The organism is Streptomyces sp. NPDC048415, assembly GCF_040651675.1.
Lineage (GTDB): Bacteria > Actinomycetota > Actinomycetes > Streptomycetales > Streptomycetaceae > Streptomyces.
The window spans coordinates 54,932-112,105 of the sequence record NZ_JBEZKJ010000007.1 but is presented as its reverse complement, the minus strand read 5'-3'; the positions used below and the strand labels follow the sequence as shown (position 1 = coordinate 112,105).

The following is a 57,174-nucleotide window of genomic DNA, read 5'->3' as shown; positions in this document are numbered from 1 at the left end:
CGCCCACCCGGCACAGCCTCCCCGAGCACCGCGACGCCCGCCCGTACGGCGAGGACGCCCAGGACTGGAATCCGTACCACTCGGAGTCCACGCGTTCGCTGCCCGCGCTCGCCGAGGAGCTGATCCGGTCCCTGGACTACCGGATCACGGTGTCGTCGTTCGACGACGAGGACACCGGCGAGAACCTGGTGACGGACGACTCCGACAAGGCGGCGGCCAGCCACCCCGGGATCCTGCTCATCGACCGGTGGGCGCTGACCGACGAGGAACGACGGCGCAGACTCAAGGCGTTCGACGCCAACGCCCGCCCCTGGGTCAGCGCGATCGTCCCCTGGAACCGTGCGGACATCCAGTGCCACGGCGAGGAGGGCCGCAAGCTGGCGGCGGACCTCGAGCGGACGCTGCCGCTGATCCTGGACCGGGGCCGGCGCGCCGACTGCCGGGTCGCCGTCAACGGCGTACCCACCCTGAAGGCCTTCACCGACGTGCTGCCCGCCGTCGTCGCGCACGCGACCCGGCAGTACCTCAAGCACGCCGAGGCGCATCCGCCCGCGGGGCCGCCGATCCGCAGGCCTCGTCTGATGGGCCCCACGCACACGCCGCAGCCGCTAGGCGGATCCGACGACGGAGGAGAAGAAGCATGACGGCCGCGCAGGACGGACGCATCATCACCTTCTACTCGTACAAAGGGGGCACCGGCCGCACCATGGCCCTGGCCAACACGGCCTGGATCCTCGCCGCCAACGGCAAGCGCGTCCTGGCCGTCGACTGGGACCTGGAAGCCCCTGGTCTGCACCGTTTCTTCCACCCCTTCCTCGACCCCAACGCGCTCGCGGCCACCACCGGTGTCATCGACATCATCAACGAGTACGCCTGGGCCGCGACCACCGGCACCCAGCGCTCCGGGCAGTGGCACCTGGACTACGCGCGCGTCGAGCAGCACGCCCTCTCGCTGACGCCTGAGCGGCTCGGCCTGCGCTTCCAGGAGGGCGGTTCGCTCGACTTCCTCTCCGCCGGACGCCAGGACCGCTCGTACTCCGCGACCGTGTCGTCCTTCGAGTGGGACAACTTCTACGAACGGCTCGGCGGCGGGCTCTTCCTGGACGCGCTGCGCGACGACATGAAGGCGTCGTACGACTACGTCCTGATCGACAGCCGCACCGGACTGTCCGACAACGCCGACATCTGCACCATGCAGATGCCCGACGTGCTCGTGGACTGCTTCACCCTCAGCGACCAGTCCCTGGACGGCGCGGCGGCCGTGGCCCGCAGCGTCGAGGACGGCTACCGCAAGCGCAAGATCCGGGTGCTCCCCGTGCCGATGCGGATCGACGAGGGCGAGAAGGAGAAGGTCGACGCGGGACGGGCCCTTGCCCGGCTGAAGTTCGACGGGCTGCCGAAGGGACTCGGCGGGGAGGAAATGGTCGGCGAGGAGCTGACCGCGTACTGGGGTGCCGTCGAGATCCCGTACCGCCCGTATTACGCGTACGAGGAGACGCTCGCCACCGTCGGTGACGAGAGCGGTATCGCCAACTCGCTGCTGTCCGCCTTCGAACGGCTCACCGCGGTCATCTCGGACGGCGAGATCACCACACTGCCACCGGTTCCGGAGCCGGTGCGGCTGCGCTGCCGCGACGCGTTCCTGCGGCGGCGGCCGATGACGACCGCGGCCGACGTGGTGATCGCCTACGCGGCGGAGAACCGCGTGTGGGCCGACTGGATCGAGTCGCTCCTGAAGCGGTCCGGCTGCAACGTCACCCCGTACGACATCGCGGGCGGCCCCCTCGAGCCCGCGGACCCGGCGACCCGCACCCTCGTCCTGCTGTCGAAGGCGTTCCGCAAGTCCCGGCATGCCGAGCCCGTCTGGCGCTCCCTCGCCAACGCCGAAGGAGACGCTTCGCACGGCATCGTCGTCCCGGTGCGGGTGGACGAGGTCCACCTGCCGCAGTACTACCTCGATCACAACCCGGTCGATCTGCACCGGCTCGACGAGAGCCAGTGCGTCAGCTCGCTGCTGAGCGCGCTGGAACTGCCGAGCCGGCCCGTCGAAGGCAACCCCTCGGGCCCCCGCTTCCCCGGCAGCACCCCGGCGATCTGGAGCGCCCCGCAGCGCAACAACACCTTCACCGGCCGCGATGTCATCCTGGACCGGGTCCGCGACCAGCTCGGCAGCGGCATCTCGGTCGTCCTGCCGCAGCCGCAGGCACTGTTCGGACTCGGCGGCGTCGGCAAGACGCAGGTGGCGCTGGAGTATGTGCACCGGTTCATGGCGGACTACGACCTGGTGTGGTGGATCTCCGCGGAGGACCCCGGCAACGTCGTCTCCTCGCTCGCCGAACTCGCCGCCCGTATCGGCGCACCCGGCGGCGAGGACATCAACCTGGCCAGCCAGGAAGCCGTGCAGATGCTGGCCCGCGGGGCGCCGACCAAGCGCTGGATCCTGATCTTCGACAACGCTGACGACCCCGCCCAGCTCACCCGCTACTTCCCGGCCGGAGGCGGCGGGCACATCCTCGTCACCTCCCGCAACCAGGCCTGGGCGCAGCAGGGCTCCTCCCTGCCCATCGACGTGTTCCTGCGCGAGGAGAGCGTGGAGCACCTCACCCGGCGCGCCTCGGGACTCACCATCGAGGAGGCCGACCAGGTGGCGACGGCGGTGGGCGACCTGCCGCTGGCGGTGGAGCAGGCGGCGGCCTGGCTCGCCGAGACGGCCACCCCGATCGAGGAGTATCTGCGGCAGCTGGCCGAGCAGACCACCGAGGTGCTGGACCTCAACCAGCCCGCCGACTACCCGAAGACGGTGGCCGCGACCTGGAACATCTCCATAGCGCGCCTGCGGGAACGCTCACCCGCGTCGGTGCGCCTGCTCCAGCTGTGCGCGTTCCTCGCCGCCGAGCCGATCTCCTCCCACCTGCTCTACAGCAAGGAGATGATCGACGCTCTGAGGCCGTACGATCCCGCCCTGCAGGAGAGTCTGCTGCTGGGCCGGGTCATCCGCGAGATCGGCCGGTTCGCGCTCGCCAAGGTCGACCAGGTCAGCAACAGCATCCAGGTCCACCGCCTGGTGCAGGCCGTGATCCGCTCGCAGCTCAGCGAGGAGGAGCAGCGGCACGCCCGGCACGTCGTGCACACGGTCCTCGCGGGCTGCCGCCCCGACGGCGACGAACCGATCGACGACCCCGAGACCTGGCCGCGGTTCGCGGTCATCTGGCCACACCTGGCCGCCTCCGACGCCCGCAACTGCACCGAGGCGGCGACCCGCAGGCTGCTCATCGACCGCGTCCGCTATCTCTGGAAGCGCGGCGAGTTCCCCGGCGCGCAGGCGCTCGCCGAGGACCTCCTCGAGCACTGGAAGCCGATCCTCGGTGAGGACGACGTGCAGTACCTGTATCTGCGCTGCCAGCTCGGCAACATCCTGCGCTCCCAAGGACGTTACGTGGAGGCACGGGAGATCAACACCGAGCTCCTCGCACGCCAGAAGCGGGTCCTCGGGCCCTCGCATCCGCACACGTACGTCACGATGTCCGGTCTCGCCAGCGACCTGGCGGCGCTCGGTGTGTACGGCTCGGCGGTGGAGTTCGCCCGGGAGGCACACGAGGGCTTCAGCCAGATCTTCCACGAGTCCCATCGCAGGACGTTGAGCGCCGCCAACAACCTCGCCCTCGCCCTGCGCATGGTCGGCCGCTACGGCGAGGCACGCGGCATCGACCAGGACACCTACGACCGGCGCATCGAGGTCCTCGGCCCCGACCACCCCTACACGCTCGCCTCGGCCGCACGCCTGGGCCGCGACCTGCGGGAGGTCGGCCGCTACACGGAGTCGGTCTCTCTCCTCTCCCGGGCCTACGACGCGCACAAACGCATCCTCGGCAAGGATTTCCCCGGCACCCTGAGCTGCGCCAAGTCCCTCGCCGTGTCGCTGCGCAGGGCGGGCCAGTTCGAGGACGCCCGCCGGCTGACGACGGCGACGCGCGCGCAGTACCGGGCCCAGTACGCGACCTCGACCCCCGACTCGCTCGCCTGCGATCTGAACATGGCGGCCGACCTGTTCGCCGCCGACGAGCGGGAGGCCGCGCGCGAGGTGGCCCGCGAGGCCCTCGCCGAGTACATGAAGGTGCCGGGCGAGGCCCATCCGTACACCCAGGCCGCGCTCAACAACCTCGGCATCTTCCACTGGGGCTGCGGCGACACCGAGGAGGCGGAGAAGGTGTTCCGCCAAGTCCTGCGACGCATGGGCGAGGTCCTCGGCGAGCAGCACCCCCACACCCTCTTCACCGGCATCAACTACGCCAATGTCCTCGCCGACCAGGGCCGCCTCCCCGAGGCCCGCAAACTCGAGGAGAACGCCGTCGTCACCCTCCGCACGGTCCTGGGCCCCCACCACCCGGAAACCCTCGCCATCATCACCAACTCCGCGCTCACTCTGGCCGCCCTGGGCCGCAAGGACGAGGCCAGGCGCCTCCGGGACGAGGCCCTCGGCGAACTACGCGCCCTACTCGGCGACGAGAACGGCATGACCCAGGTGGCAGCGGACGAACGCCGCATCTACCGGGACTTGGAACCGCTGGCGGTGTGAGGATTCAGCCCGGCCGGCACCATCTAGCCCGTCCGGCGTTTGAGGACGAGCGCGTCAGCGCGATACGGGGGGTCTGGGGGGCGGGAGCCCCCAGATACGGGACGGGCAGGGGCGGAGGGGGCGAAACCCGCCGGCGTCAGGCGACTCGGTTCCGCCAGCAACCAGCTCAGCACCTTGGGCAGGGCCCGCAACGCCGCGAAGTGGGCGGCGGTAGGTTCGAGAACCGCCGTCGCCCGGGGTATCCGCGCCGCGAGCCAAGACGAGTGCGACGCCGGCGAGAAGACATCCTTCACGCCGTGCCACAGCAGCACCGGCACCCGGATCTCCGCCGGGTCGAACCCCCACCGCCCCGTCAGCGCGAGCGCGTCGTCGATCCACCCGTACGGCGAAGTCCGCAGCGCCTCACGGTAGTTGCGCAGCAGCATCGAGCGAATGGTGTTGTCCGACACGATCTGCCGGTCGTCGTCCGTGAGTTCACCCCGCAGCTCCTCCAGGAGCCGCACGGGATCCTTGCGGATGGCCGCGGACCGCGGTATCAGCCGAGCCACGAACCGCTCCGGATCGCTGAACGCGGTCCGGAACTCATTGACGTTGGACGGCGCCATCCCCGCGAACCAGTCCAGCCCCTCCGCGTCACGCGGCGCCAGCCCCACCAGCGCGGCGGCCCGCGTCACCCGCTCCGGCATCAGCGCGGCACAGGCCAGCGCGTGCGGAGCGCCGCCGGACCGCCCGGCCACCGCGAACCGGTCCACCCCGAGGGCATCGGCGACGGCGGCGACGTCCTGCACCACATCGACGACCTGACGGCCCGGCTTACGGTCGGACCCGCCGTATCCGGGCCGGTCGTAGCTGATCAACCGAGTCCCGCGCTGGTACAGGAACATCGAGCGCGGCCGGGGCCCGACCCGGCTGCCCGGCATCCCGTGCAGCAGGAACACGGGGCGACCAAGCGGATCCCCCGAGACCTCGACGCGCAGCAGCCGCCCGTCCGCCGTCCGCACATGGTCGCGCACAGCGCTCCCCCCTCCCTCGGTCCGGTGGACCCCTTCGGTCCGGTGGACCGGGACAAACGCTGCCCGATCCCTGCCCAGCAGCCCGTACGACGAAACGAATCCGCAGGTCAACCAGGCCCCATATCAAGCCACTTGACGGCGCCAGGCACCCTCCGTAGCGTCACCCTGCGTACGCACATGTGACTGCTATTCATATTCGAAGACGACGACGGACGGGCGGGTGGCCATGGAACGGCGGCGTGTGGTGGTGTCCGGTGGCGGAACCGGGATCGGCCTGGCGACGGCGGAGGCGTTCGCCGCGGACGGGGACCGCGTGGTGCTCCTCGGCCGCCGCGAGGACGTACTGCGCAAGGCGGCCGACGAGCTGAACGAGCGGCACGGGGAGGCGACAGCCTCCTGGCACGCGGCGGACCTGGCCGACCCCGAACAGGTGGGCGCCGCAAGGGAGTTCATCACTGAGGACGGCACCCCGGTCGACGTCCTCGTCGCCAACGCGGGCGGAAACGCGGCGCCCGCGCACGACGGCTCCCTGGCGTCCATCGCCGACGGCTACCGCCGCAACTTCGACGCCAACGTCCTGACCGCCGTCCTGCTCACCGAGGCCCTGCTCCCCCACATGCGCCGCCCAGGCGGCCGTATCGTGCAGCTCTCCTCGATCGCCTCGCTGCGCGGCCCCGGCTCGTACGGCGGCTCCAAGGGCTGGATCAACACCTACACCTACGACGTCGCCCAGCGCGTCGGCTCCGAAGGCATCACCGTGAACGCGATCGCCCCGGGCTTCGTCGGCGACACCGAGTTCTTCGGCGACCGCGCGACCCCGGAGTTCGTGGCGTCCCGCGTCGCCCAGTCCCTCACGGGACGGCCCGGCCACCCCTCGGAGATCGCGGCCGCCATCCGTTACGTGGCCTCGCCCGAAGCGGCGTACATGACGGGCCAGCTGCTGCACATCAACGGCGGCGCGGCGCTGGGCCGCTAGGACCTGTCCGCCAGGCGGAGTTCCGGCTTCCCCTCGACGTACAACCCTTGGGCCACCGCGGGTGTCTGGTTTTCGTGAACTGACGTTCCCCCGCAGTTCGTCCGCCCGCCGCCGACGCTTCGCCCAGAGGACCCCCGTGCCGGACATCGCTCCCGACCATCGTCTGCTCCGCAAGACCGCCGGCGCGATCGGCGCCGTCGCCCTGATCGCGCTGGGCGCCGCGCCCGCCGTCGCCGACGGTGCCCCTCAGTACCGCCTGGCGCTGGCCCCGATCGCCCCGATCGACGGCGTGCGGCCGGGGAGCAGCTTCGAGGTGCCCGGCACCTTCGCCAACAAGGGCACCGGGGCAGTGGACAAGGTCTGGCTGTCGTACTCCGTCACGCACGGCCTGAGCCACACCGAACTGCCCTCCAACTGCGCCCGCTACGAGGTCGGTTCCTACGACGAGATCCCGGACTCGTCCGATGTGCTCTGCGAGTTCGACCAGACGGTGGAACCCGGCGTCACCTACGCGCCCGACAAGCCGCTGACGCTGAAGGCACTGGACAGCGCGCTGTACGACAAGCTTCGGGTGACGGTCTCCGACTACGCCCCCTACCCCGGCGACCCCACTCCAGAGCCCGTCCCCGGGACCGCCCCGGCGGTGAAGCTGGTGGAGCAGCCCTCGACCACGCCGACCGGCCCGGGCAGTGCCGAACACCCCGACTGGGACGGGGTCGATGTGCCGGTGACCGCGGTGAACACCGCCGACTTCCAGGTGACGGGGGGAGCGTTGAAGGGCCGCGTCGGGGACACGGTCACGCTGGACGCGAAGTTCACCAACGCCGGGCCGGCATGGGTGCTGAGGGACTTGGGCACCTCGGCGGCCAAGGTCCGGATCAAGCTGCCCGCCGGTACGACGGTGACCAAGGCGAGCGGGTTCTGCGCCGGCGTGGGATCCGGCACCTATGACTGCGGCACCAGCGAGTCCTGGGTGGACGAAGGCGAGGGGGAGACCTACACCTTCAAGCTGAAGATCAACAAGGCGGTGCGGGGGGCCAAGGGCTCGGTGGCGCTCGTCGGAGACTCGCGTCCGTTCGACAAGAAGGCGACGAACGACACGGCCGACATCCTCCTCGACGTCACCGGTGGCGGCTCGACGAGCGGCGGCGGCGGCTCGACGTCGTCCACCGGGGGCTCCGGGTCCACGTCCACCGGAGGCTCGACGTCGACCGGCGGTTCCACGTCGTCCGGCGGGTCCACGGGGAGTTCCACGGGAGGTGGTTCCACCACAACAGGCGGTTCCTCGTCCACAGGTTCCTCGGGCACCTCCACCACCGGCGGCGACCTGGCGAGCACCGGTTCCTCTTCCACCCTGCCCCTGGCGGGCGCGGCAGCCGCGGCCCTCGCCGCCGGCACGGGCACGGTCGTACTGGTACGCCGCCGGACCGCCGCCGCCCGACGCTGACGGACCAACCCGCCAGGGCCCGGCCGCACGCCCGGCCCGGTCGGCAGGCAGACAGGCAGGCAGGGCAACGGAACGGATCCGCCGCCTGCCGACCGGCGCGCCCTGCGCGGGAGGCCGCCCGTGCGTGCGACGACGTTACGCGCGGGAAACCTTGACGATCCCGGTGCCGGATGCCACGATTCCGGCGCCGCTATGTTTACGTAAACATCGCCCAGGGACGGGCCTCGGCCGGAAGGTCCGGCGGCCGCTCCGGCGCGACATGTTTACGTAAACATGCCGCTCTGCGGCCGGTGGAGCAGGGAGGAGCAGAACCAGTACGTCGAGGTCATCACCGGGCCCACCGACGGCGAGCCGACACCACCGTCCGGCCCGGCACACCTTCCGACGGCCGCTCAGCCGCGAGCGGGCTTCGCCATGCGCTGAGTCGCCATCTCTTGAAAGGGCCATGCTGATGCGCAAAACCCCCGCCAGAACCCCCCGCTTCTCCCCCCCGCTGCGCGCCGCCGTCGTGGCGATCGCGATCGCCGCTACCACCGGCACGACGCTCGCCACCGGCTCCGCCCACGCCGCGCCGAGCGCGGATACGACGCAGTTCAAGGGCGTGAACTGGGCCGACCCGCGGGACAACTTCGCCGACGACCCGGTCGTGCTGTCCGGTCTGTCGACGTCCGACAGCTACGCCCAGACCTACGCCAAGGCGAGCCGGATCATCTCGGCGTTCCGTGCGAACCTCGGCGCCAACACCGTCCGGCTGCCCATCAACCCCTACACCGTCAACGGCTCGTACTGGAAGTCGTACCGAGGGGTCATCGACGCGGCGTCGGCCAAGGGCTTCAAGGTCATCGTCTCCTACTGGGAGGGGACGGGTGCCCGCAAGGACGGCTTCATCGACGACCCCACCACCTTCTGGCCCATGTGGGACACGGTGGTCAAGGCGTACAAGAACGACAAGCACGTCTACTTCGAGCCGATGAACGAGCCCCACGGCTACACCGACACGGAGTGGGCCGACATCGCCGCGAAGTGGCTCGCCACCTACCCCTCGGTCCCCCGCGACCGGGTGTTCGTGAGCGGCGCCGGCTACAACGACCACGTCACCTCCGTGTGCGCCGACCCGCGCCTGAAGGGCACATATCTGTCGCTGCACCACTACGGGTTCTGGAAGGACTACGCCACCTACGACCAGTGGGTGGCCGACCTCAAGGAGCGCATCGGCGACTGCGCGGGCCGGACCGTCGCCGACGAGTTCGGCGCCCCGATGACGACGGGCCTCGACTACGACAAGCCGACTCCCGACAACAACTTCATCAACTACGTCCAGGCCGTCACCGACACCTTCCGCGAGCTCAAGATGGGCTCCGTCTACTGGCCCGGCCTGCGCACCGACGACACGTACTCACTGCAGACCCTGACCGGCGACCCCGCCCGCCCCTGGCTGGCCACCACCAACCAGTCAGGCGCCGACCGCCTCGCCTGGGGCTGGGGCCGCGGCAAGCCCGTCGGACACTGACCCGCAAAGGCGCGGAGGCTCCGCCCCGGTAGGCGGGGCGGAGCCTCCTCAACGCCCGACGGCTGGGCCGGGTTCACCCATGGAACTCGGTGAGATCGATGCTGTGAACGCGCAGCGGGAAGCCGTACACCGGGTGTGCCGTATCGCGTTCCGGCGTCATGCCGAGCTTGCGGATGATGTTCTCGGAGGCGTCGTCACCGATCCGGTTGATGCTGATGACGCGGTCGAGGCCACGGTCCTGGAGCGCGAACTCCAGCGTGGCGTGGGCGGCTTCGGACGCGTACCCCTGGCCCCAGAACGGTGAGCCGAGCCGCCAGCTGATCGCCACGGCGGGCAGTACCTCCGGCAGGAACTCGGGCACGGACAGGCCCACGACGCCTGCCAGTTCGCCCGAGGCCAGCAGCTCGACGGCGAAGAGACCGAAGCCCTCCTCGTCCCACTCCTCTTCCCACCGCTCGACGTCCTCCGCCGTGTCGTCCAGGTCGCGCACCGAGCCGTCGTCGATCCACCGCATGACCTCGGGGTCCGCATTGATGTCCGCCATGGGCGCGAGGTCGTCGTCATACCAGCGACGGAGGAGGAGACGGGGCGTACGGATCTCGGTCATGGCGCCCATCCTGCCTGATGACTGAACACCCGACCGCCGGGCCTGCGGATCACTCCAGGTGAGCGGGGCTGCATGCCGACGCAGATGCCCATGACGGACCGCCCAGCGATCCGGGCGCTCGGCCCGGCCTTCGTCGCCGCCGTCGTGGCGTCCCGCGGCGGCATGACGCGGGCCGAGAACACCGAACGCGCCACCGTCGTGACCATCGGGGTCCCCTGCTGACTTCCGATCACCCGGACGCGCCCGCGCACGCGCGGGGCGGCGGCAAGAGTTCACCTACGCGGGCTTGGCGGGCTCCTGACTGATCCTCTACAGTCACACCGAACTTCTACGTGATGTAGAAGTAGCCTCTGTTCCCCGCGCGTCCCTCTCCGGCCGCCCGCTCGCGGCGCCGGCACCGGCCGCCTCGGCACACAAGGACCCCATGCCCTCCCACCCGTGGGCCGCCATACCGCACACCGCGGTGCCGGCCCTGAACCCGCTCGACACCACGTCCCTGGTCACCACGACCGCGGGCGCGCGCCTCTCCCGGCCCGCGGTACTGGCGGACGCCGCGGCCGGGGCTCTGCTCGGCGCGCAGATCGCTGTGCTCGGTCGGCGTCACCTTGGCCGGGGATGTGCTGGGCTCCACCGTGCCAAGCGTGGACAAGTACCTGCTGCCCGCCGTCGCGCTGATGTGATCGTCGTCTCGCTCGTGCCCGTCGCCCTGGAGCTGCGCCGTCGGCGCCGTACGGCCGCGACCTCTCCGCGGCCCCCGCGCCCCGTCGCATGACGGGACACCCTTGCAAGCCCCACAACGCCCGTCGGTGCGGCGCTCCCGCTCCAGTGACTCTTCGAATAATGCAGGGACAGGACCAATGAGTGCGATCAGTGTCGGACAGGCCGCTGTGCTCGGAGTCGTCGAGGGGTTGACCGAGTTCCTTCCGGTCTCCTCCACCGGGCACCTCAAGATCACCGAGGGGCTGATGAACATACCGGTCGACGACACCGCCGTCGTCGGCTTCACGGCCGTGATCCAGGTCGGGGCCATCGCCGCCGTCCTGCTCTACTTCTTCAAGGACATCGTGCGCTTCGCCGGCGCCTGGGCGCGCGGCGTCACCCACCGCGACGCCCGCCAGAGCCACGACTACAAGTTCGCCTGGTGGGTCATCTACGCCACCATCCCGATCGTGATCGTCGGCCTGGCGGCCAAACCGCTCATCGAGGGCTCGCTGGCCTCCCTGTGGGTGGTGGCCGGCAGCCTGATCGTCGGCAGCGGCTACATGTGGGCGGCCGACCAGATGGGCCGGCACAAGCGTGGCGAGGACGACGTCACGGTCAAAGACGCGATGATCGTCGGCTCCTCGCAGATCCTCGCCCTGCTCTTCCCCGGCTTCTCGCGCTCCGGCGCCACCATCTCCACCGCCCTCATCCGCGACCTGGACCGGGTCGCCGCCACCCGGCTCTCCTTCTTCCTCGGCATCCCCGCTCTGACCGGCGCCGGCCTGTACGAACTCAAGGACGCCCTCGGCACCGGCGCGGGCGCCGCACCGCTGGCTGTGGGGACGCTGGTGTCGTTCGTGGTCGCGTACGCGTCGATCGCCTGGCTGCTGAAGTTCGTCGCCAAGCACTCCTTCAACGCGTTCGTGGTCTACCGGATCATCATCGGGCTTGTGCTCTTCGGCCTGCTGGCCACGAACGTGCTCAGCGCGTAGCCCGCCTGGCGGACAGCGGCTGGACCTCATACTTGCCTTAGCGCCGGATTTATCCTCTACGTCTCGTAGTAGTTTGGGTGTTCAGCCCAGTCCGTGTGCGGAAGGAGCGACAGGAGTGAGCGATCAGGGAGCGGCAGGCCGCCGGGCGCGCGGAGAGCTGGAGAGCGAGGTGCTCGCGGCCCTGTGGGCTGCCGGCGAGCCGGTGGCGGCGGGCACGGTACGTGAGCAGTTGCACGGCGATCCCGCCTACACCACGGTGCTGACGATCCTCACCCGCCTGCACGACAAGGGCATGGTGACCCGCGAGCGGGCGGGGCGCGCGTATCTCTATGCGGCGGTGCGCGATGAAGCGGCGCACACGGCGGCCGGGATGCGGGCGCTGCTGGAAAAGGGCAGCGACCGGGCCGCGGTGCTCGCCCGGTTCGTCTCCGAGCTGGGGGCAGAGGACGAGCAGTTGCTGGAGCAGCTCCTGCACGCACACCGGGAGGATTGACGGTTGCGGATCGACGTGTACGTACCGCTGCTGCTGAGCACGCTGTTCGGCGTGGCGGCACCGTGGGCCGTCCGGAGACTGCCGCCCCGCGCCGCCACGTGGCTGCTGGCCTGCACCGCGGTGGTGGCGGCCGGCACCTGGGCAACGGCACTGGCGCTGCTGGCCTTCACCCTCGTGGGCCAGATCCCGCTGGTGGCCTCCGAAGGGACATGGTCGGCCGGGGTGCTGGCGGCGACCGATCCGGTGCACCGCTCGGTGGCGCTGGTCTGCGGGCTGGTGCTGCTGGCGTCCGTGGCGGGGCTGGCGGTGGTGTCCTGGCGGCGGGTGCGCGTGCTTGTCGACGGGTGGCGGGAATGCCGGGAGCTTCCGGCGGCCGGGGATCTGACCGTGGTCGACGACCCGGTGCCGACCGCGTTCGCCCTGCCCGGGATGCCTGGCAGGGTCGTGGTCTCCTCCGGCATGCTTCAGGCACTGTCCGCCGATGAACGACGCGCCCTGCTCGCACACGAACGCGCGCATCTGCGCCATCGCCACCATCTGTTCCTGCTCGTGCTCCAGTTGGCGGCGGCCGTCCATCCACTGTTGCGCCCGCTCGTCCGGGAGGGGGCCTTCACGGTGGAACGGTGGGCGGACGAGGAAGCAGCCGCCGAGGTCGCGGACCGCGCTCTGGTGGCCCGTGCCGTCGCCCGCGCGGCCCTGGCCACGAAAAGGGCACCACAGCGCGCTCTCCCGGCCACCGGCGGCCCGGTCCCGCGGCGCGTGCAAGCCCTGCTGACCCCGCCCACGCCCTTCCGGCAGGGCCCGGTGTTGGTATGTGCCGCGTTGGCGCTGGTCTGCTGCGTGAGCCTGGCCGAGGCCGCCCACGACACCGAGCGACTCTTCGAGAACGCCATGCCCACCAGCGCCGCCACACACGAACAGCCGCGCTGAGATCCGCTGGACGGGAGAACGCGCAGGCCGCAGCCCCCTGGCCGAGCCGGGCCGCCCGGGCGAGGCCGGCGGCCACGTGCGCGCCGAAGGTGGTGGTGAAGCCCCGCCGCGTACAGCGGCCACGTCCGCCATCGGGCGACGGCACTACACCGAGGGACATGTCGGCTCGCTACTGGTGCCGGGCGGCCTGCGACGCCTCCGACGCCGGCCCGCCGGGATCACCGCGCGCGCCAGCCGAGGCTCCCACGAGGAGCTCCTCGCGGGCACCCGCACGGCCCCTGCGGGGCGCCGGCCCTTGCATGACGAGCAGGGATGCTGCTCAAGCCGGACTTCGGGACGCCGGCGGACCGGGTCGGTGCCGGCCCGGTGCTGCTGGGCGGGCTGCTCGCCTTCGCCGCCGCCTCCGTCTGCTTTGTGCCGGCCGACAACACCGGTCTGCTGTGGGGCAGGACGCGGAAGACCTGCTCGGCGTCGTACTCGTAGGAATCGGCGCACTCCTTCAGCCGCTGCCCGGCCCGGACGGACTCGGGGCCCCGATCACGCCGCGGGCGTTGAGGTCGCGGTGTCGGCGGCGCAGCCGTTCCCTTCAGATGCGTTACGGCGTGAGGGGCTGACTCGTCCGGCTGTCGGCCGGATGCCCGGGGAGCGGCTCCCGTACATCCTGCGCCGCCGCAGCGAGAACGTCGTCCTGCGTGCCGAGGCCCGCGGCGACCGGCGGTCCGACGGAGCCGAAACGGTCCAGGAAGGGGACCAGGTGCAGCCGCGGCAGTAGCCAGGCGTGCCAGACACCGGTCAGGCAGATGATCGCGGAGCCGCTGACCAGCACCGAGCCCAGGACGTCGATGGGATAGTGCGCGCCGATGTACAGCCGGGAGAACGCGATGAGCGCGACAGCGGCGGCGCCGCCGAGAGCCGTCGGCCGCTGCCAACGCGTGCCGCGGGCGAGGAAATACGCGGCGATCACGGCGGAGACGGTGAAGGCGACGTGCCCGCTGGGGAAGCTGTTCGAGCCGATCTCCGGGTCCAGGGAGTAGACCGCCGGGGGCCGATTGCGGGCGACGATCAGCTTGGCGATCTCCGCGCTGTTCCAGCCGACCGCGACCACCAGGAAGGTGGAGACCGCGTCGACCGGGCGGTGACAGCGCAGCAGCAGCCAGCCGCACCACAGCGCAAGGATGACCAGCCCACCGACCGGGGAGACGATATTGCTGACCCCCAGCATGACCGTGTTCAGCCATCCGGTGCGGGTGTCGTTCTGCAGGGCGCGGTCCAGACGCAGCTCGTCGGGCTGCAGCAGACTCGTGTGCGCGGCGATCAGCCCGAGGGCGATCGCCAGCGTGAAGACGATGAGCGACTTGCGCAGCCAGTGGCGCACCTGGGGCATGGAGTGGTCCTTACGCGAGACACAGCGGGGCTCGGGCCGCCGCCGCCCCGCACGTCGACAGCGACGCGGAGCCAGTTCATGACGTACGGGTGAATTCGTGGCGACCCCCCGGCTAATCTACTACATGTTGTAGAGTTAACGTCCGGAGGGCGCCCCTCTCACGTTCCGCGAGGGAGAGTGGAGGCATGCACGCGATCACCGACTGGCTGGCCGGACTGTCCGGCCCGGTGGTCTACGCCGTCGTCGCAGCCCTGGTCTTCTGCGAGGACGCCCTCTTCTTCGGCTTCGTGCTTCCCGGGGAAACCGCCGTGGTGCTGGGTGGGGTCCTGGCCAGTCAGCACCATGTCTCCGTGTACTGGCTCGCCCTGGCCGTGGTGCTCGCGGCGATCGCCGGCGACTCGGTGGGTTACGAGGTCGGCCACCACTTCGGGCCCCGGATCCTGGCCACCCGCCCGCTGCGCCGACACCAGGACCGGATCGCCGGCGCCCAGGCACTGATTCGCCGCCGGGGGCCCGCAGCGGTCTTCCTCGGCCGCTTCGTCGCGTTCTTCCGCGCGATGATGCCCGCCCTGGTCGGCGCCTCGCATATGCGCTATCGCACATTCCTGCTCTTCAACGCCCTGGGCGGCCTCGTCTGGGGCGTCGGCTTCACCCTGCTCGGCTACTTCGCCGGCTCCGCCTACACCCGGGTCGAGCACACCGTCGGCCGGGCCCTCACGCTCACGCTGGCCGCCGTCGTGATCGCCGTCCTGGTGGTCTGGCATCTGCGCCGACGCCGCGCCCGCCAGGAGTCCGACGGCTCCGGCCAATCGACGGGTGACCTGCGCGACAGCCCTTGAGGCCCGGCGCCGGGTTGAGCCGCCACAGATCCTCAGTGCGGCACTCGGCTCGCGCGAAGGCGCAGGCGGGTCGGGATCGCGGGATACCTGCTCAGCCGGCGCCGCCTCTTCTCGCGCCGGTGGTCACCGCATACGCGGCCAGGTGACGAACACCCTGCCCCCTCGGGCGCCGGAATTCCGGGAAGGCCATTCCCTAACTTCTACGTGATGTAGTAGCTTCTGCATCGGCCCCAAGTCCCCGCCTGGTCACCGCATCATCGCGGGACGAAGGCACCCCACGCAGTCGGCGTGCAGATCGCGGGCGGCCCTGGAGCATCACCCACCGTGCACTCATCCCAGGAGCTGATCGGCTGTGTCCTACCGCGACAACCCGGTGGGCGAGCAAGCGTTTTCGCCGCGCGCCGCGACGGGGTACGGCCTGCGCCGCCCGCGTATCGTCATCGTCTCCGCGAGCGTGGGCGCGGGGCACGACGGCGCCGCCACCGAGCTCGCCCGCCGCCTCATGGCGCTCGGATTCGCCGTGGACCGGCACGACTTCCTCGGCTTCCTCCCCGCCGGCCTGGGCAGACTGCTCTCCGGCAGCTATCACCGCCTGCTGACCCTGGCCCCCTCCGGCTACCAGCGGATCTACGCCGCCACCGAGCACGCCGGACGCCCCGGCCCTGCCGTGCGTGCCATGTTCCGCAGCGCGGAGCGCCGGATGCTGCGCGTGATCACCCCTGATACCCGGGCGGTCGTCTCGACCTATCCCGGCGCCAGCCAGGTCATCGGCGCCCTGCGGCTGCGCGGCGCGCTGTCCGTCCCGACCTTCACCTACCTCACGGACTTCTCCGTCCACGCCCTGTGGGTCGCCCCCGGTGTCGACGCCCACCTGGCCGCCCACGCCATACCCGCCGGCCAGGCCCGCGCCCAGTACGCTGCCGGGGTTGTTGTCACCGGCCCGGTCACTGATCCCCGCTTCGTCCCCGCCACCCCGGACCAACGGCACACCGCCCGGAGGCGGTTCGCCCTGCCCGCCGACGCGCCCCTCGCGCTGCTGGTCGCCGGGTCATGGGGGGTCGGCCCGGTCCGGCAGGCCGCCACCGAGATCCGCGACAGCGGCGTGGCGACGCCCGTCGTGGTCTGCGGGCGCAACGAGGCCCTCGCCGACGAGTTGCGTGCCGACGGCATCGAGCATGTCCACGGCTGGACCGAGGACATGCCGGGCCTCATGCACGCCTGCGACATCCTCGTCCAGAACGCCGGTGGACTCACCTCACTCGAAGCCCTCGCCTGCGGGCTTCCCGTCGCCAGCTACCGCTGTATCCCCGGCCACGGCCAGACCAACGCCGCCGCGCTCGAACAGGCCGGCCTGGCCGTATGGATCCGTGAGGCTGGGCAGCTGGGCCCGACACTCGCCGAACTCCTCGACGGCCCACGCGGCAAAGCGCGGCGAGAGGCGGGTCTCGCCCTGCACCAATGCCGACCGGGCCCCGCCGAGACCATCGCCGCCGCGGCCGCCCACCGGCCACCCGCCTCCGTGGCCCGCCCGCGGGTGCGCCGCCCGGCCCGGCGACGTATCGCCGTCATGACCGCGGCCATGGCGATAACCATCTCCCTGGGCATCGGCGCACCGGTCGGCTATGCCTACAGCGAGGCCGGCTCCCACCTCAGCTCGATCTCCCGATACTTCGACGGAGACGACCGATGACCCCAGGCCGCCTGACCCGAACCGCCCTCACCGCGGGCGCGGCGCTGCTCCCCACGCTCGCCGCCCTCCACGGCGCTCCCGTCATCTCCACCTTCGGGCCGCTGCGCAACCGGACCATGCCCCGCCTCGCCGGACAGGGCCGGCCCGACCACATCGCGCTGACCTTCGACGACGGGCCCGACCACCTGTCCACCCCGCACTTCCTGCGTGCCCTGGAGGACCGCGGAATCCGCGCCACGTTCTTCCTGCTCGGCTCCATGCTGGTCCGCAACCCCGGCCTGGCCCAGGAAATGGCTGCCGCCGGGCACGAGATCGGCATTCACGGCTGGCACCATCGCCCGCTCCTGCTGCGCGGCCCCCGCGCCACGCACGACGACCTCGCCCGCGCCCGCGATCTCGTTGCCCAGGTCACCGGCAAACCGCCCCGGCTCTTCCGGCCGCCGTACGGGGTGATGACCACCAGCGCCCATCTGGTCTGCCGACGGCTCGGGCTGGCCCCCGTCCTGTGGACCGCCTGGGGCGAAGACTGGCGCGGCCGGGCCACACCACGGTCGGTTCACGACACCGTCACCCGTGATCTCCGCGGCGGCGGCACGATCCTGCTCCACGACTCCGACTGCACCTCCGCGACCGGCTCCTGGCGCACCACCCTCGCCGCTCTGCCCCGCATCCTCGACACCTGCGCCGCCCACGGCTGGCACACCGGCCCACTCCGCGACCACGGAACGCCCCGGCTGAGCCGGGACGACCTGGCCATCGGGCTCAGGAAGCGACGTGTGGATCCCGCTGGCACGCCCGCGACATGACGGAAGCAGCGGGCCACGGCTGCCGAAAAGGGCGGAGCCGCCGCCAGTCGTACGGCGGCTGCCCAAGCTTGGGACGCAGCCGGTCGTCACCGTTGCCGACCACCCGGCACCCGGACCCGGCACGCGGCACCCGGCACGCGGCACCCGGCACCCGGCACCCGGCACCCGGCACCCGGCACCCGGCACCCGGCACCCGGCACGGACAACGATCAGTACCTGCATCGCGAGGTCGGCGAGACCGGAGCCCGGCGCCGTCAGTCCGCCGGTCCCGGCCGTCCACAGCCCGTAAACCGTCAGGTAACGAGCCGGAGGACGTCCGCCAGACCGCGGTCACCGGTGCGGCTCTCGGAGGGGAGGAGGTAGGTGCGCAGCCCGCACGCGGCCGCGCCGCCGTCGCGGACCGGGTTGTCGCCGACCATGAGCGTGGCCCGGGGGTCGGCTCCGAGGTCGGCACATGCCTTGAGGAACAGTTGGGGGTCCGGCTTTTCGCGGGCCTGTTCGTAGGAGATGACGCAGCCGTCGATCAGGTCGTCCAGCCCGTGGTGGGCAAGGTGGGTCCGCAGGTCCCAGGCGAAGTCGCTCACGATGCCGATGCGCAGTCCACGATCGCGCAGTGCGCGCAGGGTGGGTCCCGTGTCGGAATAGGGGACCCAGGCGTCAGGTGCGGTGAGCTGCCGGTAGGCCTCCTCCTCGGCGCCCCGTAGGAAGTCCACGTGCTCCCACCATCCCCGCATGGCGAGACGGTGTCGTTCGGAAGAGAGGTCCCGGCCTTCCTGGAGGGCGACGACGCCGGGCAGCCGGAAGGCCTCCCGCAGCTGCCTGGAGATCCCGCTCACGCCACCCTGCTCGTCCAGCAGCGCGAGGCGCCCGGAGGCCTCACCGACCCGGCGCAGCCATGCCCCCAGGTCGATCATCTGGAAGATCGTGTTGCTGAAGTCGAACAGCACGGCTTCGACCGGCGGTACCGGAGCGGCCAGTTCGGCGGCGGTGGGGCGATAGGTGCTGGGGGTTTCGAACAGAGTCTGTATCACGGTGCGGGCTCTCCGGTGTCGACCGCCTCGACGGGGACTCCGAGGCCACGCATGGCCTCGATCTCCGCGTCGGATGTGCTGGTGTCGGTGATGACCGCCTGGAAGTCGGCCACGGTGCCGTAGGCGTGGGTGGCGGTTTTTCCGAATTTCGAATGGTCCACGAGCAGCAAGGACTGATGTGCGGCAGCGAGCATGGCCAGCTTCACCTCGACGTACTCGCTCAGAGGGTGGAAGAGCTGACCCGACAGGACGGCGGTGGCGGACATCACGGCGAGATCGGCGCGGATGTGGGACAGGGCGCGGGTGACCGCGGGTCCCGTGCAGGAGTTGAAGTCGCCGTGGTAATGCCCGCCGAGCAGGGTGACGTCCACACCGGGGGCGGACCCGAGGCGCTGTGCCAGGCCGACGGAGTTGGTGACGACGGCGATCTGGTCGAGCTGCGCGAGGGCGGACGCCATGGGGAAGAGGGTGGTGGAGTCGTCCATCAGCACCGTGCTGCCCGGCTTGATCCGGCTGACCGCGGCCGCGCACAGCGCGTTCTTGGCCGCGATGCTGCTGTTCTCACGGAAACGGGTGGCCGTCTCCATGGTGAGGGCGGGGAAGGCGAGGGCCCGGCCGCGTTCCTTGCGCAGCAGGTGACGCTTGTCGAGGTCGTCGAGATCACGGTGCATCGTCATGAGGCTGACGCCGAAGCGTTCGGCGAGGTCGTCGATGCGGGTCTCGCCGTGTTCGACGACGTAGCGCAGGACGGACTGACGCCGCTCCTCGACGGCGGCCTGCGACAGACGTGTCCTGGCTGGCACTGTGGCTCCCCCGTCCGTTCCGTGTCCGGTCTCCATCGTGCGGCTGCCGGTCAGTACGTCCGGCCTTCCCCATGAGGCGGCAGACCCAACGGACGCGGTCGGGCGCCGACACACCAGAAGGTGCCGGGTGACATCGCCTTCGAAGTTTCCCACAGGGTTGATCAGGCACCGGGGGCCGGTACGCACCACTACGGCCCCTCCACGATGACCAGGACCTTGACGTGTTCCGGAGCGAGGGAGGCCGCGAAGGCCTTGGCCGCCTCCTCCAGAGGGAAGGTCGCGGTGACGATCTCATCCGTGTCGATGACCCCGGAGGCGATCAACGCGGTGGCGGAGCGGTAATCGTCGGCGGTGTACATCAGGGTGCCTTCGATGCGGATCTCCCGGTCCTGGACCAGGTCGAGGCGGACCGGGGTGGGACCGGCGGCGCCGACGCCGACGACGATGATCGTTCCGCCCTTGGTCACCAGGTCGGTGGCCTGCGCCATGGACTGCTCGCGCGCGACACAGTCGAAGATCACGTCGACGGGACCGTCGAGCGCGTCCCTGACCTGGTGAACGAGGTCGGGGGCGTCGGCGGGCAGGACCGCGTCGGCGCCCAGGCGCAGGGCGCGGTCGCGCTTGCCCGGCAGCAGGTCGGTGACGGCGATTCTCGCGGCGCCAGCGTGCCGGGCGGCTGCGAGGACGAGCAGACCGATGGGCCCGGCCCCGAGGACGACGACCGTACGTCCGGTGAGGTCGCCGGCCTTGGCCACGGCATGCACCGGCGTGGCCAGCGGTTCGACGAGGGCGGCCTCGATGTCGGTCATGCCCTCGGGGACGTGGTGGACGCGGCCGGCGGGGATGGTGAAAAGGTCCGTCATCGCACCGGGGGTCTGGCAGCCGAACACCTTCAGTTCCTGGCAGATGTTGTAGCGGCCGGAGCGGCACTGGGGGCACTGCCCGCAGAAGAGGTTCGGCTCGACGATCACCCGGTCGCCCGGTGCGAAGCCCTCGGCGCCCGGGCCGACGGCGGCGACGACGCCGACCGCTTCGTGTCCGGGGTGGTAGGGCAGGGGCATGAACGGATGGTGGCCGAGGGCGGCATGGGTGTCGGAGCCGCAGACGCCCACCACGGTGGTGCGGACGAGGAGTTCGCCGTCGCCGGCCACCGGCGCGGCTATCCGCTCGACTGCGATGTCGTCGATGGAACGGACGAGTACGCGACGGATCTGCTGGGGCATGGGATGGTGCTCCGTTTCGGGTGTGGTCGGGCGAGGCGGGCGGCGCGGCGGGAAGCCGCCGCACTTCGGTGGGGAGAGTTCGTCAGCTGACGCGGCCTGGCGGAGCAGCCCAACTTCCCTGCTGCAGCGACACGTTCGGCGTCGATGCCGGCGACGTCGACGCTCGCGGCCCCGGTGACCTCGGCGAGCCGGAGCATCATCGGGCCGATGATCCCGGCGCCGCGGACCAGCACGCGGGAGGCGAGTCGGGTCGCAGGCGACGACGTCGACGCTCGCGGCACCGGTGGCCTCGGCGAGCCGGAGCATCATCGGGCCCATGGTCCCGGCGCCGCGGACGAGCACGCGGGAGACGAGTCGGGCCGCAGGCGACGACGTCGACGCTCGCGGCGCCAGTGGCCTCGGCAAGCCGGAGCATCATCAGGCCCATGGTCCCGGCGCCGCGGACGAGCACGCGGGAGGCGAGTCCGGTCGCAGGTGTCGTAGCCGCGTACGGAACAGGACAGCGGTTCGATCAGGGCCGCGTCCTCGGTCCGTACGCTCTCGGGCAGGACCGCGCGGTTGGCGACCGGGGCGGCCGCGAACTCAGCGGCGGCGCCGGGGTGGGTGACTCCGATCGCGGCCCACCGTTCGCAGAGGTTGTTGTGGCGGATCCGGCAGCAGTGGCACTCGAAGCAGGACAGCGACGGGTCGACCGCGACCCGGGCCCCGACCGACAGCTCGGTGACGGCGGAACCGACCGCGACGACCTTCCGGGCGAGCTCGTGACTGGGGTTCACGGGCGGCTTCGGCGCGAACTCCCCCTCCGCCGCTCTCACTTCACCGCTCCCAGGGACAGGCCCCGGACCAGCTTGTCCTGGGCGGCGAAACCGGCGATCAGGACGGGCAGCGACACCAGCGTGGCCGCCGCGCACAGCCGGGCCAGGAACAGGCCCTCGTTGGTGATGAAGCCGACGAGGAACACCGGGGCGGTCGATGCCTGCGTCGCGGTGAGGTTCACGGCGAACATGAACTCGTTCCAGCTGAAGATGAAGCAGATCAGCGAGGTGGCGGCGAGTCCCGGCATGGCGACCGGCGCGACGATCCGCCACAGCACGGTGAGCAGGCCGGCGCCGTCGACCTCGGCCGCCTCCAGGATTTCCTTGGGGACCTCGGCGAGGAACGAGCGCATCATCCACACCGCGATCGGGAGGTTCATGGCGGTGTAGAGGACGATCAGCGTCCACACGTTGTCCAGCATCCCGGCGTCCTTGACGATCAGGTACACCGGCAGCAGCGCCGCGATGGCCGGCAGGAACTTCGTGGACAGGAAGAAGAACATCACGTCGGTCCACTTCTCGACCGGCTTGATGGCCAGCGCGTAGGCCGTCGGCACCGCCAGGGCGAGTACGAGCAGCGTCGAAATCACGCTGCCCATGGCCGAGTTGAGAAGGAACGGGGTGATGTCCCGGCTGAACAGCAGGGAGTACTGGTGAAGGGTGAGCGGGGCGAAGGGGGTCGGCGGGTTGGTCGCCGCGTCGGCCTCCTGGTGGAAGGAGGTGAGCACCATCCACGCCACCGGGGCGAAGAACGCCAGGGTGGCGAGCCAGGCGACGAAGGTCCACAGGGGCGACAGACGTGGCGCACCGCCGTGGTCGTCGCGACGGCGCAGGAGCTTCTTGAACCTCGCCCCGGGGGCGGCGACTGCTGCGTGAGCGGTCATCGGGATACCTCCTCGCGGAACAGCGACGCGATGGTGCGCAGGGCGAAGGTCGCGATCACGATCGAGCCGAGTACGACGACGACACCGGCGGCGGCCGCCTGGCCGTACTCGTACTTGCGGAACATGGTCAGGTAGATCTCGTAGGGCAGGTTGGTCGTCTGCGAACCGGGCCCGCCCTGGGTGATGGTGTAGACCGCGTCGAAGGTCTGCACGACATAGATCGTGCCGAGCAGGACGCCCAACTCGATGTACTGGCGCAGATGCGGCAGGGTGATGTGACGGAAGGTCGCTATGGCCGACGCTCCGTCGACCTTCGCCGCCTCCAGGACGTCACCGGGCTGTGCCTGCAGGCCGGCCAGGAGAATCAGCATCATGAACGGGGTCCACTGCCAGACCAGCGAGACCACGACGGCGGGCATGGGATAGGAGGACACCCAGTCGACCGTGGGCCCGTTGTCCGCGCCGAAGAACCGGTATACGGCGTTGAGGGTGCCGTTGAGCAGCCCGTAGTCGGGGTTGTAGATGGCGTGCTTCCACAGCAGCGCCGCGGCGACCGGCATGACGAGGAACGGGGCGATGAGCAGGATGCGCGCCAGCCCGCGGCCGACGAACCGGCGGTCGAGCAGCATCGCCAGACCGAGTCCCAGGATCACGCTGATGAGCACCACCGCCGCGGTGAGCACGATGGTGTTGAGCACCGCCGTACGCAGCCGCTCGTCGGTGAAGACGAACGTGAAGTTGGACAGGCCGACGAAGTGCCGGTCTCCCGGCTTGAGGATGTTCCACTGGAAGGTGGAGATGACGAGCGTGGCCACGAACGGGAGTTGTGTGACGACGATCGTGAAGATCAGCGCCGGCAGCAGCGGGATGCGGCGCCGCCACTTGCTGACGCCCGAGGGCGTGCGCGGAAGGGCGGGCGGTGGCGCGGTCTTGGGGGGAGCGGTGAGCGTGGTCATGGACTTTCCTCCGCCAGTGACGGCCGGGTAGGGGAAGCGGTGCCCGGCCGGCGGGAGGGCCGGCCGGACAGGGAGGGTCACTGGTAGTTCTTGGCGACGTCCTCGGCGAGCTTCTGGCCGTCGTCGAGCGCCTTGTCCACGCTGGTCTTGCCGGCGATGGCCGCGGAGATCTCCTGCGTCACCTTGGTCCCCAGGTCCTGGAACTCGGGGATGGCCACGTACTGGATCCCGACCGTGGGCCTGGGCTGCACGCCCGGGTTGGACGGGTCGGCTCCCTCGATGGACTTCAGGGTGATGTCACCGAACGACGCGGCGGCCTTCTGGTACTGCGGGATGTCGTATGTGCTGGCCCGCTTGCCGGCCGGAACGCGCGCCCAGCCGAGCTTCTCGCCGACCAGCTTCTCGTACTTCTTGCTTGAGGCCCACAGCATGAACTGCGAGGCGGCGTCGGCCTTCTTGGTGGTCTTCGGCATGGCCCACGCCCAGGCCCACAGCCAGCCGCTGCTCTTGGTCTCGACGGTCGGCGCGTAGGCATAGCCGACGTGGCCGGCGATCTTGCTGGAGCCGGCGTCCTCCAGTGAACCGGCCGCGCTGGTCGCGTCGTACCACATCGCGGCCTTCTTCTGGCTCATCGCGTTCAGGCACTCGGTGAACCCGGCCTGTGGGGCGCCCGCCTCGCCGTGCTTCCTGACCAGGTCGACGTAGAAGTTGACGGCCTTCTTGAACGCCGGGCTGTTGACCTGCGCCTTCCAGTCCTTGGTGAACCAGGTGCCGCCGAAGGTGTTGACCACGGACGTCAGCGGCGCGCCGAGCTCGCCCCAGCCGGCCAGGCCGCGCAGACAGATGCCCTTCATGCCGGGTTCGGCGCCGTCGACCTTGGCCGCGATGTCGGCGATCTGCTGCCAGGTCGGGTGCTCGGGCACCGTGATGCCCTTCGCCTTCATGACGTCCTTGTTGTACATGAGCATGGAGGACTCGCCGTAGAACGGCATGGCGTAGAGCTTGCCGTCCGAGCCGGACAGGGACTTGACCATGGGCTTGAGCAGGTCCGCCTTGTCGAAGCTCGTGTCCTTGTCGGCGGAGGTGCCGAGCTCGTGCAGCCAGCCGTTGTCGGTCCAGATGGGCACCTCGTAGGCGCCGATGGTGGCGACGTCGTACTGACCGGCCTTGGTGGCGATGTCCTGGGTGACTTTGTCGCGCAGCTCGTTCTCGGGAAGGACCGTGAAGTTCACCTTGATGCCGGTGTCCTTCGTGAACGTGCTCTTCGTCAGCTTCGCGATGTCCTCCATCTGCGGGTTGCCGACCATCAGCACGTTGATGCTCTTGCTCCCGCTGCTGCTGCCACCGCCTCCGGCGCCGGCGCATCCGGTGGCCAGGACGGCGACAGCCGCTATGCCTGCGATGAGGGTCTGTCTGGTCGATGGCATGGCGATGTCCTCTTTCTCTGAGCGGTCCTGACGGCGTGCTGGGAGTGGGGCGGTGAGGAGCGATGCGCACGGGGTGCAGGCGACCGTGTCGCGTGCACGGCAGCCGTTCGGACTTGCGACGCCCGTCTCGGGAGAGGAAGCGTGAAGCCGACGGGGAGCATTGTTAGCAGAAGCAGTCGGCCTTGTTAACACTTATTGCGAGATATTCTTCGGGAACCTATCGTGAGTCGACCCCATAGAGGGCGCGGGCTTCGGCCGAACCGGACCGCGCCGTCGTCGCCCCCGCCTTGGAGAACAGATGACTGCTGATGCCGGGGAGACTCCTGTCGGCCCGGACGTGAGATGCGGCGTCGGTCATGGGCACCGGCAGGCAACTCGTGCCGTACCGCGGACGCCTTGGCGGGCCTTGCCGAAGGACCACTGCCGGGTCGCTCGACGACCGGCGGGGACCGCCACCGAGGCGCTGCGCGAGGATCACGACTTTCGGCCTCAGCGAGGCCCCGCGGGGACCAGCTCGGAGGGCGTCTGTGACCAGCTCACCAGTTCGGACAAGGGGCTCCAACTCGTCCGCAGCGGGTTCCCTTTCTCACGCGCAGAGGCCCCGCCCCAGCACTCGGGGGCGGAGCCTCTGTGACCGTTGCCGCGGCGAGCGTGACGGCAGGGCTCGACCACGCGCTCGTAGCCCCTTGCGGAGCGGGACGCGCCCCTCGGACAGACAGGTCCGCCCTCGGGCCACCGGCCCTACACGACCGCGACGTGACGACTGCCGCCGGTGCTGCGGAACCGTGCGCGGTAAACGGTCGGGGAGACGCCGAGGCGCAGCTGGAAGACCCGGCGCAGCGACTCCGAGGAACCGAATCCCGCCTGTTGTGCCACTTCCTCGATGGTTCCGGTGCCGTCCTCCAGCAGCACCTGGGCAGCTTCGACTCTGACGGACTCGATGTACTGACCGGGCGTCATGCCGACTTCGATGCGGAAGAGCCGTCCAAGATGCCGGGCACTGACGCCGGCCGCTTCGGCCAGGGAGCAGAGGGTGTGCTCCGCGGTGGGCTCCGCGGTGACACGGTCCATCACCCGTCGTACGACCGCGTGCTGTGGTTGACGCGGTGTCAGCCGGGCACTGAACTGAGCCTGCCCGCCGGGCCTGGCCATGAAGACGACCAACTGCCTTGCCACGCTGCGAGCGATGTCCGTGCCCCAGTCCTCCTCGACCAGGGAGAGCGCGAGGTCGATCCCCGCCGTGACGCCCGCGGATGTGACGATGTGACCGTCCCGGACGAAGACGGGGTCAGCTTCCACTCGTACCCCTGGATAGGCAGCCGCCAGCTGGGGCGCCAGCTCCCAGTGCGTGGCAACGCGCCGCCCGTCCAGAACACCCGTCGCGGCAAGGACGAACGCTCCCGCGCACACCGACGCGACGCGCTCGGCGCGCGAGGACAGGCGCGCGACCAGATCCACCAGCTGCGTGTCCGCGACCGCGGACCGCCAGTCCCGCCGCCCGGGTACCAGCAGAGTGCCGATTCGGCGGGGCAGGTCTGAGGGCGGCCCATTGACCCCGATCACCAGGCCCGACGAGGTGGGGACGCCGACGCCGGTGAGGGAGACGACGCGCACGTCGTAGTCGGCGCCGTAGCGGTTGGCGGTGGTGAAGACCTCGACGGGCCCGGTGACATCGAGCAGCTGCACGCCGTCGAAGGCCACGACGGCGACCGTACGTCTGCCGCGGGACACCGGCGGGACTACTCCTTCCACGGCGACTCCAGGATCGTGCGAACGAAGTTGCCCCGCTCGAAGCCGGGCTCGAAGTGCTCCAGAACGTCGGCCTTCACATTGCCGAACGTCGTCTCCGGCTTGGGTCGGATGCCTTCATGGAACGCCTCCAGAATCCGGCGCTTGAAGTCGGGGCGCGGGTGCAGGGCCACGATCTCGGCCCGGTCCGCCTCCGGGATCGCACCGTATCCGATGCCCAGGACGTCGTACTCCACCCCGGCGGTGACCAGGGCCACCTCCGGCTCCATGAACTCCGGCACCCCGGGAGTCGTGTGCAGGGCGATCGCAGTCCAGACCCGGCGAATACTGTCTTCCGGAACCCCGTGCGCGTGCAGGAACCGCTTCGCTTCCTCCGCGCTGTCCACTTCGAAGCGGCGGCCGCTGTCGTGGAAGGTCTCACCGAGCCCCACGTCGTGGAACATGGCGCCGAGGTAGAGGAGCTCCGGGTCGAAGCTCAGGTCGCGGTTGCGCCCCTGCAGGCTCCCGAAGAGGTACACCCGGCGCGAGTGGTGGTAGATGAGCTCGCTCGTGGTGTCGCGGATCAGCTCCGTCGCCTCTCGAGCCAGCTTCGTCGCAGGTACGTCTACGTTCGCCGCACCAGTGTGATCGATTCCCATGGTGTCCGCCTTCTCTAGGTGTGCGTCGCCGTCCACTCGGCGATCCCTCCTCCGGCCTGGCGCCGACGGTCCCTGCCCGCCATGGCTATCACGACGTCCAACCCACAGATACCGACATTCTGGCGGCAGCGAGTCGTCTCCGTCCGGACGCGTGCGTGACATGACCTCGACACCGAGAAGAGGGCGGCGATACCGGCGCCGCGGCGAGAAGTCCGCGAAGGCGATCTTGCCGCCCGGCACCTCGGGTACACGGACGGGGTCGCGAATCGCCGGCGACACCCTGCGTCCGCTGCGCGACCGCTCGTGGGAAGTGCCGCTCCGGTCACTGATGGCCGTCACGCCGGTCGGCGCCCTATCGACCCGGCTCGCCGCGGAAGGTTCGCAGGATGCGTTCAGCGGCGAGCGTGGCCGTCAATTCGCCGGCTCGGACCTGCTGTTCAAGGGTGGGCGCGAGGGCCCGTACCGCCGGGTCGGCGTGCAGGCGGCCGAGGAGTTCGTCGCGGACCATGCTCCAGGTCCAGTCGACCTGCTGGTCGCGGCGCTTGGCGTCGAGCCGCCCTGTCGAGTCCAGCAGGGTGCGGTGCTGTTCGAGGCGTTCCCAGACGGTGTCCAGGCCGGTCGACTCGCGGGCGCTGCAACTGAGCACGGGCGGCGTCCAGGCCGCGTCCCTGCCGTGCATCAGCCGCAGGGCGCCGGCCAGCTCCCGTGCCGCCGCGCGGGCGTCGCGCTCGTGCGGACCGTCCGCCTTGTTGACGGCGATCACGTCGGCCAGCTCCAGGACGCCCTTCTTGATGCCCTGCAACTGGTCGCCCGTGCGGGCCAGGCTGAGCAGCAGGAAGGAGTCGACCATGTTCGCCACCGCGGTCTCCGACTGGCCGACGCCGACCGTCTCCACCAGGACCACGTCATAACCGGCCGCCTCCATCACCACGATCGACTCCCGGGTCGCCTTGGCGACCCCGCCGAGCGTGCCCGAGGTGGGAGACGGGCGAACGAAGGCCGCCGGGTCCACGGCCAGGCGTTCCATCCGGGTCTTGTCACCCAGGATCGACCCGCCCGTGCGACTGGATGACGGGTCGACCGCGAGTACCGCGACCCGACGACCGAGCCCGGTCAGCAGGGTGCCGAACGCGTCGATGAACGTCGACTTGCCCACGCCCGGCACCCCGCTGACGCCGATCCGCCGCGCCTTCCCGCTGTAGGGGAGCAGCTCGGTCAGCAGCTCCTGTGCCAGCGCCCGATGGTGACGCCGGGTGGACTCGACGAGGGTGATGGCGCGCGCGATGATCGCCCGCCTCCCGTCGAGAACACCCTTCACATACGTGTCGAGGTCGATCGCCATGGGTTTCAGAGGTCGTGCCCGAGGTCGGCCGACAGCCGCTCGACCAGGTCGTGAGCGGCGTCCGGGATGACGGTTCCCGGCGGGAAGACGGCCGCCGCGCCCATCTCCAGCAGGGTCGGCACGTCCTGGGGCGGAATGACCCCGCCGACCACGATCACGATGTCCTCGCGCCCCTCCTCGGCGAGCTGCTCCTTCAGCGCCGGTACGAGGGTGAGGTGCCCGGCGGCCAGCGACGAGACGCCGACGATGTGCACGTCCGCCTCGACGGCCTGGCGGGCGACCTCGGCCGGGGTCTGGAACAGCGGGCCGACGTCCACGTCGAAGCCGAGGTCGGCGAAGGCGGTGGCGATCACCTTCTGGCCGCGGTCGTGGCCGTCCTGGCCCATCTTGGCGACCAGGATGCGCGGGCGGCGGCCCTCGGCCTCCTCGAAGGCGGACACGAGGGTGCGGGTACGGTCCACGGACGGGGACTCGCCGGCTTCGTTGCGGTACACGCCGGAGATCGTACGGATCTGGCTCGCATGCCGCCCGTACACCTTCTCCAGGGCGTCGGAGATCTCGCCGACCGTCGCCTTGGCACGGGCCGCGTTCACCGCCAGCTCCAGCAGATTGCCCTCGCCGCCGGCGGCCCGGGTCAGCGCGTCCAGCGAGTCCTGGCAGGCCTGCTCGTCGCGCTCCGCGCGCAGCCGCCGCAGCTTGGCGATCTGCTGGGCGCGTACCGAGGAGTTGTCGACCTTGAGGACCTCGATCGCCTCGTCGTTCTCGACGCGGTACTTGTTCACGCCGATGACCGGCTGACGGCCCGAGTCGATCCGCGCCTGGGTGCGGGCCGCGGCCTCCTCCACCCGCAGCTTGGGGATGCCGGCGTCGATGGCCTGCGCCATGCCGCCCGCCGCCTCGACCTCCTGGATGTGCTGCCAGGCCTTGCGGGCGAGGTCGTACGTCAGCCTCTCCACGTAGGCGCTGCCGCCCCACGGGTCGATCACCCGTGTCGTGCCCGACTCCTGCTGGATCAGCAGCTGCGTGTTGCGGGCGATGCGCGCCGAGAAGTCGGTGGGCAGCGCGAGGGCCTCGTCGAGGGCGTTGGTGTGCAGCGACTGGGTGTGGCCCTGGGTCGCGGCCATCGCCTCGATGCATGTGCGCGTGACGTTGTTGAACACGTCCTGCGCGGTCAGCGACCAGCCGGAGGTCTGCGAATGGGTCCGCAGGGACAGCGACTTGGTGTTCTTCGGGTCGAACTGTTTCACCAGCTTCGCCCACAGCAGGCGGGCCGCCCGCAGCTTGGCGACCTCCATGAAGAAGTTCATGCCGATCGCCCAGAAGAATGACAGTCGGGGCGCGAACGCGTCCACGTCCATCCCTGCGTCCCGCCCCGCCCGGATGTACTCCACGCCGTCCGCGAGCGTGTACGCCAGCTCCAGATCGGCCGTCGCACCTGCCTCCTGGATGTGGTAGCCGGAGATGGAGATGGAGTTGTAGCGGGGCATCCGCTGGGAGGTGAAGGCGAAGATGTCGGAGATGATCCGCATCGACGGCTTCGGCGGGTAGATGTAGGTGTTGCGGACCATGAACTCCTTGAGGATGTCGTTCTGGATGGTCCCGGCCAACTTCTCGGGCGGCACGCCCTGTTCCTCCGCGGCGACGATGTAGAGCGCCAGCACCGGCAGCACGGCGCCGTTCATCGTCATCGACACCGTCATCTTGTCCAGCGGGATGCCGTCGAAGAGTTGCCGCATGTCGTAGATCGAGTCGATGGCCACGCCCGCCATGCCGACGTCACCGGTCACGCGCGGGTGGTCGCTGTCGTAGCCACGGTGGGTGGGCAGGTCGAAGGCGACGGACAGGCCCTTCTGGCCGGCCGCCAGGTTGCGGCGGTAGAAGGCGTTGGACTCCTCGGCGGTGGAGAAGCCCGCGTACTGGCGGATGGTCCAGGGCTGATTGACGTACATCGTCGGGTACGGGCCGCGCAGGTACGGGGCGATGCCCGGGTAGGTGCCGAGGAAGTCCAGGCCCTCCAGGTCACGGCCGGTGTAGAGCGGCTTGACCGCGATGCCCTCCGGCGTCTCCCAGAGCAGGTCGTCCCCGTCCGCGGCCTTCTTCAGGGCCGTACGCCACTCGTCGGCCCCGCCGTCGACGGCCGGGCTGCCCAGCTCGATTGCGGAGAAGTCGGGGATTCCCATCAGGACACTCCCATGCGGTCGAGGGTCGCGGACAGCACGGCGACGGCGTCGCAGCCCGTGAAGACGTACGAGTCGACTCCGGAGTACTGCCCGGGGCGGCCGGCGAGGAACACGTGCGTGGCGCCTGCCGATCTGAGTTCGGCGGCGACTGCGGCGGCCTGCTCCTCGTACAGCGCGTCGCTGGAGCACAGGCAGACTTCTCGGGCGCCGCTGTTCTCGAAGGTTCCTTCCGTGACGGGCTCGATGCCGCCCGCCTGGAAGAGGTTCGAGACGAAGGTCGTACGCGCGGTGTGCCCGGCGGCGGGGCCGATCGACGCCAGGAAGATCCGCGGCCGGGATCCGGTGGCGGCGAGGTGGGCGTCGGAGCGGGCCCGCAGCGCCTCGTACGCGTCGTCGCGCCGCACCCGCGGAAGGCCGCCGGACGGCCGGACCGGTGCCGGTGCGCGCTCCACGGGACGCTCGGTGAGGTGCGGGAACTCGCTGACGCCGGTGATGGGTTCGCGCCGCTCGGCGAGCTTGGTGCTGCGCGCCGCCCAGGTGTGGGACAGGTCCTGGCCGAGCTGCCCGGAGCGCAGGGCGGCCGCCAGGCCGCCGAGCCGCTCGATCCACCGGAAGAACTCCCAGCCCGCGTGGGCGATTTCGTCGGTCAGCCGCTCCACGTACCAGGAGCCGCCCGCCGGGTCGATCACCCGGGACAGATGCGACTCCTCGATGAGGATAGCCGAGGTGTTGCGGGCGATGCGACGAGTGAACGCGTCCGGGAGGCCGAGCGCGTGGTCGAAGGGCAGCACGGTGACGGCGTCGGCGCCGCCGACCCCGGCGGCCAGCGTGGCCACCGTCGTGCGCAGCATGTTCACCCACGGGTCGCGGCGGGTCATCATCACCGGCGAGGTCACGGCGTGCTGCACCTGTGCGCCCGCGCCGGGCGCCCCGCACACCTCGGCCACCCGCGCCCACAGGCGGCGCGCCGCCCGCAGCTTGGCGACGGTCAGGAACTGGTCGGCGGTGGCCGCGTACCGGAACTCCAGCTGCGCACAAGCCTGTTGCACGGACAGTCCCGTTTCGGTCAGTTCGCGCAGGTAGGCGACGCCGGTCGCCAGGGAGCAGCCCAGCTCCTGCGCCGCCGAGCCGCCGGCCTCGTGGTACGGCAGCACGTCCACGGTCAGCGCCCGCAGCCCCGGGTACTGCTCGGCGCACCGGCGCGCGAGACCGGCCACGGGCGCGAAGTCGTACGCCTGCCCGGTGCGGGCCTCGTGGCCGAGGGGATCGGCGCCGAGGTTGCCGCGCGCCGCCTCCTTGGCGACGCCCCGCTCCTCGTACAGCCGCAGCAATTCGCCTGCGGCAGGCGCGGCTTCACTCCCCGCGTCGAGGACGACGGACGCCAGGTCGAGGTGGACGCCGTCGAGGACCCGGCCGAGCGACGGCACCGGGATGCCGCCCTCGCCGACGGCCAGCCACAGGGAGGTGACGCCGTTCTCCAGGTCCGCGAGTACCGCGTCGCCGTCGGCCACTGCGTGCCGCTGTCGTACGTCCCAGCCGCCGACGGTGTTCCCCTCGGCCCGGCCGCCGCGTACGAAGGGGGCGAAGCCGGGGTGTCCGGGGTCGGGCGCGGTGTCGCGTGGGGAGTACAGGGGCCGGGTGCGCAGCCCGTCCTCCAGCGTGGTGGACAGGCTTTCCTCGGCCGCCGAACTCGAGACCTCCCTGCCCGACTTGCGCAGGACACCCTCCACCAGGTGTTGCCACTGTTCATGTGTCGCGTCAGGGAACTCGGCGGCCAGCGAGAGCCCGTCGTCATGCAGGACCGTCATGCTCGGATGCTAGGTGAGATCGACAAAGGAGCAGCAGTGGGCACGGCTGTGACCTTCTTCTCGTCCGGCCTGTGACGTGGCTCGCTTCGAGGCGGCCACGGCAACACGGGCGGGTCGGCGAGCGCCGGGTGACGGGGGTGAGGAAGACGGCGCGACCGGCGGCGTCGGGTGTACGGCCTGGCCGCGGGAAGACCGTCTGACGCCAGCCCCGGCAGCGGAAGAAGTCCAGCCTGGAGGGGCCTGGTGGGTCGGGTACCGCCCACGCGCGGTCGTCCAGCGCGGGGAGCAGCAACACGTCCAGCGGTCTGGTGCCGACGCCCCGGCCGCGTGCCGCCGGCGCCACCACCAGGTCCGTGATCCGCACCACGCCCGCGAGCCACTCCTGCGAACGCCGGGCGTGGCCCCATGAGCCGCATGGCTTCAGCCAACGAGCCGGTAGCGGTGTTCGGGACGGCCGGTGGTTCCGTAGCGAAGTTCGAGCCGGACCATGCCCTCCCGTACGAGGTACGAGAGGTACCGCTGGGCCGTGGCGCGGGAGACGCCGGTGAGTTCGGCGGCCTGGGCCGCGGACAGGGCGTCGTGGGCGGTGCGGAGGACCTGGTGCAGGAGGGCGAGGGTCGGCGCGGAGTGCCCCTTGGCCGGGATCCGGGGGACGGCCGGTGGCCGGACGGCGCTGAAGAGGGCGTCCACGTCGGCCTGGTCGGTTCGGGGAGCCAGGCCGAGGGCATCCACGCGGTGCTGGAGTTCGCGGTAGGCGGTGAGCCGCTCGGCCAGGTCGGCGGAGCCGAACGGCTTGACCAGGTAGCCCACGGCGCCGAGCTTCATGGCGGTCCGTACCGAGGTGATGTCCCTGTCGGCGGTGATCATGATCGCGTCGGGGCGGGCGCCGCCCGCGTCCCCGCTGAGCTGCCGCAGCACGTCGAGTCCGCTGCCGTCCGGCAGGAAGACGTCGAGCAGCAGCAGATCGGGGTGGAGGGTGCGCACCGCGTCCAGCGTCTCGGCCACGGTCGCCGCCCGGCCGACCACCTCGAAGCCCTCGACGCGGGACGCGTAGTCGCAGTGGATGTCGCCGACACGGAAGTCGTCGTCCACCACCAGGGCCCGGATCATCCGCGATCACCTCTCGTCGGCGAGGCCGTCGTGAACTGTGCGTCTCGTGGTACGGGGGTGGCGTCCGGCAGCGGCAGTACGACGGTGAAGACCGCGCCCGGCCCCTCGCTGACCGTGATCGTCCCGCCGTGCCGCTGTGTCAGCCGGTGGACGAGGGCCAGCCCCAGCCCGCGCCGGGCGGTGCCCCGGTCGGGCCGGGTCGACCAGCCGTCATCGAAGATCGACTCGGCGGCGCCCAGCGGAATCCCCGGGCCGCTGTCCGCGATCCGCACCATCACCAGGTCGGCGGCCTCGACCAGCGAAAGCCGCACCTCGCGGCCACCCACCGGAGAAGCTCCGCCGGCCGCCGCGTCGATCGCGTTGTCCAGCAGGTTGCCGACGATGGTCAGCAGCCGGCGCAGATGCGGCGGGTCCTCCCCGAGCGCGGAGTCGTCACTGAGCACCATCCGTACCCCGCGTTCCGCGGCCACCGTGGTCTTGGCGACGATCAGACCCACGAGCAGCGCGTTGCCGATCCGTTCGCGTACGGACTCGGTCAGCGCCTGGTCGGCGCCGGCCGAGTCGACGGCGTACTCGTAGGCGGCGTCGTGGTCGCCGATGTCCAGCAGCCCGGCCACGGTGTGCATGCGGTTGGTGAACTCATGCTGCTGGGCGCGCAGGGCGTCGGTCAGCCCGCGCACCGAGTCCAGTTCGCGCAGCAGCCCGATCAGCTCGGTGCGGTCGCGTACGGTGACCACCGCGCCCAGTTCACAGCCGTGCAGCGTCACCGGCATCCGGTTCACCACCAGGCAGTGGTCGTCGGTCAGCACGCTGAGGTCGGTTCCGGTCAGGGTGCCGTCCAGGGCGCGGCGCAGCCGCCCGTCGGGCAACACCTCCTCGAGCCTGCTGCCGAGCGCCGTGCCGAGGCCGAGCAGGTTGCGGGCCTCGTCGTTGACCACGGTGATCCGGCCGTCGGGATCGAAGGCGATCACACCCTCCCGGATGCCGTGGAGCATGGCCTCGCGATCCTGGAGCAGTCCGGCGATCTCCTCCAGTTCCAGCCCGAAGGTCGACCTCTTCAGCCGCCTGGCCAGCAGGAACGCCGCCGCCGAGCCGAGCGCGACGGCGATCGCGGCATACAGGCCGAAGGTGGGCAGCTCCCTCCACAACTCGCTGAGCACGGCGCGTTCCGGAAGGCCGGCCGACACCTCGCCGACCAGGGTGCCGGTGGGCCCGTACAGCGGGGCCTTGCCGTTGGCGGACCGTCCGGTGGCGCCCTGGTCGGAGCCGACGTGGGTGTGGCCGTCCAGGACCACGATCGGGTCGTCCACCGGCTCGCCGACCAGCAACGGGTCGGGGTGCGAGTGGCGGACACCGTGCAGGTCGATCACGACCACGTACGACGCCCCCGACGCCTTGCGGATCCGTTCGGCGACGGTCTGGACGACGTCGCCGCCACCGCCGTACTGCATGGCGTGCCGGATCTGGGGCTCGGCGGCCGCGGTCTGGGCGAGGGACAGCGCCCGCTGCTCGTAGGATCGGTCGATCTCGCCCCGCTGCGCGAACGCGAACAGTACGAAGCCGATCGCTCCGGTCAGGGCCAGGATGACCAGCTGGTTGGCCAGAATCCGCGCGGAGAGCCTCCCCTTCCCGCCGCGGCCGGTCCGGATACGGATGGGCATCACAGGTGCCTTCGCCCTTGTCGTGCGGCCGGGCCCGGCCCCTTCGCCGTACCCGTGGTGGCGCGATTGTGTCCCACCGAGGCGGTTCTGCCCAGCCCCCGGCACGCTGAGCAGAACGCGCAGAACCCCTGTTAACACGGCTAACGCGAGATACGTCTGAAACAGCGACGTAACTCCGAGCGGCCTTTAGCGTCTGCCTTCCTCGACCTCCGAGATTGGGAAGGAGACCGCCTCAGATGGCTTCGCGAAACGACGTCGCGACGGGCCCCGTCGCCGAGAAGACCGGCCGGGACAGCGCGCGAGTCGACATCTCAGGACTCACCAAACGATTTCTGACTCCCGCGGGTGAGGTGTTCACGGCACTGCGGGACGTTTCGTTCACCGTGGAGCCGGGCCAGTTCTGCGCGGTGGTGGGCCCGACCGGCTGCGGCAAGTCGACGACGCTGAGTCTGGTGTCCGGGCTCGACCGGCCCAGCGAGGGCTCGGTAAAGGTCGGCGGCCGTGAGGTGGACGGCGTCACCGACGGCGTCAGCTTCATGTTCCAGACCGACGCGCTGCTGCCCTGGAAGACGGTCCTCGGCAACGTCCTGATGGGCCCGGTCTTCCGCGGAGTGCCCAAGCAGAAGGCCCAGGCCTCGGCTCGCGACTGGCTGCGCAGGGTGGGCCTGACGGGGTTCGAGGACCGCTACCCGCACCAGCTCTCCGGCGGTATGCGCAAGCGCGTGGCGATGGCCGCGGCGCTCATCAACGAACCCAAGATCCTGATCATGGACGAGCCGTTCGGCGCCCTGGACGTGCAGACCAAGGCGATCATGTCGACCGAACTGCTCGGCCTGTGGGAGCAGATCCGTCCGTCGGTCATCTTCATCACCCATGACCTCGACGAGGCCGTGGCGCTCGCCGACCGGGTCGTGGTCATGACGTCCAGCCCCGGCTCGGTCAAGGCGGTCTTCGACATCGACCTGCCGCGCCCGCGCGGCGCGGTCCAGGAGATCCGCTTCCAGCCCCGCTTCATCGAACTCCAGCACCAGATCTGGGATTCGCTGCGCGAGGAGGTGGAGCGCGCCTACGCACGCACCGCAGGAGGTACGGCATGAGTACGACGTCCACCGTTTCCACCGCCCCGGCCGAGAACGGCTCCCAGGTCTCGGCCGAGGCCGCCGCCAGGAGCGCCGTCCGGCGGCGCGCCGCGCTGGTGTGGGCCGGTCGCGTCGGCCTCGCGGTCTTCGTCCTCGGCGGCTGGCAGGCCTTCACCGCCTGGGGGATCGTCGACCCGTTCTTTTTCGGGCAGCCGTCCGGCATCGCCAAGCGGCTGGTCGACCTCTTCCGGCACGGCACCGAGTTCGGGTCCTTCTACTCGAACATCTGGACAACGATCCAGGAAGCGCTCGTCGGCTTCGCCCTCGGGGCCGTCACCGGAGTGATCTTCGGCGTCGCGCTCGGCCAGAGCCGCTTCCTCGCCGACGTGCTCGGTCCCTACATCAAGATGGTCAACGCGATCCCGCGCATCGTCCTCGGCTCGATCTTCATCGTCGCGTTCGGCATCGGCGTGCTGCCCAAGATCCTGCTCGCCGCGGTGCTGGTGTTCTTCATCGTCTTCTTCAACGCCTTCCAGGGCGTCCGCGAGGTCGACCGCAACATCCTCGCCAACACCAAGGTCCTCGGCGCCTCGCAGCTGCAGATCATCCGGCACGTCACCGTGCCGTCCGCACTCACCTGGATCATCGCCAGCCTGCACAGCGCCTTCGGCTTCGCCATCGTCGGCGCGCTGGTCGGCGAGGTGCTCGGCGCGCAGAGCGGCCTCGGCCTGGTCATCAAGACCGCGCAGAACAACTTCGACCCCAACGGCGTGTTCGCCACGATGCTCGTCATCTCGGTCATCGTGCTCGGCGCCGAGTGGCTGATCGGCAAGCTCGAGCACCGGCTGATGTCCTGGCGCCCGCCGTCGCCGTCCGAGGCCTCGAACGCTCTCTGACGCCCCTCCCTCGTCCCCACCTTGTTCCCTCTGTTCCTCCCTTGTCTCACCTCAGAAAAGGAATGTGGCCAGCCATGTCCAGACGATCCGCCGCCGTCGCCGCCTCCGTCCTCACGGTTCTCGCCCTCGGTGCGACCAGCGCCTGTTCCAGCAACTCCAGCAGTGCCTCCGGCGGCACGCCCACCGTGAAGCTCATGGTCGGCGGCATCGACAAGCAGATCTACCTGCCGTACCAGCTCGCCCAGCAGCTCGGCTACTACAAGAAGTACGGCGTGAACGTGCAGCTGAGCACCGAGCAGAACGGCGGTGTCGGCGCCGAGGAAGCCATGGCCTCGGGGCAGGTGGACATGGCGGGCGCCTGGTACAACCACACGATCGAGTTCCAGGCGAAGGGGAAGGCGGTCGAGGACGTCGTCCAGCTCTCCGGCGCGCCGGGCGAGCGCGAGATGTGCTCCAAGAAGTCGGGCGTCACCTCGGGCGCCGACTTCAAGGGCAAGACCCTGGGCGTCACCGACCTGGGTTCGGGCACCGACACCCTCACCCAGTTCCTGGCCGCCAAGAAGGGCGTCAAGACCAGCGACTTCCACCGGATCGGGGTCGGCTCGGGCTCCACCGCCATCGCCCAGCTGCAGAACGGCAAGATCGACTGCGTCATGACGACACAGCCGACGGTGGCCGCGATCCAGAAGAAGGGAGTCGGTACCTCCGCGATCGACCTGGCCACCACGGACGGCGCCACGGCGGCGATGGGCGGTGCCTATCCCGCCGCCGGCGTGCTCGCCCGCACCGACTGGGTGAACTCGCACAAGGACACGGTGCAGAAGGTCGTCGACGCGCTCGTCGCCACCATGCACTGGATCAACACCCACAGCGCGGCCGACATCGCGAACAAGCTGCCGCAGTCGTTCGTGCAGAACCAGCTGGTGACCAAGGCCGACTACATCTCGGCCCTGAACGAGGACAAGGGTCAGTTCCTCCCGGACGGCCTCATGCCGGCCGGCGGTCCGAAGACCTCCCTGGCGACGGAGCAGTTGGTCGGCGGCGTGAAGGGGTCGGTGGACCTCAGCAAGACGTTCACCAATGACTTCGCCGTCCAGGCCAACAAGACCGAGGGCTTCAAGACCACCACGACCCCGGCCGGGTCGAACGGCTGAGCCTGCCCAGCTCATGGAGCCGCCCAAGCGCAGTCGGCTGGGCGGCTCCTGGTCGTGAGAGCGACGTCAGCGGACCGGCAGCGCGGTGGTGTGTTCCTCGCGCACGGCCTCCAGGGAGCGGGGGTTCAGACCGAGCAGGCTCAGGATCGTCGGTGCGATCTGCTTGGTCTGCACGCTCGCGGAGTCGCGCACACCGTCCGGAACCGAGGCGCCGGACACCACCAACGGGACGTCGAGGTCGTCGGAGTCGGCGCCACCGTGCTCGGCGATCTTCTTGGTGCCGCCGGTGTAGACGACACCGTACTGCGCGACACCGAAGACGTCCGGTACACGGGCGTCGCCGGCCTCGACGTGGAAGTAACGGGCCGCGGCGCTTCCGGCGTAGACCTTGCTGAGCCCGCTGCGGGTGAAGGCCTTGGACGCGGCGTTGATGTCCGTACCGGTGCCGCTCTGCGCGAGCAAGTACTTCTTGGCGAACTCGGTGGCGGCCTGCGAGCGGTCGGTCAGCCAGAGCAGCATCGCGTCGTCGTCCACGGAGTGCGCGACCAGGTCGCCGGCGGCGGGATGGAGCTTCTTCCAGGCGGCGTTGAGGCCGTCCAGCAGCGGGCCGTCGTCGATCCGGGTGAGCGCGGTGGGGTCGGTGGGCGACTGGCCGTGCTTGGCGGACAGGACGATCGTGGTGCTGCCGGCCAGGTGCCGCTTGGCGATCTCGGACGTCAGGGCGCCGATCTGCGCGTTGACGAAGTCCAGGTTCTTCGTCAGCAGCGGTCCGGGCACATTCTTGGCGGTGTAGCCGCCCTTGAGGCCGTCGGAGGCGGGCAGCTTCTGCGCGGTGGAGACGGACTGGAAGTTGAGGCCGAAGATCGCCGGGGTGCCGACCTTGTGGGCACGGCTGTGGTCGTAGCCGTCGATCTCGTTGAGGACGGCCTTCACCTTGTAGCCGTCGTACTGCTCGGTGGCCTGGTTGTCCGTGGTCCAGTCGTTGCCGGCCGGGTAGCCGAGGGCGTCGCTGTTGATCTCGGGCGTGAACAGGTCCTGAACGCCGGTGCCCGAGGGCCCGTTGAGGATCTCGTACGCCGCGTGCTTGTCCGACCAGGCGGTGCGCAGACCCGCGCTGCGGGCCACCTCGAAGACGGTGTTCACCTTGAGGTAGGAGTGCGGGTAGACCGGCTTGCAGGTCTTGGGGTCGACCGGCAGCTTGGAGGCGTTGATCAGGCTCGCCGGGTGGCCCGTCATCGACAGGATGCTGTCCGGCAGACCGGTGAGGCCCTGCCCGGCGTCGATGGACGCCTGGTTCCTGTCCAGGTCTTCGGTCAGGTCCACCTCGACACCGGGCTTGACGGCCTTGCAGTCGGTGGTCCCGGCGGGCAGGAGCGCCGCGTTGTAGGTGTCGTCGTAGTAGACGCCGGTGGTGCCGGGGCCGCCACCGGTCGCCTGGGCGACCATGCCGGGGAAGGAGTCGGACGGCGTGGTGGTCTCGGCGTGGGTGTACTCCACGCCGCCGCCGACCAGCCGGGCCAGCGCGGACTTCGGGTGCCGGGAGACGTACCAGGCCAGGTCTGACTGGTGCAGCCCGTCGACCGAGATCAGCAGGACGTGCCTGGCAGAGGACCGGTGGTGGGAGGCGGCGAACGCAGAGGGTTGGGCGGCAGTCACGCCGGTCAGGACTCCGGCGGCGGCAAGGATGGCTGCGGGCCTGACGTAACGTCTGGACATATGTGCCTCTCCGGGTGTTCGGGGCGGGCTGCGAGTGCTGGACCCATCAGAGTCGCGCCCTGCGTACCGGAAACGGCGCGCCCGTGAACGCACACGGAATGAGCGGTCGGGTCTTCGCCAAGCAGGTCTGGTTTTCGCCAAGAAGAGCCAAGAAGAAGGGACGTCCCCAACCCGGCGAGCAACCCGATCCGTTCGCCACCCGGGCGGACGTCGATGACATGGACAAGGCCGTCGGCTGTCGGCGCCCTCCCAGCGACCTGGCCAACCGAACTGCAGGACACACAAGCAGCAGCCGACGTCGCCACAGGCCGACTCCTGCCCCCTGGTGCAGCGCAACTACGGCATCTGTGACGACAAGGAGCCGGAGGACGCGCCAATCAGGGACGGCAGGGGGAGGCGGGGATGACCGCTCGGCGTGGACGAGGCACGCCTGCTCGCAGGCGGCGGAAGGCGCGGCTGAAGTCGGCCGTGATCGGCGGCGGAGTGCTGCTGGCCCTCCTGATGATGTTCTGGTCAGCCGTGTGGCCGCACGTCACGGCGGCCCTGCTCCTCGGCGGCATCGGAGCGATGGGCTGGTGGCCGTGGCGCACGGAACCGGATCGTGCGCGCACGGGACCGCCGCTGGCGACGCTCCGCCGGGACGGGGAGGTGAAAGCCGGCCGACGAACCCTCGCCGAGGTGGATGCCATGACCGGTACGCAGTTCGAGGAACTGGTCGCGAGCTTGTGCCGCCGCGACGGGTGCACGGAGGTCCGGCGAGTGGGCGGTTCACACGACAACGGTGCCGACGTCCTCGGGCGCCTCCCAGACGGCCGCACACATAGAACGCCCTGAGCCACACACAGACGACTCGTCGGAGAACGCCTCCCGGACACTCCCCCAGTACCTCCGGCCTCAGGATGGCCTCAACACATGGCCCTGTCGCAGCAGAGCCGAGTCGAACACGTCTCACCGGCTGCAGGTCTGCACGCGTCCATGCAGGTCAGAAGAGCGTCAGCCGACGCAGACCGACCCGGCACCGAACTCGCGAGCAGCGGATTCCGTCCGTTGAGGCGAAGTTGACACCGCAACAACTCCGAGGGAACGTTTCCGCAGGTCCGTCATCGCACGTTAAAGGTGGGGCGGGTGGGACTCGAACCCACGGCCGACGGATTATGAGTCCGCTGCTCTAACCGGCTGAGCTACCGCCCCGTTACGGCGCGTCGCGCACATTTGTGCGCGCCGTCTGCCGCAGCATAGCCGCTCATACGATCTCCTGCTTCGGATGGTCGGCATCGCATGACCATGAGGACTTCGGCGCGCCCCGCGCGGTTCCACCGGACATGAAAAAGGACCCCTGAGGGGTCCTCTTCCGTTGCTCTCCCGACTGGACTCGAACCAGTAACCTGCCGGTTAACAGCCGGCTGCTCTGCCAATTGAGCTACAGGAGACCGAGCTCCCCCGACTGGACTCGAACCAGTAACCTGCCGGTTAACAGCCGGCTGCTCTGCCAATTGAGCTACGGAGGATTGCCTCGTTGCATCGAACGTACCTACCTGGGTATTCGCCAGGAAGCGTGCGCTCGCTGCGACACATACATTAGCGCAAGCAGGGGGGTGGTTCGCCAATCGGTTCCCCCCGCACCGATGCCGACGCAAGGGAAGGGTGGCCGTCATGCGCTACCGGCTCACATTCGTCGCCGGAGTGGCCCTGGGTTACGTGCTGGGTACACGCGCCGGGCGCGAGCGCTACGAGCAGCTGAAGAAGTCCGCCCGCCAGGTCTCGCAGAACCCGGCGGTGCGCAACACCGCGGAGACCGCCGCCCAGCAGGGCCGGGAGTTCGCGGGCAAGGCGTACCACGTGGTGAGCGAGAAGGTGGGCGATCACGTCCCCGACTCGGTGACCGAGCGGGTGCGCTCGCTGCGCGAGCGGAACAGCAACGGATCCCGCGAGGACGACTGGGGTACCACCAACACCTAGCCGGACCGGCGCGGCGCGGTTACCTCTCGGCGTACGGCAGAATTTCCGCCATGGGGATAGTCGCCGGGTTGGACAGTTCGCCCGATTTCACTCGTATCGTCGTCTGCGACGCGGACTCCGGTGCCGTGCTCAGGCAGGGGTACGCGCCGCATCCGGTCGAGAGTACGGAGAGCGGCGGCCGTCCTTCCGACGTCGATCCGCAGGCCTGGCTGCTGTCCCTGGGCGAGGCCGCCGGCGGTGGGCTGCTCGAAGGCGTGCAGGCCATCGGCGTGTCCGCGCAGCAGAACGCGCTCGTCCCGCTGGACGCGCAGGGGAACACGGTGCGGCCGGCGCTCGTCGGCGGTGACAGGCGGGCGCAGGTCGCGGCCGCCGATCTCGTGGACGCGCTCGGCGGGCGCGAGGCATGGGCGCAGGCCGTGGGCAGTGTGCCGCAGGCCGCGCAGCCGGTGACCAAGCTGCGCTGGCTGAACAAGACCGAGCCGGACTCGGCTCTGCGCAGCACCGTGCTGTTGCAGGCGCACGACTGGCTCGTGTGGCAGCTGCTCGGGCGGCCCGTGCGAAGGACCACCGACCGGGGCGGCGCCTCCGGGACGGGGTACTGGTCGGCCGCGACCGGCGCCTACCGGCCGGATCTCGTCGAGCTGGCGCTCGGGCACCAGGCCGCGCTGCCCGAGGTGCTCGGCCCGTCCGACGCCGCGGGAACCACTCCCGAGGGGCTGCTGATCTCCGCCGGGACCGGCGAGACCATGGCGGCCGCCTTCGGGCTCGGGATCGGGCTCGGGGACGCGGTCGTGTCACTGGGCGCCTCGGGGTCCGTGATGGCCGTACACCGCGAGGCTCTCGTGGACTCCTCGGGCATGATCACCTCCCTCGCGGACGCGACCGGCATGCACCTGCCGGTCGTCACCACCCTCAATGCCGTACGGGCTCTGCGCGGCGCCGCCGAACTCCTCGGCGTGCCCGACCTGGAAGGGCTGTCCGACCTGGCGATGAAGTCGACGCCGGGCGCCCACGGGCTCGTACTGCTGCCCTATCTGGAGGGCGAGCGGACCCCCAACCTGCCGCACACCGCAGGCACCCTCGCCGGGCTGCGGCGGGAGTCGATGCGGCCCGAGCATCTGGCGCGTGCGGCGTTCGAGGGCATGCTGTGCGGGCTCGCGGACGCGCTGGACGTGCTGCGCGGCCGGGGTGTGGACGTACGGCGGATCTTCCTCCTGGGACAGGCCGCCGAGCTGCCCGCCGTACAGGCCGTGGCCCCCGCGCTGTTCGGCGCGCAGGTCGTCGTACCGCAGCCCGCGGACTACGCGGCGCTCGGCGCCGCCCGGCAGGCGGCCTGGGCGCTCGGTGTCTCGCAGGGCGCCCTCGACCCGCGGACGCCGCCCGCCTGGCCGGGTCCGGTCGCCCAGGTGCTGGAGCCCGGTGAGGAACTCGCCGTGGGACAGGCCGTACGCCAGCAGTACGTGTCCGTACGGGAACAGACGCATCCGGGAGCGTTTCGCGCGTAGGGCCTGTCCAGGACCTGGGCGAAAGCTGAGGGCGGGGCCTGTTGTGGACCGCAGTTGGGTTAATTCAGTTGAGGTAACGCGGGTGGAGTGCCCGACGATAGGGGGTGGTGCACGACCGATCACCCTCCCGACCGCCCCACCCATCGCCTGCCGTCGACGACTCCGAGAGACCCCGCGTGCTCATACGACTCCTACGGACCTACCTCAGTCCGTACAAGAAGCCCATCTCCCTGCTGGTGCTGCTGCAGTTCCTGCAGACCTGCGCCACGCTCTACCTGCCCACTCTCAACGCGCACATCATTGACAACGGTGTCGTGAAGGGAGACACGGGCTACATCCTGTCCTTCGGCGGCGTGATGATCGGCATCTCGCTGGTACAGGTCGTCTGCAACATCGGCGCCGTCTACTACGGCGCCCGTACGGCGTCGGCCGTCGGCCGGGACATCCGGGCCGCCGTCTTCGACCGCGTCCAGTCCTTCTCGGCCCGCGAGGTCGGCCACTTCGGGGCGCCGTCGCTGATCACCCGCACCACCAATGACGTCCAGCAGGTGCAGATGCTCGCCCTGATGACGTTCACGCTGCTGGTGTCGGCGCCGATCATGTGTGTGGGCGGCATCATCCTGGCGCTCGGCCTGGACGTGCCGCTGTCCGGGGTGCTCGTCGCGGTGGTGCCGGTGCTCGGCATCTGCGTGACGCTGATCATCCGGCGGCTGCGTCCGCTGTTTCGCACCATGCAGGTGCGTCTGGACACCGTGAACCGGGTGCTGCGCGAGCAGATCACCGGCAACCGTGTGATCCGCGCCTTCGTGCGGGACGACTACGAGAAGGAGCGCTTCCGGGGCGCGAACAGCGAGCTGACCGCGGTGTCCCTCGGCACCGGCCGGCTGCTGGCGCTGATGTTCCCGATCGTCATGACGGTGGTGAACCTGTCGTCCATCGCGGTCGTCTGGTTCGGTGCCCACCGCATCGACAGCGGCGGGATGCAGATCGGCGATCTGACGGCCTTCCTCGCCTATCTGATGCAGATCGTGATGTCCGTGATGATGGCCACCTTCATGTTCATGATGGTGCCGCGCGCGGAGGTCTGCGCCGAGCGCATCGAGGAGGTCCTGGACACCGAAAGCAGCGTGGTCCCGCCGACCGCGCCCGTCATCGAACTGCGCCGCCACGGCCATCTGGAGATCCGCGAGGCCGGGTTCCGCTACCCGGGCGCCGAGGAGCCGGTCCTCAGGACCGTAGACCTGGTGGCGCGACCCGGCGAGGTGACCGCCGTGATCGGATCCACGGGCAGTGGAAAGTCCACGCTGCTTGGCCTGGTCCCCCGCCTCTTCGACGCCACCGACGGCGAGGTCCTGGTCGACGGCGTGGACGTCTCGACCATCGAGCCGAGACTGCTGGCCAGGACCGTCGGCCTCGTCCCGCAGAAGCCGTACCTCTTCGCGGGCACGGTCGCCACCAATCTGCGGTACGGCAATCCGGACGCCACCGACGAGGAGCTGTGGCACGCGCTGGAGGTGGCACAGGCCAAGGGCTTCGTGGAGGGGCTCGAAGGCGGCCTGGACTCGCCGATCGCGCAGGGCGGCACAAATGTGTCGGGTGGTCAGCGCCAGCGTCTGGCCATCGCCCGCACCCTCGTGCAGCGCCCGGAGATCTACCTCTTCGACGACTCCTTCTCGGCCCTCGACTACGCGACCGACGCGGCACTGCGCGCGGCGCTCGCCGACGAGACCGCCGAGGCGACCGTCGTGATCGTCGCCCAGCGGGTGTCGACCATCCGGGACGCCGACCGGATCGTGGTCCTGGACGAGGGCCGGGTCGTCGGCACCGGACGGCACCACGAACTGATGGCGGACAACGAGACCTACCGGGAGATCGTGCTCTCCCAGCTGACGGAAGCGGAGGCCGCCTGATGGCAGGGCCGATGGGGCGGATGATGGCCGGGGGCGGCCCTGATCAGCGCTCGATGGATTTCAAGGGGTCCGGTAAACGGCTCCTCACGCAGTTCACACCCGAGCGCGGCACGATGTACGCGATGCTCGTGTGCGGTGTGCTGAGCGTGGGGCTGTCCGTGGTCGGGCCGAAGATCCTCGGCAAGGCGACGGACCTCGTCTTCGCCGGGATCGTCGGGCGCCAGATGCCGGCCGGCAGGACGAAGGCCGAAGTGCTCACGTCCCTGCGGGAGCGCGGCCAGGGCGGCATGGCCGACATGCTCTCCGGTACGGACTTCACGCCGGGCAAGGGCATCGACTTCGGCGCCGTCGGCAGCATCCTGCTGCTCGCGCTCGGTACGTTCCTGGTGGCCGGCCTGCTGATGGCGGTGTCCACCCGGCTCTCCAACCGCGCGATCAACAAGACGGTCTTCCGGCTGCGTGCGGACATGCAGGCGAAGCTGTCGCGCCTTCCCCTCTCGTACTTCGACAAGCGGCAGCGCGGTGAGGTGCTCAGCCGCGCCACCAACGACATCGACAACATCGGCCAGACCCTCCAGCAGTCGATGGGCCAGCTCATCAACTCGCTGCTCACGATCATCGGCGTACTGGCGATGATGTTCTGGGTCTCCCCGCTTCTGGCGCTCGTCGCGCTGGTCACCGTGCCGCTGTCCTTCTTCGTCGCCACGCGCATCGGCAAGCGGTCGCAGCCGCACTTCGTGCAGCAGTGGCGCACCACCGGCAAGCTCAACGCGCACATCGAGGAGATGTACACCGGGCACACGCTGGTGAAGGTGTTCGGGCGGCAGGACGAGTCGGCGGCGCAGTTCGCCGAGCAGAACGAGAAGCTGTACGAGGCCGGGTTCAAGGCGCAGTTCAACAGCGGGGTCATGCAGCCGCTGATGATGTTCGTGTCGAACCTGAACTATGTGCTGGTGGCGGTGGTCGGCGGACTGCGGGTCGCGTCGGGCTCGCTGTCCATCGGTGACGTCCAGGCCTTCATCCAGTACTCGCGGCAGTTCTCGATGCCGCTGACGCAGGTCGCGTCGATGGCGAACCTGGTGCAGTCCGGGGTCGCTTCGGCCGAGCGGATCTTCGAGCTGCTTGACGCGGACGAGCAGGAGGCGGACCCCGTGCCGTCGGCCCGCCCCGACGAGCTGCGCGGGCGGGTGGCGCTGGAGAACGTGTCCTTCCGCTACGACCCCGACAGGCCGCTCATCGAGGACCTCTCGCTGAAGGTGGAGCCCGGGCACACGGTGGCGATCGTCGGTCCGACGGGGGCCGGCAAGACGACGCTGGTGAACCTGCTGATGCGCTTCTACGAGGTCACCGGCGGGCGCATCACCCTCGACGGGGTCGACATCGCCTCGATGTCCCGGGACGAACTCCGGGACGGGATCGGCATGGTGCTCCAGGACACCTGGCTGTTCGGGGGGACGATCGCGGAGAACATCGCGTACGGGGCCTCACGGGACGTGACTCGGGGGGAGATCGAGGAGGCGGCGCGGGCCGCCCATGCCGACCGGTTCATCCGGACGCTGCCGGACGGGTACGACACCGTGATCGACGACGAGGGGACGGGGGTCAGCGCGGGTGAGAAGCAGCTGATCACGATCGCTCGGGCGTTCCTGTCGGATCCGGTGATCCTTGTCCTCGACGAGGCGACGAGTTCCGTGGACACCCGTACGGAGGTGTTGATTCAGAAGGCGATGGCGAAGCTTGCGCATGGGCGGACGTCGTTCGTGATCGCGCACCGGCTGTCCACGATCCGGGACGCCGACACGATTCTCGTCATGGAGAACGGTTCGATCGTGGAGCAGGGTGCGCACGCGGAGCTGCTCGCGGCCGGCGGGGCCTATGCTCGCCTGTACCAGGCCCAGTTCGCCCAGGCCGTGGCTGAGGTGGACTAGGGTTTCGCCCCCTCCGCCCCTACCCGTCCCATACCTGGGGGGCTCCGCCCCCCAGACCCCCCTGTCGCGCTTCGCGCTCGTCCTCAAACGCCGGAGGGGCTAAAGATTTTCAGCCCCTCCGGCGTTTGAGGACGAGTAGGGGGCGGCGGGGGCGAAAACCGGCTCACGCCCGCCCCCCACTTAACTCCGCGCCGCAACAAGGCCATCATGTGCAGGTTGTTGGCGGCGGTGCGGTCGGGGTGAATGGTGCGAGGGCGAAGAAGCGAGCTCGGGGGCGGAATACGTACGGTGACGGCGCTCGGCTGTCTCCTCCTGCTTGCCGCCTGCGGCCCCGGCACGGACGCCACAGCCTCCCGGCAGACCCCGGCGCGGGCAGCCAAGGCGCCCGCCCACCTGCCCATCCCCCACGGCAAGGGCAGCAGGACGCCGGACGACTTCAACGGGGACGGTCACCGGGACCTCGTTCTCAATGACCTCGTCAAGGCGCAGAGCCACGCCGACGACGCGGGCATCGGCGTCGTCTACGGCAGCGTGCACGGACTCACCCCCGGCGCCCGCCAGTTGCTCAGCCCCAGAAAGCAGGCCGCGCCCACCAAGGGCCAACTCCCCGCCGTCTTCGACGCGGAGGCCAGCTGCGACCTGAACAAGGACGGTTTCACCGATCTCCTCGTGTCGACGGACCCTCCGTACGACGGGCAGGGGCAGCCCCCCGTGCCCCTGCAGATCCTCTTCGGCTCCCCCTCGGGCCTGACCGGCAAGGCGGTCAAGCTGACGATCCCCGCGCAGGCGCGCTTCGGTCACGACTGGCCGGACCAGCCCGTCTGCGGCGACTTCGACGGCGACGGCGCCGCGGATCTCGTCGTGCACGCCTCGGACGGCCAACTCAGCTATCTGCGGGGCCCGTTCACACGGAAGGGCGCCCCGCGCGCGGCGGGCAAGCCGCTCGCCTCGCCGGGCAACGTGCCCACGGGACCGGCCGTCGACGTGAACCGCGACGGCTACGACGACCTCCTCGTCCGTACGACGGCGGACGGCACCACCGAGTCCGCGCTCGTACTCGGCGGCCCGGCGGGTCCCACCCGCACCGGCCCCGCGCTGCCGACCGGCATCGATGTCGCCTTCGGCCGCTTCGGCCGGGGCAAGGCCCTCGACGCGGCGATCGGCTCGATGGGCGGAACGTCTCTGCGCTACGACCTTCCCGGCGCCGCGCGCGGGAGCATCACCACCCCGGGATCGGTGCTCGACTGCGGCGACTTCGACGGGGACGGCCTGAGCGAACTCGTCTCCAGCGGCACGGAGTTGCGGGTGCTGCGGGGCCGTACGACCGGGCTCACCGCGGCGGGCATGGTGACCGTACGGCCGCCCGCCCAGGGCACCACCCGGGTGCTGGCGGTGGCCGACTACACGGGCGACGGACGGGCGGACCTCGTGGTGCGGACCTACCGGGGCGAGACGAAGGACACCGTCGCCGTCTATCCCGGGGTGAGGAAGGGGCTGATCGCGAGCGGGCCGACGGTCACCTTCTCCAGTTCGCAGTTCCTGGCGCCGTGAGCCGGACGCCGGACGCCAGCACGGAAGCCCGTGAGCCCGTGAGCCCCTGAGCCCCTGAGCCCCTGAGCCCCTGAGCGTGGAAGCCCGTCGGCCGTACGCCCTCTCATCCCCGAACACCCCCCTCTCCACAGAAACCCCAAAGATTTACCGAACTCACGTACAACCCCTCCGTACCCACCAAGGTCTCCTGATCGCCGATCGGCCCGTCTGCCCGCCCGGGACAAGGAGAACCCCGCATGCCCCGCAAGCCCCGCATGCCCCGCAAGCCCCACCTGCGTCTCGCCCTCGCGACGGCCACCGCTGCCGCGCTGACGGGCGGACTGCTCACCTTCTCGGCCGCGACGGCGACGGCGGCGGGCTCGGCCGCCCAGTACAAGGCCGACTTCAACGGCGACGGCTACGGCGATGTCGCCTTCGCCGCGCCGTACGCGAAGGTCGGCGGCAAGGGTATGGCCGGCTACGTCGCCGTGGTCTACGGCAGCTCCACCGGCCTGAATCCCGCCAAGCGCACCGTCGTCAGCCAGAACACCGCGGGCGTGCCCGGCACCGCCGAGGCCGAGGACGCCTTCGGCGAGGCGCTCGCGGTCGCCGATCTCAACGGTGACGGCTACTCCGACCTCACGGTCGGCGCCCCCGGCGAGGACGTCGGCTCGGACACCGACGGCGGCTCCGTCACCGTGCTGTGGGGCTCCTCGAGCGGGCTCAAGAACGGCACCTCGGTCAAGGACCCGGCGGCCTCCTCGCACGACAACTGGGGCCGGCTGCTGACCGCGGGGGACTTCAACGGCGACGGTAAGGCCGACCTGGCCGTCGGCACCGGCTCCTCACACGCGTATGTGATCCGGGGCCGCTTCACCACGTCCGGCGTCACCGGCTCCGCGCAGAAGGTCGGTCTGCCCGAGCAGGCGTTCGGCATCGACGCCATGAAGGCGGGCGACACCAACGGGGACAAGAAGGCCGACCTCGTCCTCACCTACCGCACCGACCTTCCCTCGGACGACTCGGGCAGCTGGTCCAAGGGCGTCGCCTACCTCGGCACGACCAGCGGCCTGGAGGCCTCCGTGCCGCGCCCGCTCAACGGCGGCACCTCCATCGCGCTCGGCGACGTCAACGGCGACGGCTACGACGAGATCGCCCTCGGCAACGTGTTCACGAAGGAGGACGACCACACGGGCAGCCTCGGCGGCAAGGTCGTCGTCATCCGCGGCAGCGCGGCCGGACCGGTCAACGGCGACGCGCCCATGGCCGAACTCACCCAGGACTCCCCCGGAGTTCCGGGCGCCGACGAGGCCAACGACGGCTTCGGCTCCTCGGTGTCCATAGCCGACGTCAACGGCGACGGGTACGGCGAACTCGCCATCGGCGTCGTCTTCGAGGACCTCGGCCCCGCCGAGGACACCGGCTCCACCGTGGTGCTGGGCGGCTACTCCCTGAGCGGCGGCCGGGCGATCTCGCAGGACACGTACAACGTTCCTGGCGCGCCCGAGTCCATGGACTACTTCGGCTCCGACGTCCTGCTCTCGGACGTCGACAAGGACGGCCACGCCGACTTCACCGTCGCCGCCGGATTCGAGGACGAAGGAGTCGGCGCGGTCACCGCGCTGCGCGGCACCGCGGGCGGCGTCACCACCACCGGCGCCCGCTCCTTCGGCCCCGGCACCTTCGGCCTCTCCCGCACCTACGGCTCCTTCGGCACCGGCCTCATCGGCTGACCCGGAGCCTTCGTGCGGAGAACGCCGTTAGCGCGGGACGGTGATCAGGACTCGTCCCCTGCCGCCGGTGTCGACGCGGTCGTGGGCCTTGGCGATGTCCTCGAGCGGGTAGCGGTCACCGACGTCGGCCGTGAGGGCCCCGACGGCGGCCGCAGCGGTGAGGTCGCGGGCGGCCTGCCGTTTGGCTTCGGAGGGGAAGTCGTCGCTGCCGAGCAGGCGCAGGGTCACGTTGTTGAACAGCAGCGGCCAGAAGGGGAGTTCGGGCCGGTCGGCGCGCGTTGCGTAGGCCGCGACGACCGCGTCGCCCGCGACGACCGCGGCGTCGAGGTCGGCGTTGTCCGACAGCGCCACCTCGACGATCCGGTCGACGCCGTGCGGAGCGTACGCACGGATCGCCTCGGCGGGATCGCCGGAGTCGAGGGCGACGGCGTGGGACACCACGGCGGGGTCGATGCGGTCCAGGTCCGCGCCGCGCCGCACGGTGGCGAGCACGGTGGCCCCGCCCCAGCGGGCGAGCTGGGCGGCCAGTGAACCGACAGCGCCGAGCACGCCGTGCACCAGCACGAGCGTGCCGTCGACCGGGCCGTCACCGAACACGGCCCGGTGCGCGGTGATTCCGGGGATGCCCAGGCTCGCCCCGAGATCGTCGCTCAGGTGGTCGGGCAGCGCCACCGCCAGATCCCCGGGTACGACGGTGTACTGGGCGGCCGTACCAAAGGGCCGGTAGGACTGGGCGCCGTACACCCACACCCGCTGTCCGATGCGGCGCGCGTCGACCCCGTCCCCCACGGCGTCGATGACACCGGCCCCGTCGCTGTGCGGGATCACCCGGGGATAGGGCATCGCAGAGCCGAGCCAGCCGTGCCGCTTCTTGGTGTCACCGGGGTTGACGCCCGACACGGTCACGCGCACACGGACCTCACCGGGCCCGGGCTGCGGGTCGGGCAGCTCGCCGACGCGCAGCACATCGGCGGCCGGTCCCTGTCGCTCGTACCAGGACGCAAGCATGTTCAGCCCTCCGTAGCCTCTCGGCTCGTGTGCTCATCGAGCCTATGTGGATCGCTTCCGGTGCGCAGGGCGTCCTCCGGGCGGGGCTCGTCGTCGCCCTGGGTCTCGGGCGGCCCGCCGCGTTCGGCCCGGCTGGTGGCCCGGGGGGGGGTGCCGGCGGTGACGCTGAGAGCGATGGAGAGCATCGGAATCCGTTCGTGCGCGGTTGCGTGGGCTCGATCTTGATACCGGTGCCTCACGCGGCAGCCGGGGGAGACGCCCCGAGGGTCGGTCGAACGAGAGACCCGGCCCGCCCGCGTCCGCCACGCCTCGGGTGCCCTCACGAGTTGACACCGGACATCGAGCCCGCCTCCCCCGCCACAGCAAGCTCGAAAATTTACCGAACTCACGTACAACCCTCACCCCCCACCACCGGTCTCCTGTTCGCCGACCACCCCGCGAACCCTCGGACAACTCCAGGCAAACGCGGGCGGACGGCGCCCCATTGACTGTGGACGTCCGCCAGATGTCCCCGCATGCCGCAGGAGAACCCCGCATGCACACGCGTCACCCGCACCACCCCAAGCACCTGCGACTCGCCCTCGCGACGGCCACCGCGGCCGCGCTGACGGGCGGTCTGCTCACCTTCTCGGCCGCGACCGCCACCGCGGCGGACTCGACCGCGGTGGCGCACGCCGACTTCAACGGCGACGGCGTCGGCGACGTGGCCGTCTCGGCCCACGGCGCCTCGGTGAGCGGTCACGCCGGCGCCGGCCAGATCGTCGCGCTCTACGGCACCACCACCGGCGTATCGTCCGCCAAGCGTTCGACGATCAGCCAGAACACGACCGGCGTTCCGGGCACCGCCGAGACCGGTGACGCCTTCGGCGCCGAGACGGCGTACGCCGACTTCAACGGCGACGGGTACGACGACCTCGTCGTGGCCTCCCCCTCGGAGAAGGTCGGCACCGACACCAACGGCGGCGCCCTCGCCATCCTTTGGGGCTCCCCGAGCGGTCTCACCGGCAAGAGCGTCGACGTACCGGACCCGGCCCCCTCCTCGCACGACTACTGGGGCAAGAACCTGGCCGCCGGCGACTTCGACGGCGACGGCAAGGCCGACCTCGCCGTCGGCAGCTCGGCGAGCACGATCTACGTCTACAAGGGCGGCTTCGGCACCGGCGGTACGCCCGGCGGCCGTACCACCATCAAGCCCCCGATCCAGTCGGGCACCAACGACCGCCCCTACGGGCCGATGCACCTCACCGCCGGTGACGTCAACGGCGACGGCAGGACAGACCTGATCGTCGACGGCTTCGAGACACAGACGGACTACGGCTGGAACACCAACTACTACGTGCCCGGCTCGGCGAGCGGCCTGAGCGTCGCGTCCGCCCAGGCCCTCAAGGCCGGCGTCGTCACCGGCGTCGGCGACATCAACGGCGACGGCTTCGGCGACATCGTCAGCGGCGCGGGCTGGGACAGCACCGACCCCGACGGCACGCCCGTCCCGGACTCCGCCAACGGCGGCAAGGTGAACATCACCTACGGCTCGGCGTCCGGCCCGGCCGGCACCTCCGGCATCACCCAGAACACCGGCAGCGTGCCCGGCACCTCGGAGAAGGGCGACGGCTTCGGCTGGGACCTGGACCTGGGCGACGTCAACGGCGACGGTTACCAGGACCTCGTCGTCAGCGCCCCGAACGAGGACATCGACGGCGTCACCAACACCGGCATGGTCACCGTCATGTACGGCTCCGCGAGCGGCGTCAAGGTCTCCTCCGGTGTGCAGGCCTTCGCCCAGAGCACCGCGGGCGTCCCCGGCAACGACGAGAAGAGCGACCTCTTCGGCGCGGACGTCAAGCTCGACGACGTGACCGGCGACGGCAAGGCCGACCTGCTCGTCGGCTCGTACGAGAACAGCGCCAACGGCGCGGTCACCTACCTGCCCTCCAACGGCACGGTGATCACCACGACCGGCTCGCGCACCATCTCCCCGAGCACCGCGGGCGTCTCCACCTCGGGCACCCCGCAGCTCGGCGCGCTCTTCGCCGACTGAGCCGTCCCTGAATCACCACGCCGGGCCCGTCCGCACGGGCCCGGCGCACCCCTGCCTGCCTCCGGACTGACGACGGCCGGCGTCTCCACCACCGGCACCCCCGGCTACGGCACCGCTCTCAACGGCTGACCTCCAAGGAGCACCCATGCGCAGACGTACTTCCGCGGCCCTCGCCGCCACCCTCCTCGCCACGGGCCTTTCCCCGCTCGTCCTGACCGCCCCGGCATCCGCCGCCGTCGCCAAGCACTACGACGACTTCAACGGGGACGGCTACCGCGACGTGGCCTACGCCCACGCCTACAGCGGCATCTCCGGCGCCGACGGCTGGAACGGCGGCGCCGTCCTCGTGACGTACGGCGGCGCGCATGGCCTCGACACCTCGCACACGCAGGTGATCCACCAGGACAGCCCCGGCGTCCCCGGATCGGGCGAGGAGGACGACATGTTCGGCGCGTCCCTCGCGAGCGCCGACCTCAACAAGGACGGCTACGCGGACCTCGTCGTGGGCAACCCCATGGAAAAGGTCGGGAGTTACGAGTACCGCGGCACGGTCACCGTCGTCTGGGGCTCCCGCTCGGGACTGTCCGGCGGCACCAACGTCACCCCGAAGTCCGGCGCGGGCGACCACTTCGGCAGCGATCTCGCCACCGGCGACTTCAACGGCGACGGCTCGCCCGACCTCGCGGTGATCGGCGGCGAGGAGGCGTGGCTGTACCGGGGCTCCTTCACCAAGTCCGGCGCCACCGGCACCGTCAGCAAGATCGACAAGGCTGACGCGGGCTGGTACTCGTACGGCCTCGCGGCGGGCAAGGTCAACGGCGACGGCAAGAGCGACCTGGTAGTCCTCGGCACGCAGTTCTCCGGCAGCAGCGTGTACAGCCGCGTCTGGTTCCTCAAGGGCGCCTCCGGCGGCCTGACGTCCGGCGCGTCCAAGACGCTCGACAGCGACGCCACGACCGCCGCCATCGGCGACTTCGACAAAGACGGCTACGGCGACATCGCCCTCGGCCTGCCCGACCGCAGCACCGGCAAGGGCGCGGTCACCGTCTGGCGCGGCACCGCGTCGGGCCCGAGCGGCTCGACCACCTTCACCCAGGCCACCTCCGGCGTCTCCGGGACCCCCGAGGCGTACGACAACTTCGGGCACGCCGTCTCGGCCGCCGACGCCAACGGCGACGGCTACGCGGACCTGGCGGTCGGCGTCCCGTTCGAGGACGTCAACGGCGTCGAGGACGAGGGCGGCGTCCACCTGTTCCGCGGCGGCTCCGGCGGACTGAGCGGCGCCCGTTCCTCCTGGATCCCCCAGACGGTGACGGGCGCGGCCCCCTCGGACACGTCCTTCGGCTACGCGCTGCGCCTGCGCGATCTGACCGCCGACGGCAAGGCGGACCTGGCGATCGGCTCCGAAAACGACGCCCTGATCCTGCCCGGCACCTCCACCGTCCCGACAGGGTCGGGCGCCGTCACGCTGCCGGACTTCGGCGGCACCTTCCTCGACTAGCTCGCATTTCCGTGCACCTTCCTGAATGGGGACCCCACATGCGCAAGCGAACCCTCCTCCTGGCCGCCACCCTGACCACCGGCCTGCTCACCGCCCTGCCCGCGGCCACCGCCTCCGCCGCGCCCTCGGGCCTGTCCGGCGACTTCAACGGCGACGGCTACCGCGACCTCGCGATCGCCGCGCCGATCGCCAAGGTGGCGAGCAAGTCGGGCGCCGGTTACGTCGCCGTGGTCTACGGCACCGCGAGCGGCCTGGACACGTCCAAGCGCCAGATCATCAGCCAGGCCACGACCGGCATCCCGGGCACCCCGGAGTCCGGCGACTACTTCGGCGACCGCCTGACCACGGGTGACATGGACGGCGACGGCTACACGGACATCGTGGTCGGCGTGCACAGCGAGAAGATCGGCTCCACCGACTCCTACGGCACCCTCACCGTCCTGTGGGGCGGCGCGGACGGCGTGACGTCCGGCACCGACATCTCCTCGCCGCTGCCGGAGAACATCAACGAGCTGGGCTGGGCGCTCGCGGCGGGCGACTTCGACGGCGACGGCCACACCGACCTGGCGGCCGGCAACAACACCACGCCCTCCCTGGACATCTTCCGGGGCCCCATCTCCCGTACGGGCAAGGCGGCTTCGCTCGTCGGCGTCGACACGATCGCCCAGACGACGATCTACCCGGACAACCTGGTCGCGGGCGAGGTCAACGGCGACGGCAAGACGGACCTCCTGGTCATGGGCCAGCAGGAGACCAGCAGCGGCTACGCGACGCGCAGCGCCCTCTACCTCGGCTCGGCCACCGGCCCGAAGTACAGCAAGAAGCTAGCGGGCGGTTACGCGGCCACCATCGCGGACGTCGACAAGGACGGCTACGGCGACATCGTCACCGGCAACTTCATGGAGAAGTCGACGACCGAGCCGAACGGCGGCCTGGGCGGCGCGATCACAGTGACGTATGGCGCTTCCGGCGGCCTGAGCACCCGAACCCCGGTCCGTATCACCCAGGACACGGCCGGCGTCCCCGGCACCGGCGAGAAGTGGGACGGCTTCGGCTGGAGCCTCTCCTCCGGCGACACCAACGGCGACGGGTACGCCGATGTCGTGATCGGCTCCGACAGCGAGACCCTCGGCACGAAGAAGCACGCGGGCCAGGTCACCGTCCTGCGCGGCTCCGCCTCCGGCCTGACCGGCACCGGCTCCAAGTCCTACTCGCAGGACACCACGAACGTCCCCGGCACCGCCGAGTCCGAGGACTACTTCGGCGACGCGGTCTTCCTGACGGACGCCAACGCCGACGGCCGCGCCGAACTGTCGGTCGGCGCCCGCGGCGAGAACGGCGCCGAGGGCGCGGTCTGGCTTTTCAAGTCCACCACGTCCGGCACCACCGCGACCGGCTCCAAGTCCTTCAACGGCGTGACACTGGGCGGCCCTTCGGGCGACGCGTACTTCGGCAACGTCTTCACGGGCTGACCGGCAACGCCTGGACACCCCGTCGCTCGACGGCGCGGCCCTGGGGGACCTCAGCGGCAGTGGACACCCCGACTACATCGACATCAGCGTGGGGCTGTCCGACCACCCCTCCGGCGGTGTGTACGTCAATGCGTCCGCGCCTGCCTCCCCGTT

General features: G+C 70.4%; 47 protein-coding genes, 3 tRNA genes and 1 pseudogene (2 of these 51 only partly in view). 29 read left to right on the top strand and 22 right to left on the bottom strand.

Annotated elements, in window-relative coordinates; all coding sequences use genetic code 11:
* Both AB0D27_RS08120 and fxsT read left to right on the top strand, forming a co-directional pair.
* Positions 1 to 644, top strand: the end of a protein-coding gene (locus tag AB0D27_RS08120; protein ID WP_362503735.1) for a TIR-like protein FxsC. 670 nt of this gene lie to the left of the window's left edge; the window shows 644 of its 1,314 coding nt (coding positions 671-1,314); its start codon lies beyond the left edge, outside the window; it ends in the stop codon at positions 642 to 644.
* Entirely contained in the window at positions 641 to 4,576 is a 3,936-nt protein-coding gene (gene fxsT / locus AB0D27_RS08115) for an FxSxx-COOH system tetratricopeptide repeat protein (RefSeq protein WP_362503732.1), read from the top strand. The genes AB0D27_RS08120 and fxsT overlap by 4 nt, the downstream gene beginning before the upstream one ends.
* Positions 4,577 to 4,599: 23 nt before the next feature.
* On the opposite strand, the gene AB0D27_RS08110 is transcribed toward fxsT, so the two are convergent.
* Positions 4,600 to 5,589: an alpha/beta hydrolase gene (locus AB0D27_RS08110; RefSeq protein ID WP_362503729.1), complete on the bottom strand. Its 990-nt coding sequence runs from the start codon at positions 5,587 to 5,589 to the stop codon at positions 4,600 to 4,602.
* A gap of 226 nt (positions 5,590 to 5,815) precedes the next feature.
* On the opposite strand from AB0D27_RS08110, the gene AB0D27_RS08105 reads away from it, so the two are divergent.
* From AB0D27_RS08105 to AB0D27_RS08090, 4 genes are all read left to right on the top strand, one after another.
* A complete protein-coding gene (locus AB0D27_RS08105) occupies positions 5,816 to 6,565 on the top strand; it encodes an SDR family oxidoreductase (protein ID WP_362503726.1) in 750 nt (249 codons plus the stop codon).
* Positions 6,566 to 6,701: 136 nt separating this feature from the next.
* Positions 6,702 to 8,012, top strand: a complete 1,311-nt coding sequence (locus tag AB0D27_RS08100) for a hypothetical protein (RefSeq protein ID WP_362503724.1) — start codon at positions 6,702 to 6,704, stop codon at positions 8,010 to 8,012.
* Between the two features lie 273 nt (positions 8,013 to 8,285).
* Complete coding sequence (locus AB0D27_RS08095) at positions 8,286 to 8,435, top strand: hypothetical protein (RefSeq protein ID WP_362503721.1); 150 nt, start codon at positions 8,286 to 8,288, stop codon at positions 8,433 to 8,435.
* A 28-nt stretch (positions 8,436 to 8,463) separates the two neighbouring features.
* Positions 8,464 to 9,522, top strand: a complete 1,059-nt coding sequence (locus AB0D27_RS08090; RefSeq protein ID WP_362503718.1) for a cellulase family glycosylhydrolase — start codon at positions 8,464 to 8,466, stop codon at positions 9,520 to 9,522.
* Between the two features lie 73 nt (positions 9,523 to 9,595).
* Here AB0D27_RS08090 and AB0D27_RS08085 read toward each other — a convergent pair whose 3' ends face one another.
* Entirely contained in the window at positions 9,596 to 10,129 is a 534-nt protein-coding gene (locus AB0D27_RS08085; protein WP_362503715.1) for a GNAT family N-acetyltransferase, read from the bottom strand.
* A 90-nt stretch (positions 10,130 to 10,219) separates the two neighbouring features.
* On the opposite strand from AB0D27_RS08085, the gene AB0D27_RS08080 reads away from it, so the two are divergent.
* From AB0D27_RS08080 to AB0D27_RS08055, 6 genes are all read left to right on the top strand, one after another.
* Entirely contained in the window at positions 10,220 to 10,351 is a 132-nt protein-coding gene (locus tag AB0D27_RS08080; RefSeq protein WP_362503712.1) for a hypothetical protein, read from the top strand.
* 202 nt (positions 10,352 to 10,553) lie between these two features.
* Complete coding sequence (locus AB0D27_RS08075; RefSeq protein ID WP_362503709.1) at positions 10,554 to 10,901, top strand: hypothetical protein; 348 nt, start codon at positions 10,554 to 10,556, stop codon at positions 10,899 to 10,901.
* 85 nt (positions 10,902 to 10,986) lie between these two features.
* Positions 10,987 to 11,823 carry an undecaprenyl-diphosphate phosphatase gene (locus AB0D27_RS08070; protein WP_362503706.1) on the top strand — a complete coding sequence of 279 codons (837 nt, stop codon included), beginning with the start codon at positions 10,987 to 10,989 and terminating at the stop codon, positions 11,821 to 11,823.
* Between the two features lie 115 nt (positions 11,824 to 11,938).
* A complete protein-coding gene (locus AB0D27_RS08065) occupies positions 11,939 to 12,316 on the top strand; it encodes a BlaI/MecI/CopY family transcriptional regulator (protein ID WP_362503702.1) in 378 nt (125 codons plus the stop codon).
* A gap of 3 nt (positions 12,317 to 12,319) precedes the next feature.
* Positions 12,320 to 13,246 (top strand): M56 family metallopeptidase, encoded by a 927-nt coding sequence (locus AB0D27_RS08060; protein WP_362503699.1) that lies wholly within the window; start codon positions 12,320 to 12,322, stop codon positions 13,244 to 13,246.
* Positions 13,247 to 13,558: 312 nt separating this feature from the next.
* Positions 13,559 to 13,729 carry a hypothetical protein gene (locus AB0D27_RS08055; protein WP_362503696.1) on the top strand — a complete coding sequence of 57 codons (171 nt, stop codon included), beginning with the start codon at positions 13,559 to 13,561 and terminating at the stop codon, positions 13,727 to 13,729.
* Between the two features lie 112 nt (positions 13,730 to 13,841).
* On the opposite strand, the gene AB0D27_RS08050 is transcribed toward AB0D27_RS08055, so the two are convergent.
* Complete coding sequence (locus AB0D27_RS08050) at positions 13,842 to 14,630, bottom strand: phosphatase PAP2 family protein (RefSeq protein ID WP_362503693.1); 789 nt, start codon at positions 14,628 to 14,630, stop codon at positions 13,842 to 13,844.
* Between the two features lie 185 nt (positions 14,631 to 14,815).
* On the opposite strand from AB0D27_RS08050, the gene AB0D27_RS08045 reads away from it, so the two are divergent.
* The 3 genes from AB0D27_RS08045 (at position 14,816) to AB0D27_RS08035 (ending at position 17,965) form a co-directional block, all read left to right on the top strand.
* Positions 14,816 to 15,469 carry a DedA family protein gene (locus AB0D27_RS08045; protein ID WP_362503690.1) on the top strand — a complete coding sequence of 218 codons (654 nt, stop codon included), beginning with the start codon at positions 14,816 to 14,818 and terminating at the stop codon, positions 15,467 to 15,469.
* Between the two features lie 352 nt (positions 15,470 to 15,821).
* Complete coding sequence (locus tag AB0D27_RS08040; RefSeq protein WP_362503687.1) at positions 15,822 to 17,159, top strand: glycosyltransferase; 1,338 nt, start codon at positions 15,822 to 15,824, stop codon at positions 17,157 to 17,159.
* A complete protein-coding gene (locus AB0D27_RS08035) occupies positions 17,156 to 17,965 on the top strand; it encodes a polysaccharide deacetylase family protein (protein ID WP_362503684.1) in 810 nt (269 codons plus the stop codon). The genes AB0D27_RS08040 and AB0D27_RS08035 overlap by 4 nt, the downstream gene beginning before the upstream one ends.
* 293 nt (positions 17,966 to 18,258) lie before the next feature.
* Here AB0D27_RS08035 and AB0D27_RS08030 read toward each other — a convergent pair whose 3' ends face one another.
* The 14 genes and pseudogenes from AB0D27_RS08030 to AB0D27_RS07965 all read right to left on the bottom strand — a co-directional run bounded on the left by AB0D27_RS08030 (position 18,259) and on the right by AB0D27_RS07965 (position 35,592).
* Positions 18,259 to 18,996, bottom strand: coding sequence for an HAD-IA family hydrolase (locus AB0D27_RS08030; protein ID WP_362503681.1), 738 nt, complete (start codon positions 18,994 to 18,996; stop codon positions 18,259 to 18,261).
* Positions 18,993 to 19,799 (bottom strand): DeoR/GlpR family DNA-binding transcription regulator, encoded by an 807-nt coding sequence (locus AB0D27_RS08025; RefSeq protein ID WP_362503678.1) that lies wholly within the window; start codon positions 19,797 to 19,799, stop codon positions 18,993 to 18,995. Before AB0D27_RS08025 ends, AB0D27_RS08030 begins: the two co-directional genes overlap by 4 nt.
* A 188-nt stretch (positions 19,800 to 19,987) precedes the next feature.
* Positions 19,988 to 21,022: an alcohol dehydrogenase catalytic domain-containing protein gene (locus AB0D27_RS08020; protein WP_362503675.1), complete on the bottom strand. Its 1,035-nt coding sequence runs from the start codon at positions 21,020 to 21,022 to the stop codon at positions 19,988 to 19,990.
* A gap of 367 nt (positions 21,023 to 21,389) precedes the next feature.
* Positions 21,390 to 21,837 (bottom strand): annotated as a pseudogene (locus AB0D27_RS08015) (alcohol dehydrogenase catalytic domain-containing protein); the annotation flags it as partial.
* Positions 21,834 to 22,721: a carbohydrate ABC transporter permease gene (locus AB0D27_RS08010; RefSeq protein WP_362503672.1), complete on the bottom strand. Its 888-nt coding sequence runs from the start codon at positions 22,719 to 22,721 to the stop codon at positions 21,834 to 21,836. The gene AB0D27_RS08010 and the pseudogene AB0D27_RS08015, both read right to left, overlap by 4 nt.
* Positions 22,718 to 23,677 carry a sugar ABC transporter permease gene (locus tag AB0D27_RS08005; RefSeq protein ID WP_362503669.1) on the bottom strand — a complete coding sequence of 320 codons (960 nt, stop codon included), beginning with the start codon at positions 23,675 to 23,677 and terminating at the stop codon, positions 22,718 to 22,720. The genes AB0D27_RS08010 and AB0D27_RS08005 overlap by 4 nt, the downstream gene beginning before the upstream one ends.
* A 77-nt stretch (positions 23,678 to 23,754) precedes the next feature.
* A complete protein-coding gene (locus AB0D27_RS08000; protein WP_362503666.1) occupies positions 23,755 to 25,104 on the bottom strand; it encodes a sugar ABC transporter substrate-binding protein in 1,350 nt (449 codons plus the stop codon).
* 741 nt (positions 25,105 to 25,845) lie between these two features.
* Entirely contained in the window at positions 25,846 to 26,835 is a 990-nt protein-coding gene (locus AB0D27_RS07995) for a GlxA family transcriptional regulator (RefSeq protein WP_362503663.1), read from the bottom strand.
* 8 nt (positions 26,836 to 26,843) lie between these two features.
* Positions 26,844 to 27,491 (bottom strand): HD domain-containing protein, encoded by a 648-nt coding sequence (locus AB0D27_RS07990; protein WP_362503660.1) that lies wholly within the window; start codon positions 27,489 to 27,491, stop codon positions 26,844 to 26,846.
* Positions 27,492 to 27,843: 352 nt separating this feature from the next.
* Positions 27,844 to 28,833, bottom strand: a complete 990-nt coding sequence (meaB, locus tag AB0D27_RS07985) for a methylmalonyl Co-A mutase-associated GTPase MeaB (protein ID WP_362503657.1) — start codon at positions 28,831 to 28,833, stop codon at positions 27,844 to 27,846.
* 5 nt (positions 28,834 to 28,838) lie between these two features.
* Positions 28,839 to 31,013 (bottom strand): methylmalonyl-CoA mutase, encoded by a 2,175-nt coding sequence (scpA, locus tag AB0D27_RS07980; RefSeq protein WP_362503655.1) that lies wholly within the window; start codon positions 31,011 to 31,013, stop codon positions 28,839 to 28,841.
* Entirely contained in the window at positions 31,013 to 32,821 is a 1,809-nt protein-coding gene (locus AB0D27_RS07975; RefSeq protein WP_362503653.1) for a methylmalonyl-CoA mutase family protein, read from the bottom strand. Before AB0D27_RS07975 ends, scpA begins: the two co-directional genes overlap by 1 nt.
* Before the next feature lie 420 nt (positions 32,822 to 33,241).
* Positions 33,242 to 33,931, bottom strand: coding sequence for a response regulator (locus AB0D27_RS07970; protein ID WP_362503650.1), 690 nt, complete (start codon positions 33,929 to 33,931; stop codon positions 33,242 to 33,244).
* Positions 33,928 to 35,592: a sensor histidine kinase gene (locus AB0D27_RS07965; RefSeq protein WP_362503647.1), complete on the bottom strand. Its 1,665-nt coding sequence runs from the start codon at positions 35,590 to 35,592 to the stop codon at positions 33,928 to 33,930. Before AB0D27_RS07965 ends, AB0D27_RS07970 begins: the two co-directional genes overlap by 4 nt.
* Before the next feature lie 236 nt (positions 35,593 to 35,828).
* Here AB0D27_RS07965 and AB0D27_RS07960 point away from each other — a divergent pair, with 236 nt between their 5' ends.
* The 3 genes from AB0D27_RS07960 (at position 35,829) to AB0D27_RS07950 (ending at position 38,721) form a co-directional block, all read left to right on the top strand.
* Entirely contained in the window at positions 35,829 to 36,689 is an 861-nt protein-coding gene (locus tag AB0D27_RS07960; protein ID WP_362503644.1) for an ABC transporter ATP-binding protein, read from the top strand.
* Positions 36,686 to 37,567 (top strand): ABC transporter permease, encoded by an 882-nt coding sequence (locus AB0D27_RS07955; RefSeq protein ID WP_362503642.1) that lies wholly within the window; start codon positions 36,686 to 36,688, stop codon positions 37,565 to 37,567. Before AB0D27_RS07960 ends, AB0D27_RS07955 begins: the two co-directional genes overlap by 4 nt.
* 74 nt (positions 37,568 to 37,641) lie before the next feature.
* The gene (locus tag AB0D27_RS07950) at positions 37,642 to 38,721 is read left to right on the top strand and encodes an ABC transporter substrate-binding protein (RefSeq protein ID WP_362503639.1); all 1,080 of its coding nucleotides are present in this window, start codon (positions 37,642 to 37,644) and stop codon (positions 38,719 to 38,721) included.
* A gap of 66 nt (positions 38,722 to 38,787) precedes the next feature.
* Here the strand turns inward: AB0D27_RS07950 and AB0D27_RS07945 are convergent, their stop codons facing one another.
* Complete coding sequence (locus AB0D27_RS07945; protein ID WP_362503636.1) at positions 38,788 to 40,437, bottom strand: alkaline phosphatase family protein; 1,650 nt, start codon at positions 40,435 to 40,437, stop codon at positions 38,788 to 38,790.
* Positions 40,438 to 40,839: 402 nt separating this feature from the next.
* Between AB0D27_RS07945 and AB0D27_RS07940 the strand changes: the two genes are divergently transcribed.
* A complete protein-coding gene (locus tag AB0D27_RS07940) occupies positions 40,840 to 41,271 on the top strand; it encodes a restriction endonuclease (RefSeq protein WP_362503633.1) in 432 nt (143 codons plus the stop codon).
* A gap of 283 nt (positions 41,272 to 41,554) precedes the next feature.
* Here the strand turns inward: AB0D27_RS07940 and AB0D27_RS07935 are convergent.
* From AB0D27_RS07935 to AB0D27_RS07925, 3 genes are all read right to left on the bottom strand, one after another.
* A tRNA-Ile gene (locus tag AB0D27_RS07935) sits at positions 41,555 to 41,628 on the bottom strand.
* Positions 41,629 to 41,794: 166 nt separating this feature from the next.
* A tRNA-Asn gene (locus AB0D27_RS07930) sits at positions 41,795 to 41,867 on the bottom strand.
* 5 nt (positions 41,868 to 41,872) lie between these two features.
* A tRNA-Asn gene (locus tag AB0D27_RS07925) sits at positions 41,873 to 41,945 on the bottom strand.
* A gap of 145 nt (positions 41,946 to 42,090) precedes the next feature.
* Here AB0D27_RS07925 and AB0D27_RS07920 point away from each other — a divergent pair.
* The 6 genes from AB0D27_RS07920 to AB0D27_RS07895 all read left to right on the top strand — a co-directional run bounded on the left by AB0D27_RS07920 (position 42,091) and on the right by AB0D27_RS07895 (position 51,002).
* Entirely contained in the window at positions 42,091 to 42,396 is a 306-nt protein-coding gene (locus AB0D27_RS07920) for a YtxH domain-containing protein (protein WP_362503630.1), read from the top strand.
* Positions 42,397 to 42,446: 50 nt separating this feature from the next.
* Positions 42,447 to 43,901, top strand: coding sequence for an FGGY family carbohydrate kinase (locus AB0D27_RS07915; protein ID WP_362503627.1), 1,455 nt, complete (start codon positions 42,447 to 42,449; stop codon positions 43,899 to 43,901).
* A 176-nt stretch (positions 43,902 to 44,077) separates the two neighbouring features.
* The gene (locus AB0D27_RS07910) at positions 44,078 to 45,811 is read left to right on the top strand and encodes an ABC transporter ATP-binding protein (protein ID WP_362503624.1); all 1,734 of its coding nucleotides are present in this window, start codon (positions 44,078 to 44,080) and stop codon (positions 45,809 to 45,811) included.
* A complete protein-coding gene (locus tag AB0D27_RS07905) occupies positions 45,811 to 47,739 on the top strand; it encodes an ABC transporter ATP-binding protein (protein ID WP_362503621.1) in 1,929 nt (642 codons plus the stop codon). The genes AB0D27_RS07910 and AB0D27_RS07905 overlap by 1 nt, the downstream gene beginning before the upstream one ends.
* Positions 47,740 to 47,982: 243 nt before the next feature.
* Positions 47,983 to 49,290 (top strand): VCBS repeat-containing protein, encoded by a 1,308-nt coding sequence (locus AB0D27_RS07900; RefSeq protein WP_362503618.1) that lies wholly within the window; start codon positions 47,983 to 47,985, stop codon positions 49,288 to 49,290.
* Positions 49,291 to 49,526: 236 nt separating this feature from the next.
* The gene (locus AB0D27_RS07895; protein ID WP_362503615.1) at positions 49,527 to 51,002 is read left to right on the top strand and encodes an FG-GAP-like repeat-containing protein; all 1,476 of its coding nucleotides are present in this window, start codon (positions 49,527 to 49,529) and stop codon (positions 51,000 to 51,002) included.
* Positions 51,003 to 51,029: 27 nt separating this feature from the next.
* On the opposite strand, the gene AB0D27_RS07890 is transcribed toward AB0D27_RS07895, so the two are convergent.
* Complete coding sequence (locus AB0D27_RS07890; RefSeq protein ID WP_362503612.1) at positions 51,030 to 52,010, bottom strand: NADPH:quinone reductase; 981 nt, start codon at positions 52,008 to 52,010, stop codon at positions 51,030 to 51,032.
* Positions 52,011 to 52,545: 535 nt separating this feature from the next.
* On the opposite strand from AB0D27_RS07890, the gene AB0D27_RS07885 reads away from it, so the two are divergent.
* The 4 genes from AB0D27_RS07885 to AB0D27_RS07870 form a co-directional block, all read left to right on the top strand.
* A complete protein-coding gene (locus tag AB0D27_RS07885) occupies positions 52,546 to 54,048 on the top strand; it encodes an FG-GAP and VCBS repeat-containing protein (RefSeq protein WP_362503609.1) in 1,503 nt (500 codons plus the stop codon).
* A gap of 145 nt (positions 54,049 to 54,193) precedes the next feature.
* Positions 54,194 to 55,549 (top strand): FG-GAP and VCBS repeat-containing protein, encoded by a 1,356-nt coding sequence (locus AB0D27_RS07880; RefSeq protein WP_362503606.1) that lies wholly within the window; start codon positions 54,194 to 54,196, stop codon positions 55,547 to 55,549.
* Between the two features lie 38 nt (positions 55,550 to 55,587).
* Positions 55,588 to 57,021, top strand: a complete 1,434-nt coding sequence (locus AB0D27_RS07875) for an FG-GAP-like repeat-containing protein (protein WP_362503604.1) — start codon at positions 55,588 to 55,590, stop codon at positions 57,019 to 57,021.
* 88 nt (positions 57,022 to 57,109) lie between these two features.
* Positions 57,110 to 57,174, top strand: partial view of an FG-GAP repeat protein gene (locus tag AB0D27_RS07870; protein ID WP_362503601.1) — the 5' end (the start) only. Its footprint extends 427 nt past the window's final position; only the first 65 of its 492 coding nucleotides appear in the window; its start codon is at positions 57,110 to 57,112; its stop codon lies off the right edge, out of view.

What these genes read in the sequence shown, in the direction of transcription:
- fxsT (WP_362503732.1), top strand. Translation starts at nt 641, where the DNA reads ATGACGGCCGCGCAGGACGGACGCATCATCACCTTCTACTCGTACAAA.
- AB0D27_RS08105 (WP_362503726.1), top strand. Translation starts at nt 5,816, where the DNA reads ATGGAACGGCGGCGTGTGGTGGTGTCCGGTGGCGGAACCGGGATCGGC.
- AB0D27_RS08095 (WP_362503721.1), top strand. Translation starts at nt 8,286, where the DNA reads ATGCCGCTCTGCGGCCGGTGGAGCAGGGAGGAGCAGAACCAGTACGTC.
- AB0D27_RS08090 (WP_362503718.1), top strand. Translation starts at nt 8,464, where the DNA reads ATGCGCAAAACCCCCGCCAGAACCCCCCGCTTCTCCCCCCCGCTGCGC.
- AB0D27_RS08085 (WP_362503715.1), bottom strand. Translation starts at nt 10,129, where the DNA reads ATGACCGAGATCCGTACGCCCCGTCTCCTCCTCCGTCGCTGGTATGAC.
- AB0D27_RS08080 (WP_362503712.1), top strand. Translation starts at nt 10,220, where the DNA reads ATGACGGACCGCCCAGCGATCCGGGCGCTCGGCCCGGCCTTCGTCGCC.
- AB0D27_RS08075 (WP_362503709.1), top strand. Translation starts at nt 10,554, where the DNA reads ATGCCCTCCCACCCGTGGGCCGCCATACCGCACACCGCGGTGCCGGCC.
- AB0D27_RS08070 (WP_362503706.1), top strand. Translation starts at nt 10,987, where the DNA reads ATGAGTGCGATCAGTGTCGGACAGGCCGCTGTGCTCGGAGTCGTCGAG.
- AB0D27_RS08055 (WP_362503696.1), top strand. Translation starts at nt 13,559, where the DNA reads ATGCTGCTCAAGCCGGACTTCGGGACGCCGGCGGACCGGGTCGGTGCC.
- AB0D27_RS08050 (WP_362503693.1), bottom strand. Translation starts at nt 14,630, where the DNA reads ATGCCCCAGGTGCGCCACTGGCTGCGCAAGTCGCTCATCGTCTTCACG.
- AB0D27_RS08045 (WP_362503690.1), top strand. Translation starts at nt 14,816, where the DNA reads ATGCACGCGATCACCGACTGGCTGGCCGGACTGTCCGGCCCGGTGGTC.
- AB0D27_RS08035 (WP_362503684.1), top strand. Translation starts at nt 17,156, where the DNA reads ATGACCCCAGGCCGCCTGACCCGAACCGCCCTCACCGCGGGCGCGGCG.
- AB0D27_RS08020 (WP_362503675.1), bottom strand. Translation starts at nt 21,022, where the DNA reads ATGCCCCAGCAGATCCGTCGCGTACTCGTCCGTTCCATCGACGACATC.
- AB0D27_RS08010 (WP_362503672.1), bottom strand. Translation starts at nt 22,721, where the DNA reads ATGACCGCTCACGCAGCAGTCGCCGCCCCCGGGGCGAGGTTCAAGAAG.
- AB0D27_RS08005 (WP_362503669.1), bottom strand. Translation starts at nt 23,677, where the DNA reads ATGACCACGCTCACCGCTCCCCCCAAGACCGCGCCACCGCCCGCCCTT.
- AB0D27_RS08000 (WP_362503666.1), bottom strand. Translation starts at nt 25,104, where the DNA reads ATGCCATCGACCAGACAGACCCTCATCGCAGGCATAGCGGCTGTCGCC.
- AB0D27_RS07990 (WP_362503660.1), bottom strand. Translation starts at nt 27,491, where the DNA reads ATGGGAATCGATCACACTGGTGCGGCGAACGTAGACGTACCTGCGACG.
- meaB (WP_362503657.1), bottom strand. Translation starts at nt 28,833, where the DNA reads ATGGCGATCGACCTCGACACGTATGTGAAGGGTGTTCTCGACGGGAGG.
- scpA (WP_362503655.1), bottom strand. Translation starts at nt 31,013, where the DNA reads ATGGGAATCCCCGACTTCTCCGCAATCGAGCTGGGCAGCCCGGCCGTC.
- AB0D27_RS07975 (WP_362503653.1), bottom strand. Translation starts at nt 32,821, where the DNA reads ATGACGGTCCTGCATGACGACGGGCTCTCGCTGGCCGCCGAGTTCCCT.
- AB0D27_RS07970 (WP_362503650.1), bottom strand. Translation starts at nt 33,931, where the DNA reads ATGATCCGGGCCCTGGTGGTGGACGACGACTTCCGTGTCGGCGACATC.
- AB0D27_RS07965 (WP_362503647.1), bottom strand. Translation starts at nt 35,592, where the DNA reads ATGCCCATCCGTATCCGGACCGGCCGCGGCGGGAAGGGGAGGCTCTCC.
- AB0D27_RS07960 (WP_362503644.1), top strand. Translation starts at nt 35,829, where the DNA reads ATGGCTTCGCGAAACGACGTCGCGACGGGCCCCGTCGCCGAGAAGACC.
- AB0D27_RS07955 (WP_362503642.1), top strand. Translation starts at nt 36,686, where the DNA reads ATGAGTACGACGTCCACCGTTTCCACCGCCCCGGCCGAGAACGGCTCC.
- AB0D27_RS07950 (WP_362503639.1), top strand. Translation starts at nt 37,642, where the DNA reads ATGTCCAGACGATCCGCCGCCGTCGCCGCCTCCGTCCTCACGGTTCTC.
- AB0D27_RS07945 (WP_362503636.1), bottom strand. Translation starts at nt 40,437, where the DNA reads ATGTCCAGACGTTACGTCAGGCCCGCAGCCATCCTTGCCGCCGCCGGA.
- AB0D27_RS07940 (WP_362503633.1), top strand. Translation starts at nt 40,840, where the DNA reads ATGACCGCTCGGCGTGGACGAGGCACGCCTGCTCGCAGGCGGCGGAAG.
- AB0D27_RS07920 (WP_362503630.1), top strand. Translation starts at nt 42,091, where the DNA reads ATGCGCTACCGGCTCACATTCGTCGCCGGAGTGGCCCTGGGTTACGTG.
- AB0D27_RS07915 (WP_362503627.1), top strand. Translation starts at nt 42,447, where the DNA reads ATGGGGATAGTCGCCGGGTTGGACAGTTCGCCCGATTTCACTCGTATC.
- AB0D27_RS07905 (WP_362503621.1), top strand. Translation starts at nt 45,811, where the DNA reads ATGGCAGGGCCGATGGGGCGGATGATGGCCGGGGGCGGCCCTGATCAG.
- AB0D27_RS07900 (WP_362503618.1), top strand. Translation starts at nt 47,983, where the DNA reads ATGGTGCGAGGGCGAAGAAGCGAGCTCGGGGGCGGAATACGTACGGTG.
- AB0D27_RS07895 (WP_362503615.1), top strand. Translation starts at nt 49,527, where the DNA reads ATGCCCCGCAAGCCCCGCATGCCCCGCAAGCCCCACCTGCGTCTCGCC.
- AB0D27_RS07890 (WP_362503612.1), bottom strand. Translation starts at nt 52,010, where the DNA reads ATGCTTGCGTCCTGGTACGAGCGACAGGGACCGGCCGCCGATGTGCTG.
- AB0D27_RS07885 (WP_362503609.1), top strand. Translation starts at nt 52,546, where the DNA reads ATGCACACGCGTCACCCGCACCACCCCAAGCACCTGCGACTCGCCCTC.
- AB0D27_RS07880 (WP_362503606.1), top strand. Translation starts at nt 54,194, where the DNA reads ATGCGCAGACGTACTTCCGCGGCCCTCGCCGCCACCCTCCTCGCCACG.
- AB0D27_RS07875 (WP_362503604.1), top strand. Translation starts at nt 55,588, where the DNA reads ATGCGCAAGCGAACCCTCCTCCTGGCCGCCACCCTGACCACCGGCCTG.